Annotated in this window: 49 protein-coding genes and 1 tRNA gene (1 of these 50 only partly in view); 37 read left to right on the top strand and 13 right to left on the bottom strand. The window is 40.0% G+C overall.

Features of this window, described 5'->3' with window-relative positions:
* From trmB to D3H64_RS01010, 3 genes are all read left to right on the top strand, one after another.
* A protein-coding gene (trmB, locus tag D3H64_RS01020; RefSeq protein WP_121563956.1) for a tRNA (guanosine(46)-N7)-methyltransferase TrmB crosses the window boundary here: on the top strand, window positions 1-581 show its 3' portion. It extends 67 nt beyond the left edge of the window; 581 of the gene's 648 nt are visible here — the last part of the coding sequence; its start codon lies off the left edge, out of view; the stop codon is at window positions 579-581.
* A gap of 373 nt (window positions 582-954) precedes the next feature.
* The gene (locus tag D3H64_RS01015; protein ID WP_121563954.1) at window positions 955-2076 is read left to right on the top strand and encodes a M20/M25/M40 family metallo-hydrolase; all 1122 of its coding nucleotides are present in this window, start codon (window positions 955-957) and stop codon (window positions 2074-2076) included.
* 208 nt (window positions 2077-2284) lie between these two features.
* Entirely contained in the window at window positions 2285-2767 is a 483-nt protein-coding gene (locus tag D3H64_RS01010; protein WP_121563952.1) for a flavodoxin, read from the top strand.
* Window positions 2768-2840: 73 nt separating this feature from the next.
* On the opposite strand, the gene D3H64_RS01005 is transcribed toward D3H64_RS01010, so the two are convergent.
* Both D3H64_RS01005 and D3H64_RS01000 read right to left on the bottom strand, forming a co-directional pair.
* A complete protein-coding gene (locus D3H64_RS01005; protein WP_158589185.1) occupies window positions 2841-3497 on the bottom strand; it encodes a PolC-type DNA polymerase III in 657 nt (218 codons plus the stop codon).
* A gap of 679 nt (window positions 3498-4176) precedes the next feature.
* Window positions 4177-4518 (bottom strand): hypothetical protein, encoded by a 342-nt coding sequence (locus tag D3H64_RS01000; RefSeq protein ID WP_121563948.1) that lies wholly within the window; start codon window positions 4516-4518, stop codon window positions 4177-4179.
* Window positions 4519-4814: 296 nt separating this feature from the next.
* Between D3H64_RS01000 and ytpR the strand changes: the two genes are divergently transcribed.
* The 11 genes from ytpR to thrS all read left to right on the top strand — a co-directional run bounded on the left by ytpR (window position 4815) and on the right by thrS (window position 16822).
* Complete coding sequence (gene ytpR, locus D3H64_RS00995) at window positions 4815-5441, top strand: YtpR family tRNA-binding protein (RefSeq protein ID WP_121563946.1); 627 nt, start codon at window positions 4815-4817, stop codon at window positions 5439-5441.
* A 153-nt stretch (window positions 5442-5594) separates the two neighbouring features.
* Window positions 5595-5978 (top strand): hypothetical protein, encoded by a 384-nt coding sequence (locus D3H64_RS00990; protein ID WP_121563944.1) that lies wholly within the window; start codon window positions 5595-5597, stop codon window positions 5976-5978.
* A 17-nt stretch (window positions 5979-5995) separates the two neighbouring features.
* The gene (gene murC, locus D3H64_RS00985; protein ID WP_121563942.1) at window positions 5996-7321 is read left to right on the top strand and encodes a UDP-N-acetylmuramate--L-alanine ligase; all 1326 of its coding nucleotides are present in this window, start codon (window positions 5996-5998) and stop codon (window positions 7319-7321) included.
* Between the two features lie 117 nt (window positions 7322-7438).
* A complete protein-coding gene (locus D3H64_RS00980) occupies window positions 7439-7882 on the top strand; it encodes an enoyl-CoA hydratase (protein ID WP_121563940.1) in 444 nt (147 codons plus the stop codon).
* A complete protein-coding gene (gene polA / locus D3H64_RS00975; protein WP_121563938.1) occupies window positions 7872-10574 on the top strand; it encodes a DNA polymerase I in 2703 nt (900 codons plus the stop codon). Before D3H64_RS00980 ends, polA begins: the two co-directional genes overlap by 11 nt.
* On the top strand, window positions 10561-10968 hold the full coding sequence (locus D3H64_RS00970) for a DNA-formamidopyrimidine glycosylase family protein (RefSeq protein ID WP_121563936.1): 408 nt from the start codon (window positions 10561-10563) through the stop codon (window positions 10966-10968). Before polA ends, D3H64_RS00970 begins: the two co-directional genes overlap by 14 nt.
* 65 nt (window positions 10969-11033) lie before the next feature.
* The gene (gene coaE, locus D3H64_RS00965) at window positions 11034-11642 is read left to right on the top strand and encodes a dephospho-CoA kinase (RefSeq protein ID WP_233554860.1); all 609 of its coding nucleotides are present in this window, start codon (window positions 11034-11036) and stop codon (window positions 11640-11642) included.
* Window positions 11629-12132, top strand: coding sequence for a transcriptional regulator NrdR (nrdR, locus tag D3H64_RS00960; RefSeq protein WP_121563932.1), 504 nt, complete (start codon window positions 11629-11631; stop codon window positions 12130-12132). Before coaE ends, nrdR begins: the two co-directional genes overlap by 14 nt.
* Window positions 12086-13501 (top strand): DnaD domain protein, encoded by a 1416-nt coding sequence (locus D3H64_RS00955; protein ID WP_158589183.1) that lies wholly within the window; start codon window positions 12086-12088, stop codon window positions 13499-13501. Before nrdR ends, D3H64_RS00955 begins: the two co-directional genes overlap by 47 nt.
* A complete protein-coding gene (gene dnaI / locus D3H64_RS00950) occupies window positions 13485-14417 on the top strand; it encodes a primosomal protein DnaI (protein WP_121563928.1) in 933 nt (310 codons plus the stop codon). The genes D3H64_RS00955 and dnaI overlap by 17 nt, the downstream gene beginning before the upstream one ends.
* Before the next feature lie 464 nt (window positions 14418-14881).
* The gene (gene thrS, locus D3H64_RS00945) at window positions 14882-16822 is read left to right on the top strand and encodes a threonine--tRNA ligase (protein WP_121563926.1); all 1941 of its coding nucleotides are present in this window, start codon (window positions 14882-14884) and stop codon (window positions 16820-16822) included.
* A gap of 247 nt (window positions 16823-17069) precedes the next feature.
* Here thrS and D3H64_RS00940 read toward each other — a convergent pair whose 3' ends face one another.
* Window positions 17070-17399, bottom strand: a complete 330-nt coding sequence (locus tag D3H64_RS00940; protein ID WP_121563924.1) for a transposase — start codon at window positions 17397-17399, stop codon at window positions 17070-17072.
* Window positions 17396-18109 (bottom strand): transposase family protein, encoded by a 714-nt coding sequence (locus tag D3H64_RS00935; RefSeq protein WP_121563922.1) that lies wholly within the window; start codon window positions 18107-18109, stop codon window positions 17396-17398. The genes D3H64_RS00940 and D3H64_RS00935 overlap by 4 nt, the downstream gene beginning before the upstream one ends.
* 1205 nt (window positions 18110-19314) lie before the next feature.
* Between D3H64_RS00935 and D3H64_RS00930 the strand changes: the two genes are divergently transcribed.
* Window positions 19315-24198 carry a MucBP domain-containing protein gene (locus D3H64_RS00930; protein ID WP_121563920.1) on the top strand — a complete coding sequence of 1628 codons (4884 nt, stop codon included), beginning with the start codon at window positions 19315-19317 and terminating at the stop codon, window positions 24196-24198.
* Between the two features lie 219 nt (window positions 24199-24417).
* Here D3H64_RS00930 and D3H64_RS00925 read toward each other — a convergent pair whose 3' ends face one another.
* The 5 genes from D3H64_RS00925 to D3H64_RS00905 all read right to left on the bottom strand — a co-directional run bounded on the left by D3H64_RS00925 (window position 24418) and on the right by D3H64_RS00905 (window position 31110).
* Window positions 24418-26580, bottom strand: a complete 2163-nt coding sequence (locus D3H64_RS00925; RefSeq protein WP_121563918.1) for a CocE/NonD family hydrolase — start codon at window positions 26578-26580, stop codon at window positions 24418-24420.
* Window positions 26581-26837: 257 nt separating this feature from the next.
* Complete coding sequence (locus tag D3H64_RS00920; protein WP_121563916.1) at window positions 26838-27647, bottom strand: tetratricopeptide repeat protein; 810 nt, start codon at window positions 27645-27647, stop codon at window positions 26838-26840.
* 403 nt (window positions 27648-28050) lie between these two features.
* The gene (gene grdB / locus D3H64_RS00915) at window positions 28051-29358 is read right to left on the bottom strand and encodes a glycine reductase complex selenoprotein B (protein ID WP_121563914.1); all 1308 of its coding nucleotides are present in this window, start codon (window positions 29356-29358) and stop codon (window positions 28051-28053) included.
* 30 nt (window positions 29359-29388) lie between these two features.
* Window positions 29389-30675, bottom strand: a complete 1287-nt coding sequence (locus tag D3H64_RS00910; RefSeq protein ID WP_121563911.1) for a glycine/sarcosine/betaine reductase component B subunit — start codon at window positions 30673-30675, stop codon at window positions 29389-29391.
* Between the two features lie 42 nt (window positions 30676-30717).
* A complete protein-coding gene (locus D3H64_RS00905; protein ID WP_121563909.1) occupies window positions 30718-31110 on the bottom strand; it encodes a GrdX family protein in 393 nt (130 codons plus the stop codon).
* A gap of 328 nt (window positions 31111-31438) precedes the next feature.
* Between D3H64_RS00905 and selD the strand changes: the two genes are divergently transcribed.
* The 13 genes from selD to D3H64_RS00845 all read left to right on the top strand — a co-directional run bounded on the left by selD (window position 31439) and on the right by D3H64_RS00845 (window position 44740).
* Window positions 31439-32476 carry a selenide, water dikinase SelD gene (gene selD / locus D3H64_RS00900; protein WP_121563907.1) on the top strand — a complete coding sequence of 346 codons (1038 nt, stop codon included), beginning with the start codon at window positions 31439-31441 and terminating at the stop codon, window positions 32474-32476.
* A 233-nt stretch (window positions 32477-32709) separates the two neighbouring features.
* The gene (gene yedF, locus D3H64_RS00895; protein WP_121563905.1) at window positions 32710-33333 is read left to right on the top strand and encodes a sulfurtransferase-like selenium metabolism protein YedF; all 624 of its coding nucleotides are present in this window, start codon (window positions 32710-32712) and stop codon (window positions 33331-33333) included.
* 8 nt (window positions 33334-33341) lie between these two features.
* Window positions 33342-33602, top strand: coding sequence for a DUF3343 domain-containing protein (locus tag D3H64_RS00890; protein ID WP_158589182.1), 261 nt, complete (start codon window positions 33342-33344; stop codon window positions 33600-33602).
* A gap of 103 nt (window positions 33603-33705) precedes the next feature.
* Entirely contained in the window at window positions 33706-35580 is a 1875-nt protein-coding gene (selB, locus tag D3H64_RS00885; protein ID WP_121563901.1) for a selenocysteine-specific translation elongation factor, read from the top strand.
* Window positions 35581-35593: 13 nt separating this feature from the next.
* Window positions 35594-36985 (top strand): L-seryl-tRNA(Sec) selenium transferase, encoded by a 1392-nt coding sequence (gene selA / locus D3H64_RS00880; protein ID WP_121563899.1) that lies wholly within the window; start codon window positions 35594-35596, stop codon window positions 36983-36985.
* 448 nt (window positions 36986-37433) lie between these two features.
* Window positions 37434-38345 carry a selenium metabolism-associated LysR family transcriptional regulator gene (locus tag D3H64_RS00875; RefSeq protein WP_158589181.1) on the top strand — a complete coding sequence of 304 codons (912 nt, stop codon included), beginning with the start codon at window positions 37434-37436 and terminating at the stop codon, window positions 38343-38345.
* Between the two features lie 166 nt (window positions 38346-38511).
* Window positions 38512-38982, top strand: coding sequence for a glycine/sarcosine/betaine reductase complex selenoprotein A (gene grdA / locus D3H64_RS00870; protein WP_121563895.1), 471 nt, complete (start codon window positions 38512-38514; stop codon window positions 38980-38982).
* A 96-nt stretch (window positions 38983-39078) separates the two neighbouring features.
* A complete protein-coding gene (locus D3H64_RS00865; RefSeq protein WP_233554857.1) occupies window positions 39079-40044 on the top strand; it encodes an NAD(P)/FAD-dependent oxidoreductase in 966 nt (321 codons plus the stop codon).
* A 39-nt stretch (window positions 40045-40083) separates the two neighbouring features.
* A complete protein-coding gene (locus tag D3H64_RS00860; protein WP_121563893.1) occupies window positions 40084-40410 on the top strand; it encodes a co-chaperone YbbN in 327 nt (108 codons plus the stop codon).
* Between the two features lie 75 nt (window positions 40411-40485).
* The gene (gene grdC, locus D3H64_RS00855; protein ID WP_121563891.1) at window positions 40486-42027 is read left to right on the top strand and encodes a glycine/sarcosine/betaine reductase complex component C subunit beta; all 1542 of its coding nucleotides are present in this window, start codon (window positions 40486-40488) and stop codon (window positions 42025-42027) included.
* 15 nt (window positions 42028-42042) lie between these two features.
* Complete coding sequence (grdD, locus tag D3H64_RS00850; RefSeq protein WP_121563889.1) at window positions 42043-43194, top strand: glycine/sarcosine/betaine reductase complex component C subunit alpha; 1152 nt, start codon at window positions 42043-42045, stop codon at window positions 43192-43194.
* 160 nt (window positions 43195-43354) lie between these two features.
* Window positions 43355-43451 (top strand) — tRNA-Sec (locus D3H64_RS10170).
* A gap of 140 nt (window positions 43452-43591) precedes the next feature.
* Entirely contained in the window at window positions 43592-44740 is a 1149-nt protein-coding gene (locus D3H64_RS00845) for an aminotransferase class V-fold PLP-dependent enzyme (RefSeq protein ID WP_121563887.1), read from the top strand.
* Window positions 44741-44824: 84 nt separating this feature from the next.
* On the opposite strand, the gene D3H64_RS00840 is transcribed toward D3H64_RS00845, so the two are convergent.
* Complete coding sequence (locus D3H64_RS00840; protein WP_121563885.1) at window positions 44825-45643, bottom strand: undecaprenyl-diphosphate phosphatase; 819 nt, start codon at window positions 45641-45643, stop codon at window positions 44825-44827.
* Window positions 45644-45882: 239 nt separating this feature from the next.
* On the opposite strand from D3H64_RS00840, the gene D3H64_RS00835 reads away from it, so the two are divergent.
* A complete protein-coding gene (locus D3H64_RS00835; protein WP_121563883.1) occupies window positions 45883-46389 on the top strand; it encodes a PTS glucose transporter subunit IIA in 507 nt (168 codons plus the stop codon).
* A gap of 341 nt (window positions 46390-46730) precedes the next feature.
* Here D3H64_RS00835 and D3H64_RS00830 read toward each other — a convergent pair whose 3' ends face one another.
* Window positions 46731-47774, bottom strand: coding sequence for a lactonase family protein (locus D3H64_RS00830; protein WP_121563881.1), 1044 nt, complete (start codon window positions 47772-47774; stop codon window positions 46731-46733).
* A 129-nt stretch (window positions 47775-47903) separates the two neighbouring features.
* Between D3H64_RS00830 and D3H64_RS00825 the strand changes: the two genes are divergently transcribed.
* Window positions 47904-49076 carry an AI-2E family transporter gene (locus D3H64_RS00825; RefSeq protein ID WP_233554856.1) on the top strand — a complete coding sequence of 391 codons (1173 nt, stop codon included), beginning with the start codon at window positions 47904-47906 and terminating at the stop codon, window positions 49074-49076.
* Window positions 49077-49282: 206 nt separating this feature from the next.
* On the opposite strand, the gene D3H64_RS00820 is transcribed toward D3H64_RS00825, so the two are convergent.
* Complete coding sequence (locus D3H64_RS00820; protein WP_121563877.1) at window positions 49283-49957, bottom strand: type 1 glutamine amidotransferase; 675 nt, start codon at window positions 49955-49957, stop codon at window positions 49283-49285.
* Between the two features lie 144 nt (window positions 49958-50101).
* Complete coding sequence (locus tag D3H64_RS00815) at window positions 50102-51439, bottom strand: Mur ligase family protein (RefSeq protein ID WP_121563875.1); 1338 nt, start codon at window positions 51437-51439, stop codon at window positions 50102-50104.
* A 359-nt stretch (window positions 51440-51798) separates the two neighbouring features.
* Between D3H64_RS00815 and D3H64_RS00810 the strand changes: the two genes are divergently transcribed.
* The 7 genes from D3H64_RS00810 (at window position 51799) to atpE (ending at window position 57624) form a co-directional block, all read left to right on the top strand.
* Window positions 51799-52440, top strand: a complete 642-nt coding sequence (locus tag D3H64_RS00810; RefSeq protein WP_121564061.1) for a thymidine kinase — start codon at window positions 51799-51801, stop codon at window positions 52438-52440.
* Window positions 52441-52554: 114 nt separating this feature from the next.
* Window positions 52555-53631, top strand: coding sequence for a peptide chain release factor 1 (gene prfA, locus D3H64_RS00805; protein ID WP_121563873.1), 1077 nt, complete (start codon window positions 52555-52557; stop codon window positions 53629-53631).
* Window positions 53621-54451, top strand: a complete 831-nt coding sequence (gene prmC, locus D3H64_RS00800; RefSeq protein WP_121563871.1) for a peptide chain release factor N(5)-glutamine methyltransferase — start codon at window positions 53621-53623, stop codon at window positions 54449-54451. Before prfA ends, prmC begins: the two co-directional genes overlap by 11 nt.
* A 16-nt stretch (window positions 54452-54467) precedes the next feature.
* The gene (locus tag D3H64_RS00795) at window positions 54468-55505 is read left to right on the top strand and encodes an L-threonylcarbamoyladenylate synthase (protein WP_233554855.1); all 1038 of its coding nucleotides are present in this window, start codon (window positions 54468-54470) and stop codon (window positions 55503-55505) included.
* 158 nt (window positions 55506-55663) lie between these two features.
* Window positions 55664-56317, top strand: coding sequence for a uracil phosphoribosyltransferase (gene upp / locus D3H64_RS00790; RefSeq protein WP_370448425.1), 654 nt, complete (start codon window positions 55664-55666; stop codon window positions 56315-56317).
* Window positions 56318-56587: 270 nt separating this feature from the next.
* Window positions 56588-57304: a F0F1 ATP synthase subunit A gene (atpB, locus tag D3H64_RS00785; protein ID WP_233554854.1), complete on the top strand. Its 717-nt coding sequence runs from the start codon at window positions 56588-56590 to the stop codon at window positions 57302-57304.
* A 98-nt stretch (window positions 57305-57402) separates the two neighbouring features.
* Window positions 57403-57624, top strand: a complete 222-nt coding sequence (gene atpE, locus D3H64_RS00780; RefSeq protein ID WP_121563869.1) for a F0F1 ATP synthase subunit C — start codon at window positions 57403-57405, stop codon at window positions 57622-57624.
* Window positions 57625-57671 lie beyond the last annotated feature (47 nt).

Here is a 57671-nt window from a genome sequence, read left to right as displayed (position 1 = left end):
AAGCGACAGAAAAAAAGGGGCTCTGGAAACAAGTCTTTGGTAATGATCATCCTCTTCATATTGAAGTGGGTATGGGGAAAGGCCAATTTGTTATGGGGATGGCTAAACGCTACCCTGAGATTAACTTTGTTGGGATTGAGGTTCAAGAAAGTGTTATAGTAATGGGCTTAGAAAAGTTACTAGAAGACCCTTTGCCAAACGTCCGCTTGATTCATACAAATGGAGAAGATTTGGATAGCTTGTTTGAAGAAAATGAAGTGGATCAAGTTTATCTGAATTTTTCCGATCCTTGGCCGAAGAAAAAACATGCTAAACGTCGCTTGACCCATGAGAATTTTCTTCGACGTTATGAAAGAGTACTAAAAGCTGATGGGCAATTGCAGTTGAAGACTGATAATCGTGGCTTATTTGAATATTCCTTGGTATCTTTTTCTCACTACGGCGCTCTTTTAGATGAAGTTTCTCTTGATTTGCACGAGTTGAATGACCCTGATAATGTTCAAACAGAATACGAGGAACGTTTTAGCCAAATGGGTCACCCTATTTATAGAGCCAGATTGCATTTCAAAAGAGAAGATTAGCTTTTAGATAAAGGGCTAAAAAAACTTTCTTTGTAACTTGGGGAAATTCTGTGCTCTTTTTGAAGAGTATAATTAATTAGGATAAGCAAATCCTGTAAGGGAGGCTTATCCTATTTTTCTTGTCTTTTTATAACTTAAAGGGGCAGACTAGTTTTTATTAAGCAATTGTGACAAAGAGCCATGTGCCTTAATAGGGTGAATGCAAAAAACGATTCAAAGCGCATGGGTAGTGGCTGGAGAAGAACTAGTCAAAAGATATATAAGGCGTATAATGGAGAGAGAGCAGTTTTTTAAAAGAAGAGGACTACTTTCCATTACATCAAGATAAAGAGCGACTAAGTTTAGGAATAAATCGTTCTTTTGGAGGAGAAGGATGACATTAACTGATCAGCAAATGACCTTGTTGTTAGATTTGCGTCATGACTTGCATGAAAATCCACAAGTATCTGAACATGAATCAGGAACGAAGGAACGGCTAATGCATTTTTTAAGCCAGCATACTTCTGTCAAAATTGTAGATAAGGGTGCTTATTTTTATGCCGTTAAAGATGAAGGGGAAAAAGAGACGCTTGCTTTTAGAGCGGATATGGATTCTATTGTGAATTCCCACTTTGTAGCGCATCATGGCTGTGGTCATGATGGCCATTCTACAATCCTATGTGCTTTAGCTATGCTCTTGGATAAGGAAAAATTGGGTCGGAATATTGTGTATCTTTTTCAACATGCGGAAGAAAACGGTGTAGGGGCTAAGCAGTGTTGTGAAATGCTAAAAGAAGCTAAAGTAGATCGGATATATGGTCTGCATAATTGGCCTCATTTAACTAAAAATACGGCACATTTTAAAGCAGGTACCTTAATGTGCGCTTCAAGTGGGCTAAAGTTGCATTTTGAAGGGCAACAATCGCATGCATCAGAGCCTGAAAAAGGGAAAAATCCAATATATGCTATTGGGCGTTTAGTGGAACTTTGGCGACCATTGAGTGTGTTTCATGGGTATTCCCCTGTAGAATTCGCTGGGGAAAAATTTGATGATATGATCCTAGCAACTATTATTTCAACTGCTGTAGGAGAGGATAATTTTGGCGTGAGTCCAGGAGAAGGGGATCTTAATTTGACGGTACGTGCGGCTCGTTCAAAAGATTTGAATCATCTCATTGAAGTCATGTTAAAGCAAGCTCAAACCATTGCCAAAGAGGAAGGCTTAAAGTTGGAGCATAGTCTGACAGATACTTTCCCAGATACCTCGAATTCTATTAGTGAAGTAAAGCGGTTAGGAAAGATATTTTCAAGTGCCGGCTTAGCTTATGACTTATTAGACGAACCTATTCGATCTTCTGAAGATTTCGGTTGGTATACGAAAGAAATAGAAGGAGCCTTCTTTTTCTTAGGGGATGGAGATTATGCTGAATTGCATTCGGATGATTTTGATTTTCCAGATGATGAAATCCCTTATGGCCTAGCCCTTTTTGCGGCTATAGCTCGGGCAAAAGACTAGTAGGTAAAAATGAAATACTAATAATCTTCATATGAAGCGGTCAATAAAGTAGGAAAAAAGGTTGCCCTATTTAAAAGTTTACTTTTACAGCTTATATGAAAAAAGTTTAGCTTATTTCTACTTATCAGGAGTAAAATATAAGGCAGTAGATAAGTTTGGCTTAAGGTCAAAATCAATAGCCATTCTATCAAGGAGAGGAGCGAGGTAAATGAAGAGTGCGATAGTCTATTTTTCAGCAACAGGGGTCACTAAAAAGCTAGCAGAATGCTTGGCTCAGTTGACTTCAAGTGAATTGCTAGAAATTGTGCCAAAAGATTTATATAGCAAAGAAGATTTAGACTGGAGGAATAAAGAGAGTCGATCGTCCATTGAAATGGCAGATAGGTCCTCTCGTCCTGAATTGGCCTCATCTAGTCCAATAGAAAAACTAGAGCAATATGAGTTAATTTTCTTAGGATTTCCTATTTGGTGGGGTGTTGCGCCAACGATCGTCAATACTTTCCTAGAACAAAATGACCTAGAGAATAAAAAGATTGCCTTATTTGCGACTTCTGAAGAAAGTGGCATGGGAGAGACGAAAGAAGCTTTAGAAGAATCCTTGCCTCATATGCATTGCCTAGGTGAAAAGCGCTTTGGTCAAGAATTTAGCAAAGAAGAAATAGCTGAATGGGTCAATAGTTTAGACCTTTAGTGTAGCAAAAAAACACGTTTCTACTCCAAATAAGAGTAAGAGACGTGTTTTTCGTTTGTAGTCTTTGATGGATTTAGTCTATCCCTCTATAAAGATTGGCCAGCTGAAGTAGTAAAGCCCCACAGGTTTTGCTATCTCCAATGGCTCGATGCGGATCGTCATTGAAGATAGAGAAGTAAGAGGCGAGAGTCCCTAGTTTGTGGTTGGGTACATCATCAACTAATAGCCTTGCTTCGGTTAATGTGTCGAGATAATGAACGGTACCTTGATAGCCATTGCGTTCGAAGGCATTTCCTAGGAAGCTGATATCAAAGTTGGCGTTATGGGCACAAATTAAAGCATTTTTGGTCAGGACTGGGGATAAGAACTCATAGATATGACGAAGAGCTTCTTTTTCTAAAGGAGCATTTTCTAGCATGCTATCTGTGATGTGGTTGACCCGTGAAGCGGCTTTGGGCATGGGAAAGCCTGGATTGATCAGTAAGTTGAATTGATCGACTATTTGTCCTCTTTGATAGCGGAGAATACCAATTTCAACCATTCTATCCTGTGTTCGATTTAAGCCAGTGGTTTCTAAGTCAAAGGCGAAAAATTCTTTTTGAAGCTGTTGGATAATAGGGGCAGATAGTTGAAGTTTCTTCCGACGAATTTGCCCCAGCGGTTCTTGATTTTTTAGGGCTTGTTCAGGTCTTTTGGGAAAATTTTTAAATAATTTATGGACTGGATCCACAAGTGTCACCTCGATTCAAAAAGTTGTTTAAAATGATAAAGTTCATGTCTTTAAATCCGTATCAGAGTTTCCGATCTACCCGCTCAAGCGCACACTTTTATAGGCATGTTTGCTTGAGCAGGAGTGGCGTCCACTTCGCTATTTATCAGCGAGCGATTGTCTCGCTCTACTGCTAAATGCTCCAGTGATCCACTCCTAAACGCTCAAGCTCACACTTTTATAGGCGTGCTCGATGTCGCAGCTCCTGTGGCCTAAGTCGCTTTTTTATGCCGGGCTTTTTGCCCGTCAACAAAAGTTCCTTAGTGCTCGGAGCTAACCGAGACATCTCACACTTTTTTAGGCGTGCTCGATGTCGCAGCTCCTGTGGCCTAAGTCGCTTTTTTATGCCGGGCTTTTTGCCCGTCAACAAAAGTTCCTTAGTGCTCGGAGCTAACCGAGACATCTCACACTTTTTTAGGCGTGCTCGATGTCGCAGCTCCTGTGGCCTAAGTCGCTTTTTTATGCCGGGCTTATGCCCATCAACAAAAGTTCCTTAGTGCTCGGAGCTAACCGAGACTTCTCACACTTTTATTGTCGTGCTCGCTTGAGCAGATCGGACGTCCTCTTCGGCTTTTGTCTGAAAGGTCTTTGTTGACCTTTCGCCAAAAGTCTCCAGAGTTTCCGATCTACCCGCTCAAGCTCACACTTTTTTAAAACTAAGGAGTTTTCCTGTTTTGGCGTTGATGGTGAAGTGGTAGTTAATGTTTTCGTTTTTGTCTTGATGATTATCTGTGGCGATTTGGATAGCGCCTTGGTATATTTTTTCTTCTTGTCCGTCTATGATGACTGTTTCTGCTATATAATTGATCCAGCTTCCTGTGACGGTTTCTTGTTTTATTATGCGTTTAGTGGTTTCTTTTAGGAGTTTATCAGGGTCGAGCAGTCGATTATCCAAGTAATATTTCACAGAGAGGGCGATAGCTCCAATGGCGAGTAGGCTGATAGTTGTATAATGGCGAAACTTCTTGCTAGAACAGGTCATGTGTAATCCTCCTTAAAATAAATGTGGGATAGAGTGGTCTTTTTTGGCTTCAGTTAAATGGCTGAAGGCCACTGTATCCATCTTTCGCTGATTAAGGCGCTTTCTTTTTCTTTTAGTATAGCAGTCCTAGGAAAAAGGCGAAAGGACTTTTGCGCTTTCTCGCGTTTTCCCGTATAATATAACGTGATTTAATGAAACAGTTCGACAGTTTTGACGGATGGATTAGTCGACTTTATTCGAGTAGTTGTTTCGAAGTAATTCAATGTAGAATACTGAAGATAGGAAGGGTATATCAGATGAAAGTCAATTTATTTTACAATCGAGAAGCTATTGGGGATGTCTTATTAATGGCTATAAAAGAAGGTCATCGTGATGATGTGGAATTGACAACAGATGGACCATTGACGGTGATTCGAGATAAACGTTCCAATGAAATTCTTGGAATAAATGTGCAAGAGGCTTCTTCTATTTTGGATTTTAAAGCAGAGCAAAGGGGTCATATTCATTTGGAAGCAGAGCAAAAGAAAGCTTTGGAAGACTTCTTAGCCTCTAAAGGATTAGATGAAGTAGATTTGACGGATAAGGCTTCTTTAGTGGTTGGGCATGTATTGACCTGTGAAGAACATCCTGATAGCGATCATTTGCATGTGACACAAGTAGATGTAGGAGAAGAGGAACTCTTGCAAATTGTTTGCGGGGCGCCAAACATTGAGGCAGGACAGTATGTCATTGTGGCGAAACCAGGGACAGTGATGCCAAGTGGAGCCATTATTTATGATGGTGAACTTCGTGGTGTTTCTAGTGCGGGAATGATTTGCTCCTTGAGAGAATTAAATGTCAAAAATGCGCCTCAAGTTAGAGGGATCCATGTTTTTGATGGAGAGATACAACCAGGGACAGCTGTAGATATTAGTAAGCTTTAAAAGAACCATGCTAGGATTTCCTTTTTTAGAAAAAGTTGGGTCACTTTTATCAAGGGAAAAGAGATGATTTAAAGTTTATACATAAGCTCTTTTTGTGGCTTATAAAAGAGGATAGAGAGTCCTTTTGATTGGAAGCTAAAGGAGGTAATTAAGTTGGCAGATTTCACAGAGGAGGATCGTGTAGATTTTCCAAATTATATGGATCAGAAGGTAGAAACTTATGCGCCTGGACGAAATCAAAAGTTGCCTGTCATGGATTTACCGAATATGCCAATGATTGGCTTTCAAACACGGGAAAAGCTTGAAGAGCCTACCTTAATGCGGTATAGTGACGATATGTCTTTTCGTGAGCAAATCGCAAGGCACTATGAAAACGCCGTAAAAAAACCTTTTACAAGGCAGCCTTTTAAAGCTACAGAATTGCCGGCACCACGAATGGGCGTTCAACAAGTGGAGTGGGATGAGTATGATTATAGACCAGCGATTAAAGCCCTCACTTTATCGGCTGATGATTTAATGATGTTTGACCGCCCATAAAGGAGGAATTGAAAAGTATGACAGAGAAAAAATACCATTTAATTGGGATAAAGGGAACAGGAATGAGTGCCTTAGCTCAAGTTTTACATGGCAAGGGTTATGAAGTGCAAGGCTCAGATTTGGAGAAATATTTCTTCACTCAAAAAGGCTTGGATGAAGCCGGTATTAAAGTTTTCCCTTTTTCAAAAGAGAATATTAAAGCCGGCTATACTGTTATTTTGGGGAATGCTTTTGCTGATGACCATGAAGAAGTCCTAGCAGCTAAGGAATTAGGCTTAGAGGTGATCCGTTACCCTCAATTTTTAGGGCAATTGATTAGTCATTATACAAGCATTGCTATTACAGGTTCACACGGAAAAACCTCGACAACAGGGATGCTATCTCATGTCCTTAGTCATTTAGACAAGGCTTCTTATTTGATTGGGGATGGCACTGGGCAAGGGACAGCTGATGCGAAATACTTTGTCTTAGAGGCTTGTGAATATCGACGAACTTTCTTAAATTACCATCCAGATTATGCGGTAATGACCAATATTGATTTTGACCATCCAGATTACTACAAGGATATTGACGATGTGGTTTCTGCCTTCCAAAGCTTTGCTCATCAAGTAAAAAAAGCTTTGGTCGTTTGTGGAGATGACAAAGAAACCCCTTTGATTAAAGCTGAAGTGCCAATTTGGCGGTACGGTTTCAAGGAAGATAATGATGTCGTGATTAAGAATTTAACAAAGACGACTCATGGATCTTCTTTCGACTTATATATTAAGGGTGAATTCTATGATCACTTCAACTTGCCAACCTTTGGGACTCACAATGCCTTAAATGCTGCAGCTGTGATTACCATCACTTATTTAGAAGGGTTGGAGTCTCGTGCGGTAGAAAAACAAATCGAAAGCTTCAAGGGAGTTAAACGTCGCTTTAGTGAAAAGTTTATTCATCAAACAGTGGTAATTGATGATTACGCTCACCATCCACAAGAAATTCGGGCTACCTTGGATGCTGCTCGTCAAAAATACCCTGAAAGAGTCATTACAGCTATTTTCCAACCCCATACTTTTACACGAACCATTGCGCTCTTGGACGATTTTGCAGAGGCTTTGAAATTGGCTGACCATGTCTTTCTTTGCGATATCTTTGCTTCTGTGCGTGAGAATGCAGGAAATGTGAAGATTGAAGACTTGGCCGAAAAGATTCCAGGTTCTCGTGTGTTGAAGTTAGAGGATCTTTCTCCTTTATTGAACGAAAAAGAAGATGTTTGTGTGTTTATGGGTGCCGGGGATGTACAAAAGTATGAAGTGGCATTTGAAAAACTCTTAAGGCAACAAGAAGAGAACAATCGTTAAAAATAGGACACAGAGCCTCCCTTAGTTAGAGCTTCATTGACTAAGGGAGCTTTTTTCTGTATATCTGGATTTATGGTATAATAATAGGGACTATGGATAAAAAAAGGAGGCGATGAGTTGACCGACTATAACAAGATAAATGGGCAACGATTGGCGGAGGGACAAGTGTTTAATGTGACAGAAACCATCGACCCGTCAGATATCATGCTTTATTTAGGTGTAACACGAGATAGGAATCCTCTTTATGATGTAAAGAGAGATGGTGATTTAATGGAGTCGATCGTACCGCCTATCCTCTTAATGGGCTTGATCACCCGAACAATTTCCAATCATTTTCCTGGGCCAGGGACTTTTGTGAAAGATTTGTCTCTTTCCATTTTCCGTCAAATTCATCCCCTAGATACCTTAACATTTGTGTTTACTTTGGATCACTTAGACCAAAGGGGGAGTGGGAATATTTCTGTGACGGCTTCGACCACAACAGGAATAAATGTCTTGAATGCAACCGTCGATGTAGATCTACCTGCAGAATGCTTAGGAGGCGAATCTCATGGGAGCTAAACTGCTTTTGATTGATGGCTCCAGTTTGATGTATCGGGCCTTTTATGGGATGGGTCAAGCGAGAATGACCAATCAGGAAGGCTTGCCAACAGGGGCTTTATTTGCCTTTGTTCGTATGCTTGAAGTGGTAATGAGACAAGAACAGCCAAGTCATATCTTAGTCGCCTTTGATGCGGGCAAGGTGACTTTTCGAACTGAAAAATTCGAAGATTATAAAAAGAATCGTGCCTCCATGCCAGAAGAATTGGTAGAGCAAGTGCCTTATTTCTGGAAAATGCTTGAAGCTATGGGAATTAAGGTATATGAGCAAGCCAATATCGAAGCGGATGATATTATCGGGACTCTTTCTGAGAGAGCTAATGCAAAAGGTCTGGAAACACTGATTATGACAGGTGACCGAGATATGTTGCAATTGGTGAAAGAGCATGTCACCGTTGCGATTAATAAATCTGGGGCAACAGTAACCGATCGTTATACGCCAGAAAGCTTTCAAGAAGAATACGGGATTAAGCCGATTCAATTCATTGATGTGAAGGCCTTAGCAGGGGATAGTTCAGATAATTACAAGGGTGTAACTGGGGTAGGGCAAAAGACGGCTCTAACGTTGATTCAAACCTATGGGGATTTGGATAACTTGTATGCCCATGTAGATGAAATGAAAAAGAGTAAGCGCAAAGACAATTTGATCGCTGAAAAGGATGAAGCTTATAAGTGTCAGGACTTGGCACGTATTCGAACAGCGATAGATTTTGAGGAAGACTTGTCTTTTGACGCTATAAAATGGAACAACAAGTCGACGAAAGACTTGGCAGACTTATGGACTTATTTAGGCTTTTCTAGCTATTTAGATGGCCTGCCAAAGGAAACTAAGGATCTCTTTAGTGGGCAAATAACAGGACAAGTGAAAAGACAATCGACTTATGAAGGGCGTATGGTAGAGATTAAGGCAGACAATATAGACCTGTTAACGTCTTTAGATCAAGCAATTCTCTACACTGTTTCTCTAAAAGAAAATTATCAAGTGGAGCCGGTCGAAGCGATTATAGCCGCTCCTCGATTGATTAAGGAAGGCAAGGAGGATGTCCTCTATATTATCAAGCCAGACCTTGTTAAAGAAGACTGTCCCAAAGCCTTTAAAGATTGGTTATCTAGCGCTAAATTTTCAACCTATGACGCCAAACGTTTGTGGGTAACGGCTAGAAGACATTTCAATTGGCCATGGCTTACGATTGAAGAGGACGCCTTGTTGGAGGCTTACATCGCAAAGACAACGGCTTCTGATCCTGATCCTGCCCAAACCGTTTTACGGCTAGATTTAGGTCATTTCTCAACTGATGATGAAATTTATGGCACGGGGGTCAAACGTCACATCCCAGAAAAGGATGTTTTTTATACCCATTTAGGGGCTAAGATGACAGCTATTCGTCTCCTATTGGATCAATTACCAACTAAGCTAAAGGAACTTTCCCAATGGCAATTGGTAACGGATATGGAATTACCTTTGGCGGCTGTATTAGCTCGTATGGAGATAAAAGGGATCAAGCTCAATCGAGAGACGCTAGAGCAATTAGGAGTAGATTTTACCCATCGTATTGCGGATTTAGAAGCAGATATTTATCAAGAAGCTGGGGAAAAATTCAACCTCAATTCGCCTAAACAATTAGGAAGTATTCTTTTTGAAAAATTGCATTTACCCGTTATTAAGAAAACTAAGACGGGTTACTCTACGGCAGCAGATGTTTTAGAGAAATTGGAAAACAAGCATCCCATTATCGGTAAACTTTTAGACTACCGTCAATTGTCTAAGTTGCAATCGACTTATGTTGAAGGCTTGGAGGAGGCGCAGAGCCCAGATGGCCGGATTCATTGTCGTTTTATTCAAACCTTGACACAAACTGGTCGTTTATCTTCAGCGGATCCAAACTTGCAAAATATTCCAGTTAAAACAAAGGAAGGTCGAGAAATTCGTAGAGCCTTTGAACCGGATGATGACAATTCAGTGTTATTGTCATCGGATTATTCCCAAATCGAGTTACGAGTTTTAGCTCATATGAGTGGAGATCAAGCTATGCAGGAAGCTTTTCGTGAAGGGGAGGATATCCACACAGAGACTGCCATGCGCGTTTTTAAGAAGGCCAGTAAAGATGAAGTCACACCATTAGACCGTCGCCATGCTAAGGCAGTGAACTTTGGTATTGTGTATGGTATTAGTGATTACGGCTTGTCTCAAAACTTGAATATTTCTCGGAAAAGGGCCAAAGAATTTATCGATAATTATTTAGCGACTTATCCAGGGATTCAAAGCTTTATGACGGAAGTTGTGGATAAGGCCAAAGAGAAGGGCTATGTCGAAACCCTTTATGGAAGAAGACGTTACCTGCCGGATCTCTTGTCTAAAAACTTTAACCAACGCTCCTTTGCAGAACGTATGGCCATGAATTCCCCTATTCAAGGGACAGCTGCAGATATCCTCAAAGTGGCTATGGTGAAAATAGATGAAGTTTTAAGAGAAAAAAATTACAAGACGGCAATTTTGCTTCAGGTTCATGATGAACTGGTTTTGAATGTGCCTAAAAATGAATTAGATGTTATGGTGAAGTTGATTCCTCAGTTGATGGAAGAAGCCATTGATTTGGCTGTCCCGCTAATTAGCGAAACGAATTATGGGGCGACTTGGTATGAAGCAAAATAAATTAAGTCAAAAGGATGTCATGGATTTAAAATGGCGGATCAAGGGGAGACAGATTGTCGGTGTGTCGCTTTTCTGGCGCTACTGTGTCGTCCCACCATTTTCCAGTGAGATTTTTGGTCGAGAAATCATGGCTCAGCATATTTCTGATATATTTTTGTGGAAGAAATATCTTGTTTTGTTACTAGAAGATTGGGCTATTGTGATGATTAATCGACCTAATTCTACTGTAAAGTTGCAAGGAAAAACTTGCCCGAAAGAGAAGACCATTGCTCAAATCTATTTAGATGACCAACAAGTTTTATGCTTTATAGATAATCGACGAGATGGGTATTTAATATTACTTCCTATACCCAAGTATTTAAAAAAAGGAAGGACGATGGCACCTAGTCTATGAGAACAGAAAAAAGGATAGATCAATCGCGCTTCCCTTTTTGCCTTGAGGGAGAGAAAGTGACCTCCATGTGGAAAGTGGGTTTAACAGGCGGGATAGCTTGTGGAAAGAGTACAGTAACAGCTTATCTCAAAGAACAAGGTATACAAGTTATCGATGCGGATGAAATTAGCCATCGATTGATGGGAGAGGATCCAGAAATAAAGGCAGCATTACTGAGCCATTTTGGAGAAGATATTTTAGATCAGCAAGCTGACCTTGATCGAAAAGAGATTGCTAAGCGGGTGTATGCTTCAGCTGATGAATTGTCTTTTCTCAATCGACTCATGCATCCTCGTATTCGTCAGTCCATAGAAGAGGACTTAGCCCAATTGCAAGCTCTGGGGAATACTTTAGCTGTGATTGATGTCCCCCTTTTGTTTGAAGCCCATTTTGAGGATTTAGTGGATGAAATTTTGGTGGTTGCTCTTCCAAAAGCAATGGAAGTGGAACGCTTGATGGCAAGAGATGGGATTGGTCAGGATTTGGCTGAGAAAAAAATTGCTAGTCAGTTAGCCCTTGAAGAAAAAATAGCCAGAGCTGATCGAGTGATCGATAATTCGGGCACGATAGCTTCCACAAAAAATCAAGTAGAGGCTTGGTTGAAGGAGAAGGAGGAAAAACATGTTATGTCCTAAGTGTCACCATATTGGAACAAAAGTGATCGATAGTCGTCAAAGCGAAGATGGACAGACCATTAGGAGAAGACGGTCTTGTGAGGCCTGTGGTTTTCGTTTTACGACATTTGAACGGATGGAAAAGACGCCTTTAATTGTGATTAAAAGGTCAGGAATTCGTGAACCATTTAATCGGCAAAAGTTATTGAATGGCTTGATTCGTTCCGCTGAAAAACGACCAGTTCCCTTGGCTAGTTTAGAAGCGGTAGTGGAGGATGTAGAGCAAACATTAAGACAAGAGGGCGATAGTGAAGTCCAAAGCGAGCAAATTGGGGAATTAGTCATGGATCATTTGGCTAAGATTGATGATATTTCTTATATCCGTTTTGCTAGTGTTTACCGGCAATTCACTGACAGAAAGATGTTTATGCAAGAACTCGCTCGTATGGAAGAGGGGAATAAAGATGCAAAAGGCACTTCAATTTCAACCGAGGACCGTCATTCAAATTAAGCAAAGTGAATGGTTTGATTGGAATCAAATCAAGTGGCTGACTCTTTTATATCAACCTTTTATAGGAGCAAGTGCTTGCCAGCTTTTTACCACTATGGCTCTAAATATCGAGGAGGATCTCTACCAGTCTCAACCGCAAATGGTTTCTTACTGGTTGAACCAATGCAAGATGACCTTAAGTGAATTTGCAGAAGCTGCTTTGAAGATTCAAGGGGCTGGATTGGCCAAAGTATATGCTGATCGCCATTTTGCGCAATTTTGGTTTGATTTGATTGGCCCTTTAGATCCTGAAACATTTTTTCAAGATGATCTTTTATCTTCACTCTTGTATGAAACGGTGGAATCGACCCACTATAACCAATTGAAAGCTCGTTTCTCTTCTGTTGATTTAGATCAAGACTTGTTAGATGTCACAGCTGGTTTGGCTGAGGTCTTTAGTTTGCCAGTCACAGCAGGGCAAAAGACCAATAAAAATGAGGCTTTGACAGGGATGTCCTTCCTCCAAAAACATCAAGAGGAAAAAAACATTGATCATGAGTTGCTCACTAGTCTTTTAAGTCGCTACCATATTACGGGACAAGCCTTGACGAGAGAGTTTTGGCATAGTTTGTCGACCATTCATCGCTATTATGGCATGGATGAAATTGACTTGGCACGCTTTGTTTTAGCAGCTTATGACAAGGAACAATCCAGTGTACAATTAAAAAAGCTGTGGGCGCTTGTCGAAGCCTATGATGAAAAAACACGAGCTTCCAAACGTAAGGTGATTACTGCAGCACGTCTGGGCAAGTCACCAGAAGAATTAGATCAAAGTAAGACGACTAAAACAAGCTTAAGTCAAGAAGACCGAACGATCCTATCGATGGTGTCTCCGGAATTAATGAAAGCCTTTAAAGAAACGCCACCTGGAGAATTTTATCGTCAGGTTAAGCAAGGGATTGGGGGTAATTTGGAAAGTGCTGAGCAGCGAACAATTGCTGAAGCTATTCAAAATACCAAGATGACGAATGAAGTCATTAATGTCTGTATTCACCATATTTTGGTCAATTTGGGGAATGAACGCTTGAATAAAGCTTTTTTCCAAGCAGTTTTGAATTCTTGGGCGGTTAATGGAGCTAAAACAGCAGAAGAGGCCGTTTTACTTGCTAATCGTAAAGAGAAAGGTAAAAAAGAGAATAGTAAAGTCAAACAAGTGCCTCCGTATCGAAAGAAAAAGCCACGCCAAGAAAAAATGCCGAACTGGGAAGAAAAAGCACCAGAATTTAGTCCTTTGACTGATCAAGAAAAGGCTAAGCTTCGTGAAAAACTCTTTAAGGCGCAGAAAAAATTACGAAAGAAGGAGGATGACCTAGATGGACAGTCTGAATGATATCATGCAGAAAAAATTAAATCAGCGTGAAGACTGGCGAGAGCGTTACCGCAAGTCTTTTGCAGAACTGGCTCAATATCCGGCCATCCAAGATTTTATCGCCAAATATCGTCCCGCCCTAACAGACGAGATGATCAAAAAAGGGGCGAGTAAATTAAGAGAGTTCATGATTGAAGATCGCAAAAGAATGCAAGGGGATCGTGTGGCTAGTCCCCATTTGCAACCTGTCCTTCAATTCAATGGACGAGAGATCATGTGTGCCTATGAGAAAACTCCTGCTTATATACAGGAGGAGGAAGAAAAGAAAATTGCTGATCGTGTTCAAACGCTCTTTTTGCCGGAATCATTAAAAAAAGCGCATTTATCTAGTATTGATATTTGTTCAGAACGGGTTGAAGTCGTGGATGCCTTGACGCAATTTGCAGAAGATTTTCAAAAAGCTAGGGGATTTGTGAAGGGGATTTACTTGCACGGCCCTTTTGGACGAGGAAAAACCTATCTTTTGGCCTGTCTTCTTCATGAAGTTTCTCTATCGGGCTATCGATCTGCCCTAGCTCATTTACCTTCTTTGATGGTGGAATGCAAGCAAAGAATGAATACAGTGGAAGGTTATGGCGCTTTATTGGAGAATTTAAAAACCGTGGATGTATTGGTTTTAGATGATATTGGGGCAGAAATGATGACACCTTGGACAAGGGATGAAATTCTGATGCCTATCTTACAATATAGAATGCAGGAAAGGAAAACGACCTTCTTTACTTCTAATTTAACCATGGAAGAACTAAAGGAACACTTTCGCTTGAGCAGTAGGGGGGATGATGAACCCTTGAAAGCGGCTCGGTTGATGGAAAGAATCCAGTATCTCGCTCGTCCTATTGCTCTTTTTGGTCCTAACTATCGTCAGGCAGAGGAATAGACTATTAGTGTGTGGACTAAAATCTTTCGAAAGGATTCGTTTTAGCTAGGCGACAGGTTTTTAAAGGATTGCTTTTAACGTATTGTCCTAACTTTGAAACACCTACTGAAGAATTTAAAGAAAATTTATCTGAGTTTTTCCATTGACATCAGAAAATGTCTGTCGTATGATAGTGTCAATATCAGGTAAGATATTGACTAGCAGATAAGCTTTTGGAAGACTATTTTAGAGAGGGATGGGTTGGTGTAACATCCTAAGTCCCAAAATACTTGACCACTGCTTTTAACACCGTTGGAACGATGATTATTTAGTAATTCGGTGCGTCTCTCCACGTTACGGAGTTGAGCGATGATTTTTTATAGTCGTCGGAAATTGGGTGGAACCACGTTATATAGCATTTAACGTCCCATAATTGTTGATTTTCCAGCAATTATGGGGCTTTTTTTATTGGAGGAGGAAAAATCATGGAAATTATCTTGCCAGACGGTAGTGTCAAAGAAGTAGAAGCTGGTTTAACTTTTGGGGATCTTGCTTTATCTATTAGCAAATCTTTGAAGAAAAAAGCTCTTTCAGGGAAATTAGATGGGCATTTGATGGGCTTGGATGAAGTCATCCCTCATGGGGGTCAAGTGGCAATTATTACGAAAGATGATCCAGAAGCTTTGGATATCTTGCGCCATTCTGCCGCACACTTACTTGCTCACGCCTTGCGTCGCTTGCATCCACACATTCATTTCGGGGTAGGGCCTGCCATTGAAAATGGCTTCTATTATGACACAGATATGGAAGAACAATTAACGGAAGCTCAATTGCCTGAAGTAGAAGCAGAAATGAAGAAGATTGTGAAAGAAAACTATCCTATCATTCGCCATGAAGTTTCTCGGGCAGAAGCCTTGGAGCATTTTAAAGATGATCCATACAAAGTAGAATTAATCAATGACTTGCCAGAAGATGAAACAATTACGATCTATTCTCAAGGGGAATTTTCAGATCTTTGCCGTGGGGGGCATGTGCCATCGACAGGCTATATTCAAAACTTTAAACTTTTATCCCTTGCTGGGGCATACTGGAGAGGAAACTCTGATAACAAGATGATGCAACGGGTTTATGGGACAGCTTTCTTCAATGAAAAAGATTTGAAAGCAGATTTAAAACGTCGAGAAGAAGCTAAGGAACGTGACCACCGTAAATTGGGTAAGGAACTCGATCTCTTTGTGAACAAGAAAGAAGTAGGATCAGGTTTACCGCTCTGGTTGCCAAAAGGGGCTACTATTCGTCGGATTGTTGAACGTTATATCGTGGATAAAGAAGTCGCTATGGGATATGAACATGTTTATACGCCAATCATGGCTAATGTTGACCTCTACAAGACTTCAGGTCACTGGGATCATTATCGTGAAGACATGTTCCCACCAATGGATATGGGAGATGGGGAATTATTAGTTCTCCGTCCGATGAACTGCCCACACCACATGATGGTTTATAAGAATGCCATTCACTCTTACCGTGAATTACCTATTCGTATCGCTGAACTTGGAATGATGCACCGTTATGAAAAATCTGGTGCCTTGTCTGGTTTGCAACGGGTTCGTGAAATGACCTTGAATGATGCCCACGTCTTTGTTCGTCCTGACCAAATTAAGGATGAATTTAAACGGACAGTTGAATTGATGAAAAATGTTTATGAAGATTTCAACATTACGGACTATAGATTCCGTTTAAGCTACCGTGACCCTAAAGATACCCACAAGTATTTTGATGATGATGACATGTGGAACAAGGCTGAAGGTATGTTGAAAGAAGCCATGGATGAATTAGGCTATGACTACTTTGAAGCAGAAGGTGAAGCTGCTTTCTATGGCCCTAAATTAGACGTTCAATTGAAGACGGCTTTAGGGATGGAAGAAACCTTGTCAACTATTCAATTAGACTTCCTCTTACCAGAACGTTTTGATGTGACTTATGTTGGGGAAGATGGGGAAAATAACCACCGTCCAGTCGTTATTCACCGTGGGATCGTGTCAACGATGGAACGCTTTGTAGCCCTCTTGATTGAAGAATACAAGGGAGCCTTCCCAACTTGGTTAGCTCCTATTCAAGCGGTCATTATCCCTGTTTCTGAAGAACACCATGCCAAAGCATGCTACAAGTTGAAAGAACAACTACAAGCTCAAGGCTTCCGTGTGACTGTGGACGATCGTAATGAAAAGATGGGTTACAAGATCCGTCAAGCTCAAAAGGAAAAAGTGCCTTATCAATTGGTTATTGGGGATCAAGAAGTGGCTGATAATGCGGTTAACGTTCGCCGTTATGGTTCCAAGGCAACAGAGAGCCTTGCTGTAGACAAGTTCATCGAAGTGATCAAGGCGGATATTGCCCGTAAGAGCCGTCCAGTTGAAAAATAAGCAAGTGTGCTTTTTTAACGAATAAAAAGACAAAAGCGAGCAATATCTCTTAAGGCTTGAAAAGAATGGCACTTTGTCAAATTTTGTTGTTGGTAAATTTTTCAGGAAAAGTCACTCTCCTTAGGGGGAGTGGCTTTTTATATTACATATAGTATTTCACCTGCTTTTCCCTAAACAAGCTCTATGCCTATTAGAGTTAGTATGGAGATAGAGCATTCATTGGAAATAGTAGCAGTGCGTGAGAGATTTACACAGCTACTGACAAGCGATTCATCTTTAGAAAGCATCTCTTCTTCAAGTGTTCGAAATTGCGAAAGCCATAGGCGGTCTTCTTGATGGTTTTTATTTGATTGTTCCATGCCTCTAAATTACCGTTGTTATAAGAGTAACTATAGGCGTTAAGAATGAATTCCTTATACTTATTAAATGTCTTTAAAGGCCTGTTAAAGTGTCTAAGAGCTCCTTCGAGTTTGTAAGAAAGTAAATGATCCAACGGATATTTTGACAATCGTTTGAAAATGAAGAGGCCTTCTTGATAAATGTCATAAGCCTTCTTTAAGGTGTCAGAATAGCTCAATAGCTGGTCAACGACTTGAGACTGATTGAGTAAGCCTTCAAATAATGGATAATTTTTGTATTCGCTTTGCTTACTAAAATCATATAAGGTGAATAGATATCCATAGTCACTGTTTTAACTTGAAGCCTGACAGATTCTGGATATTGAAGGAAATAATGCGTAAGAAAGTGTAGTTTTCTATCGTTGAATTCATCAAAGGACAAATGATGGGGGAGATAAGATTTGCGCTTCCTAGGCGTAGGCAAATCTTTATCCAGCACCCTAACAACCGTTGAAGGTGAAACATTGACTTGTTGAGCAAGGTCTTTCATGGAAATGTTTTTAGTTAGCTCCATCAAAATTTTACGACGAATATTTTCTGATATATTACAGCCTTTTTTAATGAAAGATAGCTGAGGAAGAAAAGTATGCTGGCAATTTTTGCAAAGAACACGTTGTTTAGTCGCACGAAGTGCCGTTTTATAGCCATTGGTTTCTAAAAGACGGATAGTAGCGACACTTGTGCCATGCTTTATCATATTCTTTCCACCACAAGAAGGGCATTTAGTTTCGTTGAAAGGAGCATATCCCTGCAATAAAATTAATTGATGCCCGAACTTGTCTTTTGTAATGGTCTTAAACCCTGTAGACGGAAATTGAATTTCATTTGGATCTATCCAAAAAAGTTGATTTATTTCAAAAGATTGCGTATTATTGGTGTCACAAGGCATATCTAAATTCCTCCCTTTTAGTGTCGTAACTTAAGTATAGAGGAATTTAGATGTGCCTTTCTATCTATACTTAGTTGTTGTTGGTGAACGTAAGCCCTGATGGATTAGAAAACACTATCTGACCGAGCTGGAGGAAAGAGTCCTTCATCGGGAGCAGCGTCAAAGGAAGTCAAGCGAATTACTTGCTGTGCCGAAAGGCTTACAGCAAGTTTGAGACTGACTAGCTGGGAGACCAAGGCTCCCAGCGGTCCCGCTGCATTTTCCCGGATGAAGGTAACTCTTATCCGAAAGAATCGGTCATTTTTGTGCTTTATATGTCATAGACAGACTGCAGTCTGTCTCTTTCACCAACAACAAAAAGTATAGAGCCAAAAGAATCAAGCGGATAGTAAGCACTCCTCGAGAGAAAGAATAATAAAAAACTTCATATAATCTTCAAAATAGTGTGCCTTAGCATTTAGCTTAAGGCGCACTATTTTTTTAGAAAAAGAAATTTTGAAAACCCCTAGTAGGTTATTTGTAAGCGGTTAACAAATAGGATTATTATGATCTTCCTTTAAGAAACTCCTTGTTATGCCTGACTCTTGATGGCTAGGCAAGGTAGCTATTATAGCTTAAAAAGGAAATCTCTTGAAAAGGAAGATTTTTTTGCCTAGTCATTTCTAGCTATAAGTGAAAAGATTGCAGTAGAAAGTGGCTATAGGATATAAGTTTAGTTTTCTTCAAGAAATATCTTCAATAGGAAAAAGTAAAGAGATAATGATAAAAAAATTGAGAATCACTAGAATAATGTCGATTTAATTCGCAGAGTAAGCGTAATGAATGGAAAAAGATAAGAAAATAGAAAGCCATTTTGACTCATATTTGTATAAATTAGTCATTATCTTCAATAAAGATAAAAAAGTTCACAAGAAAATGATAAATGATATTGATTACTATTTATAAATTAGATAAACTAAAAAAGTCGATTTTACTCATATGAAATCGACTTCATTATTAGAGAGTGTGTGAGTTGAACATGGAAGCTGGATGATCCCATCTTTTCATTTTGAAAGGGAATGATGAGGAGGGCTAGATGTTCAGAATATCAGTTAGATTTGTAATAATGAATTTAATTTTTTTTGTTTAGGTATTCAGGACATGTTTCATAGGATACATCAAGGTCTATGTCAAGTCTCTTTCTCTTAATTATAGGAGGGTAATTGATGGTAGGAAAAAATAATTCTGATGTACGCCAACGGACTAGTGGCAAACAGATCCATACCTATGCTATTCGTAAATTAAAATGCGGAGCGGCATCGGTGATGATTGCTACAGGTATTTTTTTTGCAAACGGTCAAGGAGTGATTCGTGCTGAAGAAAATACGACTGATATAAGCGAACTAGTGCCTAACGAGGACAAGTCGGATGCTCTAGATAAAGGGGAGACTAGAGCAGTAGCAGAAGGAAATACTGCTAGAACTGGCTTAGAAGATGTTGCCGCATCTCATGAGGAGAATGCGAATAGGGCCGATTCAAGTAGTCAGCCTAATCATTTAGTGAATGGAGAAAGATCAGAAACTCCTGTAAATGATCGGGCAAGTTACTATGCGAATGAAGGATTAGCAATCCAAACTGTTTCTCCCAAAGTGAAAGAGGAAATAGATAAAGTTGTAAAAGATGGAGTGACCATTTTACCAGTCGGAAGGAATACTTCTTCTGATAATGGTAAACCCAACGGCTATGATCCGTCTATTCCATATCACGATGGCAAAGACGGTTGGTATAGCTTTGTGCAATTACGTGGGGCACGTGATCTCTCCTATATGGCAAGGGCGAAATTTTTTGATGGCAACATTGTTTTCTCAGTGAAATCTACGCCAGATGGAAAAGGTGGATATACGACTGATGGAACTGGGATTATTGAAGTATATAAGGCTAATGAAACTAGTCCTTTTAAAGTGATTCATTTTGATAATCAAGAAGGGCAAGGAGAATTTATTTATGAGCCTAAACGTGGGTGGTTTAGTTCGGACAAGAAGAATCTCCTCTCCTGGAACAAGGATTCTGTCTCTCTAGGGGATCAACCTTATCGTGCCAATAAAACTCAAAATCAAATGGCTAATTTCCATATTGCCTACAATTATCCTGAAGTTTCTGTCAAAAAAGACAACGGCCCATACTATGCAGATGGTTGGTTTAAACCGCATAATCATAAAGTTCGGGTCCTCTATAAGGACATTGAAACAGGTGAAACTTTATCTTCCTCTACCGTTAATGGTTTGACGGGGATGAAGTATGAAACCAAACAACCAAGTGATTTACCTGGTGGTTATAAATATGTCAAGTCCACAGAAAAGACAGATGGGTATTTATCTCCTTTTAATAAAGTTGGGGATAGCTTGACTAAAAGGACACAACCTTACTTGGATATCAAATATACTCTATTGGATATGAATGGCCGGATGAAGTGGGAATTATTCTATGCCGGAGATAAGAAGGCAGAAGGGGTCTTAGACGATAATAAGAAAGTCAATTGGTATACTGGTACCGCTCAAAACGGGAGACAGTATACTCAATATATTGAAAATCCTTTCTTAGTGAAAGCCAACGATATTATTCATTATTATAAACGGGATAAGGAAAAATCATCTGTCCAAGTCATTTATTTTGATAAAACAGAGAATAAAACGCTTGAGACGACACCGCTTATGGAAGGTCAGCCCAATGCCCTTGTGAATTATACGACTAAGGAAAAAATTGCTGAATTTGTGGCGAAAGGTTATAAACTTTATTCAGATGCTTACCCACAACAAGCTAAATTTGGACCAAATGGGAGTACTTCTGTTTATAAGGTTACTTTGGAGCATGATACAGAAATTGTAGAGGAACATCAACCGGTTAAGCGTACCATACACTATCGTTATGAAAATGCTAATGGGTCTCAAGCTGCCGAAGATAAAGTGGATACAGTGACTTTTGATAGATGGTATCAAGTGGATAAGGTCAACAAGTCTATCGTTTTCGATAATGGGTTTAAGCCAAGAAGAAATGATACAACTTTTGATGCGGTAAAATCGCCAGTAATAGAAGGCTATACTGCTGATCGTCCAGTGGTGGATGAAGTAACAGCTATCACCAAAGAGAGTAAAGATATCGAAGAAGTGGTTATTTACAAAAAGAATGCGCCAAAAGTTCTTGAAAAAGCTAAAGTGAAGGTAGAATACTTTGATGAAACAGACAAGAAAGTGATCGAAATTTCTCCTGTTTTAGAAGGTCCAGTGAATTCAACAGTGGCTTATTCAACAAAAGAAACTTTGGACAAACTTATTGCAAAAGGCTACGAATTTGTCAAGAGTGACTATCCAAACGATCCTAAGTTTTTAAAAGCTAATAGTGAAACGACTTATCGTGTGATTTTAAAACATGGGAAAGAAAGGAAAACAGAGACTAAGCAAGTGACTCGGGTCATCCATTATCGGAAAGATAATCCAAAAGGTGAAGTGATGGCTCCAGATCATCATCAAGAAGTGATGTTGGAACGGACCATAGAGCTGGATAAAGTCACAAAGTTAACAAAGGTTAGTGACTATAAAGCCAAAGGGAAGGATAACTTTGAAAAAGTGCCTTCTCCAGTTCTTACCCATTACACTCCAGATCGTTCATCTGTAGAGGCAATGAAGGTAAGTGAAAATACGCCTAATCAAGAAGAATGGGTGATCTATACTGGGGATGCTAGAGTTCTTGTTGATTATAAAGATCAAGATGAGTCTAACAAGATTTTAGAAAGTAAATCTGATTTGCCATCTGGAAAAGAAGGTGAAAAAGTCAACTATTCTACAGCTGAAACGATCCAAAAGTATGAGGATAAAGGTTATGAAAAAGTTTCTGACAATTTCCCTCAAGATGCAAGCTATGGCAAAGCAGGTTCAATTGATCATTATGAAGTTCTCTTGAAACATAAGAAAGAGACTCTAAATCCTCAACACCCAGGGAAACCAGGGGAAAAAATTAATCCGAAAGACAAGGATCCAAAATCTCCTAACTATCCACAGGGAACAGACAAAGCTTCCTTAGAAAAAGTCGTGAAGCAAATTATCCATTATGTATATGAAGACGGTAGAAAAGCCAAAGAAGATGTGACGGATCTTGTTCGTTTTGAGCGTGAAGTGCTTATAGATAAAGTCACGGGTAAAATTTTAGAAGATAGAGGCTTTAAGCCAGTTCACAATGATACGAGTTTTGATGCCGTCAAGTCTCCTGAAATTAAGGGCTATAGTCCAGATAAGTTGGAAATTGCAGAAGTGACAGGGTTAAATGAAAAATCTTCTGACCGCGAGATTACGGTGACCTACAAGAAAAAGGAAAGTCCTGCTCCAACAGTGACACAAAAGGCGATCATCAAGTATATTGATGACTCCAAGACGAATCGCTTTGACCCAGATACAGTGACGGGTGAATCGAATCAGCCAATAGACTATTCTACTCTAGATCGTATCGCTAGCTTGAAGAAACTAGGCTACAAGTTAGTGAGTGATAACTTTACAAAAGATGGGGGTCAAAAGTTTGATCAAGATGAAAAAGTCGATCAAGTCTTTGAAGTGCATGTAACGCCAAGAATTGAACCCGTGACTCCAGATAAGAAACTACCTAAGCCAGGGGATAAGGTTACTCCAGAAGATCCAAATACTCCAGTATGGCCAAATAGTGTGACGACTATTGATAACCATAAAACAGTTAGACGAACCATTCGCTACTGGAAAGAAAAGATTAATGGGGAAAAAGCTTTTGAAGATGTTGTCCAAACGGTTGAATTTTCGCGGGTAGCCTATGTGAACTTGCTGACAGGAGAAATTACTTATGGGGAATGGACTAGCAAGAATCCGTCTTATGACGAAGTGAAAAGTCCATATCTGATGAACTACCACGAAGATCGGACAAGTGTTCCGAAAGAAACAGTAAAGGTATCGGCTAAGGATAGCGTGGAAGATGTCATTTATAAACCAGTGGAAACTGACCGTCAGCCAGAAGTAGAAAAAGCCTATAGACTGACGGTCAAATACCTGGATGACAAGGGTAAAGAGCTTCGTCCGACTGAAAGCAGTGAAGAAAAATATAAAGCAGGGGATACTTATAAGACTTCTGCTAAGGTCATTGAAGGCTATATTTTGACGAAAGATCCTGAAAATGCACAAGGTAAGTTCAATGATTCTTCTATAGAAGTAGTATATGTCTATAAAGAGCTAGTTCATGAGGAAACTATTGCCCCAACAGTGAAACAAAAGGCGATCATTAAGTATATTGATGATTCTAATACGAATCGCTTTGACCCAGATACAGTGACGGGTGAATCGAATCAGCCAATAGACTATTCTACTGCAGATCGTATCGCTAGCTTGAAGAAACGCGGCTACAAGTTAGTGAGTGACAACTTTACAAAAGATGGGGGTCAAAAGTTTGATCAAGATGAAAAAGTCGATCAAGTCTTTGAAGTGCATGTAACGCCAAGAATCGAACCTGTGACTCCAGATAAGAAATTACCTAAGCCAGGGGATAAGGTCACGAAAGAAGATCCAAATACTCCAGTATGGCCAAAGAGTGTGACAACTATTGATAACCATAAAACAGTTACACGAACCATTCGCTACGTTTATGAAGATGGGCGCAAGGCTGATGAGGATCGTTTACAAAGGGTTAGTTTTACACGCCTAGCTTATGTTAACTTAGTAACGGGCGCTATTGAATATGCTCAATGGGAAAGCAAACAAGATCGATTGGCTAGTGTTATCTCTCCTGTTAAGGAAGGTTACACTGTGGATATCCCTGTTGTTAGTGAACAAGTGGTAGAAGTTGGGGATGAAGACTCACTTGTATTGGTGACATATAAGCCAAAGGAAGCAAGCAAAGCTACTGAAGAAGCTAAAGAAGAACACGGTAAGGAAAAATCAAAAGATAATAAAGAAGCAAAATCTTCTGAAAAAACAGCTAAGCGAGTGACTGAAGAGCGTTTACCACAAACAGGATCTAATGATTTAGCTGGGCTAGCCGCTTTGACCGCTATAAGCTTAGGTTTATCCTTAAAGCAATTGTCAAAAAGAAAAGATGACTAGTCCTTTTTGAATGAGGGATGCTTAGCCTGAGTGTTTTTCTTCCTAGTGTAGAATGACATGTTAGAGAGCTTATTCCCTTGCTGATGAGAAGCTAGTTTAACTTTTACACTCTATTAAGAATAAACCACCATAAACAAGATGTTGATCAAGTTTGGGTGGTTTATTTGGCGATATAAAAAGGGCTAGAGTTATTAACTCTAGTCCTTTTTTAAGAATAGTTTATTTCAATAGATCTAGACTCAAGGTCATGGAGTCAGTTCTTATATGGTAAGATCTATTTTCTTTTGGATGGAGAGTATAGAGGAAGTCGTTCCCGCATACGATTAAGAGAAGTTGATGACCAGAAGGAATAGTGTAATCAGTTGGAACCATATCAATGCTATAGTCCGCATAACCATCTTGATCTGGGCCTTTTGTTGGAGTTTCCACATTCATCCAGCCTCTTGTGATGACATGATAGTCTTTAGCTTCTCTTTCTAGAACAAAAGTGCTTTCTGCTAAGTCGGTTTTTAAAGCCACGCGATTGCTTTTACCAGTCTTGTTTGTCCGTTCATCGACAATTTTGCTTCTCCCTTTATCGACTAAGAGGCAAGAGATAGCTCCTTTATTAGGAGAAATCTTGGCCTTAATGTTTAAAATAAGGTCACCATGAATATGGAGATCTTTATCTAAAGTTTGGCTGAGGAAGTGGGCGGAAAGTGGAGAATTTTCGGCTAGCACTTGTTTTTCCCAGTCTGCCGCTGAATCAAAGTGTACTCTACTTTCAAAAGCTTCTTCTCTTTTCAAGGTATCTTTTGGTAATTCTTCTGTCCAGTTGAGAACTTTTTCTTCTTTAGAGTAGGCAAGTTGGGTAAGTCGATTATCAAAGTTCACTAATTCCCACTTGTTAGGATCGTAGCTATGTTGGACATAGCCTTGGCCATTTTCTAGTGGACGTTGACCTAATCCAAAGAAGTAGTAATCTAACCAGCGATCGACTAAATCGAGTAGGTTAAAATTATTGGCTGGTTGGATATAGATATGTTTTCCTCTGTGGATAACAAAGTTCCGGCAAGAAGGGGTATCTTTAGTAGCTTTCAAGAATTTAAATAGGTGGGAAATTTTCACATTCCAGTCGTTAGTCCCATGGATAATGAGCATAGGAACTGTGACTTTGGAGCCGTTATTCAAATAGTTCCTCTCATCCCAGAATTCATTGTAGTGGCCAGAGCCTCTATCCATATCATGGGTCATTTGTTTAAAAAGCTCAAAGAAACGTTCTTTACGTTTGTGAGTGGCGTTGGATGGATTTAGAAGGAAGGATTCACAGAACCAGCTTAGAATATCTATATCTTCACCAGGGAAGCCTTGAGGAGCGACGACTAAGTTATTATAGCGGTAATAGTCATACCAAGAAGATATGCCTGCTTCTGGGATAATTCCCTTTAAGGCAGGGCTCTTGGAGTAAGTTGCTGTGCCGATTGCAAGAGTTCCTAGATAAGACTTACCCGTCATAATGACAGATCCGTTTGACCAGCTTGGAAGTACTTGTTCTTCTGCTTCTAAATCATAGTAGGCAGAACCAGACCCATCAATCCAACGTAAAGTAGCATCAACGGCATCTAATTCTTCAACGGATCCTGTGAGGTTAAAACCTTGAGAATAGAAAGCTCCACGTCCTGCATAGTAAATTAAGGCAAAACCCTTAGCTACATAGCGCTCTAAGGCAGGATTAACTGTTTTCCAACGGTGCTCGACCACTTCTTCTAATTTATCGACAGGGTCTTTCAAGGGACGTCTATCAACTTTTTTAGACCATGATTTTAATTGGAAGTCCTTAACAGGTTCGGCGAGGACTTCATCAATACCATGCAAACTTTGGGGTTTAAAGGCAATTTCATTGCAGTCCATGAAGTAAGGATCCGCAATATAAAGAGCAGGGCAAGTGTGATCCTTGTCATATTCTCGAGGGCGTTGGATGTAAATTTCCACCAAATCAGCCTGATCTTTGCCGGTGGTGGAGTAGCTTGTTTCGACGAATACTCGCTCTTTAATGGCTTTACTTTCATCATAAGCCACTATGGTACGGTCGTGAAAAACAATAGGGCCTTGTGGACAATATTTCTTTTGGAAGTGCTTGAGGTAACCTTCAGTTATTAATACTTCTAATAAGTTAAGGTGTGGCGTTACTTGAATCGTTAAGACGTCATCTAGGAAAGTTAAAATATCCTTGTGGACTTCCAATTCCTTTACTTCGACATCTTTCACCCAAACAGGATCTATATCACTTAACCCTTTTGCAAATTTGGCAAAGTAGGCGACAATTTCATCTTTTGGCCGATCGATTTGAGTAAAGAGTTCTTGTGCAATATCTTTGATTTGCTCTTGAGTAATTTTTATCATAAGCTTTCCTTTCTGTTGCATAAATAGCAACGGGTAATCTTTTGAATACAACTCATTGAATATATTATAGAACAAGCTTAGAAAAATTGATACAGGAAAAGATAGGGCTTTCTTTTACGGGAATACAAGGCTTCTTCTAGACAAATATAGGACTTATTTTTCAAAAAGATGAGATAAGTTGCTTCGAAAGGAGAATATTTTTTGCTTGAGAGAAGTTCCCTTTTTTAGCTAAGGAGGCACTTTTTGATCGGTTTTGTTTAAAAGAGATTTTCAATGAAGGCAGTAAGTTTTTTTCTAGCTTCTAGAATGTTCTCTAATAAACCCTCTTCCACTGGTCGTTTGAAGAAACGTTTGCGATAGTAGTAATATTCGGCTTCTTGGATAAGGTTCAACAGGTCGAAAGGATCGGCTTCTGCTTCAAATGCATAGTTTATAGAAAGGTCTACTAAACGATAGGAAATTTCAGAGGCGTAGGAAAAATCTTCATTCTCTGTCATGGCTTCCTTAGCGTTGTTATAAAGAGCGTAAGCGACCGGAAGATCAACTGGAAAACAATAACCATATTTATACATGTCAGCCAAACTATAAAGTGCAAGGGGGTCTCTGACATAAGCTCCCTTACTGAGCTGTAGAAAGGCTTTATTGTAATCTAATGAACAACCAATGCCATGGAGGTAGAAATAACCGAGTAAGCTGTTGCCGTGGAAAAGCCCTTCTTTGGCAGCGAGTTGGGCATATTTAAAAGCCTTTTCTAGATTCACATGCTTATAACGAGGATAGTAATACAAGATGGCCAATTGATAGACAGCTTCTTTTTCTCCTAATTGGTAGTAGGCATCACGCAAAATTTTATCCAAGATGGGGAAGAAATAGTCGGGTAAATATTGGCCTGGTTCTGTTGAAAGTAATTTAGTGGCAAATGCTATTGGTGGACAGGTGACTTCCTCCTTTTCATCATCAGTATTTTCGAGAATAAGTTGATTAATAGCTGGATAGCTAGAAAAGGGGTATTGGGCGTCCATGAGTAGGGAATATAATTGACGATGGTCGAGAAATTCGTGATCCATAAAGACCTCCTATTCTATCAGTAAAATTTTTTGTAGTAAGTTTATTGTAAACGTTTTGGGGCAGTTTTTCATCTAGAGATCGTGTAAAGTCTCTTTTCTTTTTAACTACTTTGTCTATTACTCATAAATATTATACATATACAAGTTTCTGGGCAAGGAAATGGGCTAAGTAAACTCTTTAGAAGTAGATGTAAAATAATTGACAATACCTTTTTTGAGCATTGGATAAATTTTGAGGGAATGTATCTTTAAATGTACCTGGCTATCGACATCTTACTATAGCAGAACGGTTTTGCTACAAATAATTTTCTACAAAACAAAAAAAGCTGTCGCCACACGGACGACAGCTTCTTTGTTTTTTCAGTCTGACAGGACCGAATTGAAAGACTGATGTTCTTAATAATTAATCTTCGAAAACAGTTTGTTCGCTCACTTCAGTTTCCAAAGCTTTCATTGCTTTTTCAACGAGATGTTTACGAAGTTTGTATTCGTCTTCTTTACTCAATGCTGGGTTCCCCAATGGGTGAGGAATAGCAATGGTAGGGACAATACGGTTAGCCCCAACTGTTTGAGAGATTGGAACAACAGTACACATATGAACAACTGGAACTCCAGCTGTCTTTTCAATTTCTTTGACCATCGTTGCACCGCAACGTGTGCAGGTCCCTCAGGTGGAAGTTAAAATAACGGCGTCGACTCCATTTTCTTTTAATTCTTCCCCAATAGCGTGACCATATTTTTTAGCACTAGCAACGGCAGTCCCATTCCCTACAGTAGCGAAGTAGTAAGGATAGAGTTCACCAATCTTGCCTTCACGAATTTCTTCACGGATAACATCCACTGGAAGAACGCGGTCGGCATCAGCATTAGCGTAAGATGGGTCATAACCACCGTGAGCTGTTTCATAAGTTTCCTCTGTTAGGTCTTCAACACCATCAATGCAGTAACGACCGAATTTAGAGGCAGAGGATGATTCGATATGATCTGGGTTGCCTTTAGGTACGATACCACCAGATGTTACTAAGGCAATCTTGGCCTTAGAAAGGTCTGGAACAGCTTGTTCAGGGTCAACTTTATCGAAATCAGGCATTGGATATTCTGTAACGAAAGCTTCACCATTTAATTTTTTCACTAACATTTCAGCGGCACGGACAGCACCTGGTTTGTTTGTGAAGAAATTAGCCCGATGACGAACAAAGTAGTTGTCTGTTTCAGGATCAACAGCTTCTCCATGAGCGAGTTTAGATAGTAAAGCGGCGATTGGTTTGATCGCTTTACGCATGGTAGCAGCAGAGTTCCCAACTGGCACAATGTAGGCAACTTTCTTATAAATATCTGTCCCTGGGTTTTCTTCATACATCCCTGTTACAGCAGGAATGCCAAGTTCTTTAATGACAGCAGAAGTAACGGCACCAGCGGCCATCCCATAACGACCGGCATTAAAGGCAGGACCAGCAAGAACAGCATCTGGTTCATAGGATTTGATCATGTCAAGAACTTCTGGGAGAACAGTATCTACATTTTCGTTAAAGTAGGAGTCCCCACAAACGACAGTTCCGACAATTTCCATATCTTCTGGTAACTTTTTAGCAAAGGCTGTACCAGGGCCGACAGGGCCATCTTGTTTAAATGGCTTAGTGTCAGCTTTTTCTTCCCCACCAATCCCAGCAAAGAATTGGTTGATATAGTGTACTACACGAATTTTACTCATCTTCAGATCTTACCTCCTTTAGAAGAAATCCTAGACACCCTTAGCGGACATCACGTTAAAGCCAAGTTCGTTGGTTGCCCCTGTTAAGACTTGGATTTCTGCTTCAATTTCTCCATTGTCTTTCAAAGAACCATCGAAACCACCGGCGATAACGTCTACGAAGTCGTAGCAACCGATGACACGATCCATTTTTGGTAAAACAATGACTTCGTTAGCATTCCCACCTGTAACAACGGCATCAGCTAGTGGGTCAGCATCGGCGAGGGATTGGCTAGCGCCATCACGACCGGCGTATTCATCCGTAACGATGACAGTCTTGATCCCTTTCTTTTCGATCTTCTTGCAGTTCATGATCAAGTCAGTATCTGGGTTACCGAATCCTTCTTGTGTGACGATAACACCGTCTAAACCAAGGAATTCAGCTAACTTACTGGTCATGTCTGAAGAACGTTCTTTGTCAGCGAGGTAAACTGTTTCATTGGTAACGATAACGCCCATGAAGTTAAGATCTTTTCCGTGGTGTTCATAAAGGGCACGGATAACAGGGTTGTTCAAGTGGTGGTAAGTAGTGTTTTTGTCACACGCAGATACACAGTTACCGCTTACAATAGCCCCATCCATAACTTCAGTAGGGTAGAGCAAGGTTGGAACAATGTGTTTCACGTCTGTCCCATAGAGATAGGAGTCGTGCAAGAGCCCTTGGGTTTGTAACATGTAGACATAACCTACACGTGGCAAATCAGGGTATTCATTCATTTGATCGACGAAAGTTTTGGTTTCAAATGTTTCGACTTCATCAGCTTCAACATCCTTAGAAAGGGAACCAATAAATTTGGCGACACGTAAACCAGCCAGACGTAAAGCTTCTTCATAGCTGTGTTTTTCAAGGTCATCTACGTGTTCAACAACTAAGCAGATATTGTTCAGCTTGGAGAATGGAGCATAGTCTGCGCCAGGACCAGACATGTCGATGATCCCTTCTTGGAAACCGACAATTTTCCCAACTGTGACAACAGCGCAGCCTTTTAAGCAATTGGTTCTTCCTTCGCCCACAGTGCCAACTTTATTGACAACACCTGGGAATACGCCACCATTTCCTTCAACTTTGTAGCGAGGTTCAATGACGTCTTTAACTGGTGTGATCCGTGTACTTTCACCTGGTTTAGCAATTTCGACGGAAGCGCTAGTAAAGCGGTCATCCTCCAACACCAATTCTTTAATATCGTCTTCTTTCAAATAAAGAACGTGGTCGGCGATTTTTGACTCGTCTGCTAATTGAACATCTTTAATATGAATATTAGCTAATTCAAGTTTCATTTAGTAATCACCTCTTATGTGGTATTGCCCTATCTAGTAGGGTTATAAATAGGTCGGCGGAATTTGCATCCGCGACAGTGCACCCTGAATTAAATCATAGTCAATCAAAGCAAAATCACGCAATACTCTTTCGGTCCATTGTGGCCGGCGTTTACTCTTAATAAATTTTTCATAGACGGCTATTGAATGTTCAATCATTTCTAGACTGTCCATGTCAATGGCAGGGTCTTTTTTGCTAGTAAGCATCACGGATTTGTAATAGGTTTCATTTGGCTTGATGCTACCGCTTAAGGGATGGGTGAGAAGGACTAGGCGCTTGTCGACGATTTGGCGTCTAACTTCTTCTAAGACATCACCATATTCACCTTCCACAAAATAAATATTGCGATCGATTAACTTTTCTTTAACTAGAGGATTGTTGGTTATTATCAGCATAAGTCTCCTTGCGAATTAACGCGCTTACAAAAAACTCCTGAACAAACTTGTCATGAGGACTTGGTCAGCGTGCACGTCTTCCTTTCCAGCCTAAAAACATAAGTATCGACCTCTCTTTTTTTCAAAATCTTGCTAATTTGATTGTAACACAATCGCTTTCAGAATCAATTAATTTATTGATGAGGGGGAAACTTTCCCTGAAGGTTTATTCAAATTATTAATAGCTCATTTCTATCTGTTGAGACTTTTAGGGGAAAGTGCTATCCTAAGCCCAGAATGTATGTAAAAATTGAATGAATTCCCTGTATGGAATGAAGGAGTGTGTCTAATGGCAAAAGATACGATAAAGTCTGATGAATTATTTATCTGCGGGGGTTGTAATGCGAAAATTGGGCCAGGAAATTTATCTAACTTATTAAAAGAACTACCCAAGAAGGAAGATCCGAATTTACTCGTTGGTTATGACTCGACTGATGATGCGGCGGTATATAAATTAACAGATGACTTAGCTTTGATTTCAACCCTGGATTTTTTCCCAACTATGGTTTCAGATCCGTATTTGTTTGGGAAAATTGCAGCGACTAATGCCCTTTCAGATGTTTATGCCATGGGTGGTGAAGTGATCAATGCCTTAAACATTGTGGCCTATCCTGAAGAGAAGGGTTTTTCTGCTTTGAGCAAAATATTAAAGGGTGGTACGGAAAAAGTTCATGAAGCTGGGGCAGTTTTAGCTGGTGGGCACTCTATCCATGATTCCTTACCTAAATATGGCTTAAGTGTATCTGGTATCGTTCACCCGGATAAGATATGGATGAATAATACGAGTCAAGAAGGGGATGCACTTATTCTGACTAAACCACTTGGTGTAGGGATTGTCACAACTGCCTATAGTGTTGGCGAAACAAGTCAAGAAGCTTTTGATGAAGCAGTGAAATACATGACAACTTTAAACAAATATGCGGCAGAAGTCATGAAAAAATTCCCTGTGCATTCTTGTACAGATGTCACAGGTTTTGGTTTGTTAGGGCACTTAAATGAAATGATGAATGAAGCTTTTACAGCTCGTTTAAAAGCAAGTCAAATTCCTTATATCAAAGAAGCCTATCGTTGTGCTAGTGAATTTTTGATCACTGCTGGAGGTCAGCGTAATCGCAACTATCTCAGTGATCATATCCAATTTGAAGTGGATGATTTCCCGCTGGAAGAAATATTATTTGACCCACAAACATCAGGGGGCTTATTGTTTAGCTTACCAAGTGATCAAGCAGATGCTGCTTTAGAAGCCTTGCATGAGAGGGGAATCTTTGGCCACTTGATTGGTCATGTCGTGGCAAGGGAAGATAAGGCCATCATTATTGAAAAATAGGAGTCTTGCCTAATAGAAGTCGTGACAAAGAGAAGCTTGGTTAAAGAAGAGTTTTGCTGATAAATAGAAGTCTTTTTAAAATAGTAGTTTTTTGAAAGAAGAAGTATTTTTAGGATAAATGGCTAGTTATTGGAACCCCTTTTATGAAAAATGGCGAATAGGCTTACATACTTCTTAAAAAGTGACTATAATAGAGGGGTAGACGAATTGTTAGGAATAAGGAGGAAGTTGAGATGTCTAAAACAGTTGATGCTTTAGGGCAATTATGCCCAATTCCTGTGATTAAAGCGAAGAAAGCTTTGCGTGAAGTAGATGATGTGACCGTTTTGGTGGATAATGAAATTTCAGCCCAAAATCTTGAAAAGATGGCCAAACAATTAGGTTATACCCATTCTACTGAGAAAAAAGATGGGGCATATCATGTGCACATTCAAAAAGCTAAGGAATCTAGTGTAGAACAACTGGATACCTATGAAATGGATGAAGAAGACATCAAACTCGCTGCGACTCACCACAAAGATCAATCCTATGTTGTGGCTATTTCTACTGATCGCATGGGTCAAGGGGATGATGAATTAGGGAAACAATTGATTAAGGGTTTCATCTACGCCTTGACGGAACAAGATGTTTTACCAGATAAGATTCTTTTCTACAATGGTGGGGTTAAATTAACCACTGAAGGCTCAGAAAGCTTAGAAGACTTGAAGAGCTTAGAAGAGCGTGGGGTAGAAATTCAATCTTGTGGGCTCTGCTTGAACTTCTTCGGCTTGACTGAAAAATTGCAAGTGGGTTCGATTACGAATCTCTACGCTGTATTGGAACAACTGCGAAAAGCTAACCGAGTTGTTCGGCCATAAGCCATATGATGGATTTATATATTGCCTTTGATAGCACGCATGATGCCATTCGGTGTGAAAATTTAGTTAAGGAAGCTCAAATAAAAGCTCGACTAATTCCAACACCAGAACATATTTCTGCGGGCTGTGGATTAACCTTAAAAGCACGAGGAGAAGATTACGATCGGCTAATGGAATTGATCCAAAGGGAAAAACTTGTTAATCGCAGTATTTTCCAAGTGACCACGGAAAATGGTCGAAAGCACTTCACCCCGGTAAAAGATGACTAAGTAAAGGAGTGCTTGCCCAAAAAGTGATGATGGGTAGGCGCTCCTTTTCCTTTTTTTCTAGCAAATAAGGCTTTTGGCTTTGGTAGAGGAGGAAAGCTCTAGAATGAAAAATTTCGTTATTGGAACGTCTGGCCACATTGATCATGGGAAGACAACATTAATTCGAGCCTTGACGGGTATAGATACGGATACAACGAGAGAAGAAAAGCAAAGAGGTTTATCGATTAATCTAGGCTTTGCTTATTTAGATTTGCCAAGCGGAGAACGAGTTGGCATTGTGGATGTTCCTGGTCATGAGAAGTTTATTAAAAATATGCTAGCTGGAGTAGCAGGGATTGACTTGGTGTTGATGGTTATCGATGTGAATGAGGGGATCATGCCTCAAACAAGAGAGCATGCGGCTATTTTGGAATTATTAGGTGTGAAAGATTATATTATTGTTCTCACTAAAGTAGGGCAGGCAGATCCTGATTTAATCAGTATTGTTGAAGAAGATATTAAAGAACAATTTAAAGGGACAGCTTTAGAGGGCGCAGACATTGTAAGAACAGATGCTGTTGAAGGGATTGGCCTTGACGAATTATTAGATTTAATTGATCAAGCCAGAAGTGATTCTGTCTATAGTCAGAAAGAATTACCTGGGCGTTTAAATATTGATAGGGCTTTTTCCGTTAAGGGTGTCGGGACAGTGGTCACTGGTACTTTGCTGGATGGGCCTTTAGAAGTGGGTGAGGACATTACTATTTACCCAGCAGGAATTAAAAGCAAAATCAGAAATATACAAATCCATGAAGCTGATCAAGTAAAAGCTCACGCGGGCAATCGTACGGCAATTAATTTGACCAAGGTGAGACTAGAAGATGTCAAAAGAGGGGATGTCCTAACGGCAGGGCATTTAGACCTATCTTACATGTTAGATGTACGCTTGACATGTTTGAAATCTCAAACGCAAGCTATTGAGTTGTGGGATCGACTGCATGTGCATATTGGGACTAGAGAAGTCTTAGCTCGAGTGGTACCAATAGGGGTAGATCGCATAAGGCCAGGTCAATCTGAATTGGCTCAATTACGCTTAGAAGAAGTAGTAGCAGTGAAAAAAGACGATCGTTTTATCGTTCGAGCCTATTCTCCAGTGATCACTATTGGGGGAGGGGTTGTATTAGATCCTAAACCGAAAAAGCATAAACGCTATAATGAAGAAGTGATCGAAAGTCTGGAACTTAAAGAAACGGGTGAAACTAGCGATATTTTATTAGACTTTTTATCTAGAAGAACCCATGGCTTGACCAGTACGAAAGATATGGCGGATTATTTGAACCTACCGCTAAAAGATGTGAAGAAAATGGTTTCAGAAATGGTTGATAAAGGAGAATTAGTGGCTGTTGGGGCTTTGTATTTGTCAGAAGAAACTTTGGATAAAATGACAAGGAGTATGACAGAAACTCTGGCCAACTTCCATCAGACCCATCCTTTACAACCGGGGATGCCTTTAGGAGAATTTAGGTCGCAGTTTAAAAAAATCGATCCTAGAGATGTAGATGCTATTTTGAAAATTTTGCAAGATAGAGAGCAAGTGGTTATTTCGGCGGAACTGATTCGTTTATCTTCATTTAACGTGGATTATAGTCCTGAACAAAAGGCTGTCCATGAAGCTATGAGTAAGGAAATGCAAAAGGCAGGGATGACGCCACCATCCATTGAAGAACTGATCCAAGATGATCCAATACGAAAGGCGGTTTATGACCGGATGCTCGGTAAAGAATTGATTCAAGTCGATCGACGGATTGTGTTAGATCATAGGGTTTATGAAGAAGCTTTAAATAAAGTGAAAGCTTACATCAATCAAAATGGAGCCATCACTTTAGGCGAATTTAGGGATATGATGGGAACGAGTCGCAAGTACGGGATCGCCTTTTTGGAACATTTGGATCGTCTAGGTGTGACCAAACGCATCGAGGACAAACGGGTCTTACGTTAAGGGAGGATATAGCATGAAAAAACTCTTAGCTCAACTTCCGGCTGTGGATAGCTTGTTAAAACGTGAGGAAATGCAGGTGTTGATTGAACGCTTTACTCACCAAGAAGTGAAAAGAGCCATTAAAGAAGGCTTGGATGAGACAAGACAGGCTATTTTATCTGGACAAGTGACGAACTTTTCATTAGAAGATTTATTGGGGCAAATTAAACAGGCCTTCGATCAATTGATTGAGCCTACTCTGAAAGCAACTATTAATGCGACAGGAACTGTTTTGCACACTAATTTAGGTCGTGCTATCTTGGCTGATGAAGCTAAAGAAGCTGTGCAAATGGCAGCTTCCCAATATACGAATTTGGAATATGATTTAAAAGCCGGGCATCGTGGAACTCGTTACCAACATGTACAAGATCTATTAAAGGAATTAACCGGTGCTGAAGATGCCCTGATCGTCAACAATAATGCAGCGGCAGTTTTACTTTACATGACCGCCTTAACCAAGGGGAAAGAAGTGTTAATTTCTCGGGGAGAACTCGTTGAAATAGGGGGCTCTTTCCGTATTCCTGACGTGATAGAATCTTGTGGAGCTATTTTACGTGAAGTTGGGGCGACAAACAAAGTAAAAGTGGCAGACTATCAAAGAGGAATCAATGAGGAAACAGGAGCTATCTTGCGTGTGCATACCTCTAATTATCGTGTACTTGGTTTTACTGAATCGCCAAGTGATAAGGATTTGGTTGCCCTTGCCCATGAAAATGATTTGCCTATATTTAATGATCTAGGTTCGGGATTATTGATCGATCTGCAGCCTCTTGGACTTTCTTACGAACCGACGATTAAAGAATTGATTCAAGCGGATTATGACTTGGTATCCTTTAGTGGGGATAAATTGCTGGGTGGCCCTCAAGCTGGGGTTATCGTCGGGAAGAAGAAGTATATAGATGAATTGAAAAAATTCCCGCTTTTACGGGCTTTGCGGACAGACAAGGTCACTTTAGCAGGCTTAGAAGCTACTCTCCATCTTTACCGTGATCCTAAAAAAGCCATGCAAAGGATACCAACATTACAAATGATTGCGAAAACAAAAGAAGAAGTGAAGCATCAAGCAGAAAAATTAGGCCAAGCCCTCTCAAAACATATCAAGGGAGTAGAATGGGAACTTTTAGAAGGAAGCTCTCAAGTTGGTGGAGGGGCTTATCCAATCGAGAAACTGCCGACTTGCTTGCTGTTATTGCGGATAGAAGGAATGAGTGAGGATGAATTAGAAAAAGCCTTACGTCTATCTGAAGCGCACATCATTACTCGGGTTATGGATGGAGCTGTATGCTTTGATTTAAGAACAGTTTTGAAAGGGCAAGATCAAGTGATTGTAGAGACCCTTTTACATATCGTAGAAGGAAAAAACTAGGCTAAGTTGACTTTTTTATAAAAACTCTTTTCTAAAGTTTAGAAGAGAAATTAGGGCTAAACGAGCCTTTGTTGTTGTGCTTCAAGTGGAATAGCAGCTCTTTATAGGGAAGGCATAAGGAGAAAGTCATTCTTTAACAAAAGGATGGCAGCCCTAAAATCTGAATAAATAGATATAAACCGACTTAGCTTTTAAGAGTAAGTCGGTTTTTTATCATTTCCAAAGTTTATAGGAGGGTTAGCTGACACATTTCAATTACAGAGCTTGCTAGATCAGATTTCCGCAGTTCATGAGCCTTTTATCTATAAGTGGAATAAATAAAATGAATTAGCAAGAAACTGTTTTTACAAAGAATTTCTGTTGAATAGCAAGTGTAAACGTGTTAAATTGAAAGTGACATTCCCTGTGATTTATATCGAATGTCAATAGACTAAGGATGGCAAATGACATGGACTTAAGACAAATTGAAACATTTATTGCTATTGTAGAAACGGGTAGTTTTTCAGCTGCTGCCTACGCTTTATCTATTACCCAGCCGACAGTTAGTACGCATATCAAACAATTAGAAGACGAATTGGGCGTGCAATTAATCAATCGGACGACTAAGCGCTTGTCAATCACAGTGGAGGGACATGAATTTTATCGCTATGCTGTTTCGATTGCCCGCATGGTTCGAGGTATTCAAGAAACTTTTTCCGGAGAGAAACATCAAATGTGTCGCATAGGGGCTTCGTCGGTGCCTTCCCTTTATGTGCTACCAGATGTGCTAGGGTATTTTCATAAGCATTATCCCGAAATAAAATTAGATATTATTCAAGGGGACAGCGAATCGATCATTGATCAATTATTAGAGGGATCTGTCCATATGGGAATTGTTGGAACAACAACAGAGGATGAAGAATTGACCTTTGAAAGGTTGCTATCTGATCAATTAGTTATTGTGACGCCGAATACACAATCTTACAGGCAATTAAAGCAGCAACAAATTGCGCCGAATCAATTATTACGTAGGCCATTGATTATGAGGGAATCTGGATCAGGGACTGGAAGAGAGGCCAATCATTTTATTGAACTTTTAGGCTTATCAAGGAACGAGTTGAATCAAATTGCTACGGTCAATGACGTAGAAGTCTTGAAACGTTTAGTGGAAAAAGAATTAGGGATATCAATTGTTTCTCGCTTATCTGTTCAACGGGAAATTGATAGAGGCTCTCTCTTAGCCTTTGAATTAACTCAATATCAAACGACAAGGCACTTTTATCTAGCTTATCGTAAGGGGATGATGTGGTCTACAGCTCAAAAAAGGCTCTATGAATTTTTAAGACAGTTTTTTGAAAAAACAGATAGGGGGAACAGCTAAAAGACAGAGATTAAAGATATTTAATCTTGACAAGCTATAAATAAGCCCCTATTTATCGTTTGGATTTATTGACAATGAATCCGCTTTTGATATAATGTAAGCGTAAAGAAAAGTGTCAGAAAACGCTTACCTTTATAATGACATTATATTGAGGGAGGAATGAACGATGGCATTAAATCTAGATGGTAAAAAAGTTATCATCATTGGTGACCGTGACGGTATCCCAGGTAGTGCTGTTGAAGAATGCTTAAAGGGTACTAAAGCAGAGGTTGTCTTCTCTTCTACGGAGTGCTTTGTCTGAACGGCTGCAGGGGCCATGGACTTGGAAAACCAACGTAGAGTTAAAGAAGCTGCTGAAAAATATGGTGCTGAAAATGTTGTAGTTATCCTAGGAGGATCAGAAGCTGAATCAGCTGGTCTAGCTGCAGAAACTGTAATTGCCGGGGATCCAACATTTGCTGGGCCACTAACAAACGTGGCATTGAATTTGGAATGCTATCACGCTTTAGAACCTGAATTCAAGGAATATGTTGATCCTGATGTTTATGAAGAACAAATCGGGATGATGGAAATGGTTCTTGATGTGGATGACATCATTCAAGAAATGACCGATATCCGTGAAGAACTAGCAGAATAGTCGGCGCCAACTTAAAAGAAGATATATTAGCTCTCGCCGGCGTCAAGTCTTGATGCCGGCGAGTTAATTTATGTAAATAAAATTTGGGGTGATGGAATGAGTAATACAATCTATGATGTAATCATTATTGGTGGGGGCCCAGCAGGCTTAACAGCCGCTCTATACAATGCTCGTGCTCGTCTCAAGGTCCTAGTCTTGGAAAAATCCAAATTAGGTGGCCAAATTACAATCACACATGAAATCGCTAACTTCCCTGGTGCTGTTTACGGAGAAGGTGACGAACCAAGTGGTCCAGAATTGATGGATCGTATGGTGGAACAAGCCAAAAAATTTGGGGCAGAAATTAAAGTCGGTGAAGATGTTTGCGATCTAGAAGTAGATGGCAAAGTTAAGAAACTGACCTGCAAAAATGGAAACGTATACGAAGCTAAAGCGATCATTTGTGCAAACGGTGCCAGCCCACGACATATCGGTTGTCCTGGGGAAGTAGAACTCACTGGTAAGGGTGTTTCTTACTGTGCAACTTGTGATGGAGCTTTCTTCGAAGACATGGAAGTCTATGTGGTAGGTGGAGGGAACTCCGCTGTTGAAGAAGCAACGATGTTAGCTGGTATTGCTCGCAAAGTTACCTTAATTCAAAATCTTTCTACGTTGACTGCCGATGCTATTGCCATCGAAAACATTCACAAACAAGATAATGTCGAATACATTTTTGATTCCGTTGTTCAAGAAATTCGTGGGGATGGTATCGTCGAAGAAATGGATATTAAGAATACCAAGACCGGCGAAGTAACTACCTTTACAGCTGATGAAGAAGATGGAACATTTGGGGTCTTCATCTTTATCGGCTATGTTCCTTCTACTGATATTTATAAAGGCAAAGTCCCATTAAATGATTGGGGCTATATCGAATCTGACGCTGATATGAAGACTTCTATTCCAGGTGTTTTTGCAGCGGGAGATATTCGTCCTAAGAGCTTGCGCCAAGTTATTACGGCGTGTGGTGATGGGGCTATTGCAGCTCATAGTGCTCAACGTTATGTGGAACATTACGAGGCCTAACAATTATTTATAGTCAAAAAAATTTGGAGGGAAAGAACAATGGAAGAATTAACAAAAGAATCATTTGAAGAAAAAGTATCTCAAGTTGAAGGACCAGTATTGGTAGACTGGTGGGGCGATGCTTGTACAGCTTGTAAAGCCTTTATGCCGACAATGGAAGAAATTGCTGTGAAATACGATGGTAAAATGCCAATGTATAAATTTAATACCTCTCAAAAAGGTTGCCGTCGTTTCTGCATCAAACAACGTATTCTAGGTCTACCTGTTATTGGTATTTATAAGAACGGTGAAAAAGTGGATGAAGTAGTTAAAGAAACACTTTCACGTGAAAATGTTGAAGCGATGATTGAAAAACATCTTCAATAGAGAGAGTTTCAAGACGTTGGGGATGATGGAAAGCGTGATAACCGTCATCCCTTTTCTTTATAAGGAGGATAAAATATGGATTTTGCAACATTGCGTGGAGCAAGCTATGTATTGGCACATACGCCAGATATGATTATGCAAAATGGGACAACTCAAACGGTGGAGCGCCAAGTGAACCCTGACAGTGAGTACTTGAAGAAATTGCCAGAGCACATCCGTTCCTACGAAGAAGTGGTGAACTATGCCCCTAACCAAACTTATATTGAAAATATGCATTATTCAGAATTGAAAGCATTACCACAACCATGGTGGAAAGAAAAAGTTGAAGGGAAACGCTACAGTAAACGTGGGGAAATCATGCCAGAATTAGAGTTTTATGGCTTGATTTGCCTAGCAGATGTGTTTGAAACTTGCTTCTTGGAAGAATCTTTTGCTGAAGAAGTTAAGTCTGCTTTAGCTCAACATGAACTATATAAAGATGATGTAGAAAAACTCAAACAGGTTGAAAGTTTGGAATATATTCAAAAGCATGTGGATGAGTATGCCTCTGAACCACTTTATTACAAGGGTAAATTAGTTGGTTGCGTGAATAGAGCACATGAAATTGATGTCAACTTATCCGCCCATGTCATGCTCGAAAACTTAGTCGTTAAAGCTTCTGGTGTCTTAGCTTTACGTCATATGTTCAAAGATAACCATGTAGATCCTTCTGAAGTTGATTATGTTATCGAATGTTCAGAAGAAGCTTGCGGGGACATGAACCAACGTGGCGGTGGGAACTTTGCTAAATCCATTGCTGAATTAGCTGGATGTTCCAATGCGACGGGTTCAGATATTCGTGGTTTCTGTGCAGCGCCTACCCATGCCTTGATCACTGCAGCTTCCTTAGTTCGGGCAGAAACGCATCGTATGGTAGCTGTTGTAGCAGGCGGTTGTACAGCCAAATTAGGGATGAATGGTAAATCTCATGTGGATAAAGACATGCCAGTATTAGAAGACTGTGTGGCTGGGGTTGCCTTCTTGCTTGGCCCTAATGATGGGGTTCATCCAGTAGTCAGAACGGACTTGGTAGGTAAACACACGGTTTCTTCAGGAGCTAGTCCACAAGCTGTAATGACCACTTTGGTGGCTAAAGTCTTGGATAAAGCTGGGATAACAGTGAATGATATTGATGCTTACTCTGTTGAAATGCAAAACCCAGATATTACAAAACCTGCAGGGGCAGGGGATGTGCCAACAGCCAACTTGAAGATGATCGGGGCTATCGGTGTTCTCAGGAAAGAAATGGAACGCAAAGAATTGAAAGATTTCCTTGACAGAAAAGCTATTCCAGGTTGGGCACCAACGCAAGGACATATTCCTTCTGGGGTACCATATTTAGGTTTTGCTTTAGATGATTTAACCACTGGGGATAAAAATCGTGTCATGATTGTTGGGAAAGGATCCTTGTTCCTAGGACGTATGACCAACCTCTTTGACGGGGTATCTGTGATTATTGAACGGAACTCTGGAGAAATGGCAAAAGAAGAAGCTGGAGTTAGCGAAGATTTGAAGACAGTAATTAAGGCTGAGGTCGCTAATGCTATGCGTAATTTTGCCCAAACATTAGCTGAATAGTCAGGAGGTGGGACAGTGTCAGATCAAGTAAAAGCAACCATTAAAGAGGTCTTTGAAGACATTGCCACTGCTCTTGAAACAGGTGAAATGGGTCGAAGGATCAAGATCGGTTTGACCATTAACGGCAGTGAAAATGGCTTTGAAGTCATGAAAGAAGCGGCAAGGATTATTCGGAATGAACACCTATTCGATCTTGTCCTCATCGGTGAAAAGCAAGACTTTACAGATGACTTTGAATTTTATGAGGCAACATGTGAAAAAGATGTGACGGATAAATTAGATGCTTTAATTGAAGATGGAACGATTCAAGGGGCAGTTACCCTTCACCATCCATTCCCTATTGGTGTTTCTACAGTCGGTCGAGTGATCGCTCCAGCCTTTGGTAAAGAAATATTTATTGCAACAACAACAGGGACAACCGCTACAGTAAGAAATGAAGCGATGGTGCTCAATGCCATTAATGGGATTGCAGCAGCTAAAGCTTGTGGGATTAGTCATCCTACAGTGGGTATTTTAAATGTAGATGGGGCTAATGCTGTTGAAAGAGCTTTGAGACAACTTTTTGAAAAGGGCTACGATATTAACTTTGCTGAAAGTGCTCGGAGTGATGGTGGGGTCATATTACGAGGGAATGACCTCATTATGGGTTCAGCAGATGTTGTTGTTTGTGATACCTTGACAGGCAATATTTTGATGAAACTTTTCGGAGCTAGTCAATCAGGCGGGAATTATGAAACAAGTGGTTATGGCTACGGGCCTTCTATTGGGGATGGGTATGATCGAGTGATTAATATCGTTTCTCGTGCTAGTGGAGCGCCTGTTATAGCTAATGCATTGCGTTATTGCTATCAAGTCGCAAAAGGAAATGTCCTTGAAGTGGCTAAGAAGGAATATGCTGAGGCTAAAGCAGCAGGTTTAGAAGAAGTAAGAGAAAGCCTCCAACCGAAAGCTACTGCAGTTGAAGAAGTAAAAGCGCCAGCTAAAGAAGTGGTCACAGCTTCTTTAAGTGGCATCGATGTTCTCGATCTAGAGGAAGCTGTGAAAGCCCTTTGGAAAGAAGGCATTTATGCTGAGTCTGGTATGGGATGTTCAGGGCCAGTGATTTTAGTTTCCGATGCCAATGAAGAAAAGGCAAAAGAAGTCGTGAAGGCAGCAGGTTTTATGTAATATAAAGTGAATGGAAGGGCGGGGTGACCATCTCGCCCTTTTTGAATAGGGGTATAATGTTGGCGCTAGCAGAAAAAGTAGACAAAAAGAGAAGGGACTTTACAGTAGAAGGGATCTTGCTGAACGCTTTCAAAAATGCTATAATGATGAAGTGCTTTTTGGGAGCGGATGGGTTCTGGTGTGCCCTCTAGTCTTCAAAACTAGTATGAGGAGTTAGGAGCTTCTTGGGTGAGTTCGATTCTCACACGTTCCCGCCAAGAGAAATTTACCCCATCTTATTGACTGAATTGAGGTTGATAAGATGGGTTTTTGTGTAAAAAGGAGCACTGCTTGAAGATGTGTGCGCTTCCTTTTTGCGGAACTTTGCTATAATAGGTTCAGAAGGGAGGATGGATGGATGATTTATTTAGATAATGCAGCGACTACTGTTCACAAGCCTCAAGTGGTGATTGATGCAGTGGTAGATGCCTTGAAACATTTAGGAAATGCAGGTCGGGGGGCAACGGATGAGTCCCTTCAAAGTGCTCGGACGGTTTTTTCTGCTCGTGAAGAGATCAACACCCTAATTAATGGAGAGGATGCCAGGCAAATTGCCTTTAGCTTAAATGTCACAGAGGCTTTAAATACAGCTATTCGTGGCTTATTACATCCTGGAGACCATGTGATTTCCAGTGTGATGGAGCATAATTCTGTCATTCGCCCTTTAAATGACTTACAAGATAAAGGGGTAGAGGTCACATATTTACCGATGTCAAAAGACTGGTGTATAAGTCCAGAAGATGTTTTAAAAGCCCTTAAACCGAACACAAAAGCCCTTGTTTTAACGCATGCTTCGAATGTCACAGGCAACATTAACCCTATTAAAGAAATTGTCCAAGCGCTAGCCGGTCGAAATATTTTAGTGATTTTAGATGCGGCTCAGTCAGCCGGAGCTATCCCAATTGACGTACAAGATTTAGGGGTAGATGTACTTTGCTTTACAGGACACAAATCACTTCTAGGACCACAAGGAACTGGTGGTTTATATGTCCGAAAAGGCTTAACGATTGACGTGCTCAAGTCTGGTGGGACAGGAGTAGAAACATTTAATCCTCACCAACCCTTAGCTATGCCGACTCATTTAGAAGCAGGTACCTTAAATGGACATGGATTAGCTGGATTAGCTGCAGCTGTAGAATATATATTAAATATTGGGGTAGAAAATATTCATCAAGAGGAATTGCAACTGATGAATAAGTTCTATCAAGCGGTTACGGAAATGGAAGAAGTGAAAGTTTACGGGAATTTCAATAAAGATAAATGCCCGATCGTTTCCCTTAATATAGGGGACTGGGATTCCTCAGAAGTGTCGGATCGACTTTTAGAAGATTTCGGTATTGCCACGAGATCTGGTGGTCACTGTGCTCCTCTTATGCATCAGGCACTAGGGACAGTTGATCAAGGACTTGTTCGTTTTAGCTTTTCCCACTTTACAACCGAAGAAGAAGTAGAAGAAGCAATCAAAGCAGTGAGGTCTTTAGCAGAAGAATATCGACAAATGAAGTAAGCCTGTCTTTGTGAATGACAAGAAAAAACGCCAAGTCTTGCTTGAAGGAGCAAAGGCTTGGCGTTATTGACTATGTTTTGAAACTTAAAAGATCATGCTGAAAAGAACGATAACCCCTAAAACGATACGGTAATAACCGAAAGGCTTGAAGTCGTTATTTTTGATGTAAGAAAGCAGGAATTTTACAGCCACTAAGGAGACGATAAAAGCTATAAGGGAACCGAATAGGAGAATAGCTATTTCTAATCCTGTAAAATTGAAGCCGAATTTGACGAGTTTTAAGAAGCTTGCCCCAAACATGATAGGGACACTGAGGAAGAAGGAATACTCCGTCGCAATATATCTCGAGCAACCCAGTAACATGGCGCCTAGGATAGTTGCACCAGATCGACTAGTTCCAGGAACAAGAGCCAGGGTTTGGAAGCAACCAATGAGGAAAGCTGTTTTAAAGCTTAATTCTCCTAAGTGATTGAAAAGAGCTTTTTTCCCAATAGAGCGGTTTTCGATTAAAATGAAGAAGACACCATATAAAATAAGCGTAATAGCTACTACAAAGGCATTATAGAGATGAGCATCCATCCAATCGTCTAATAAAAGACCGAATACCCCAGCTGGTAGGCAGCCTACAATGATTTTCCCCCATGTTAACCAAGTTTCTCTAGCAGCAGCTTGATCTTTTTCCTTGTCAAAAGGATTTAATTTTTTGAAGAAGACAAGGACAACAGCTAAGATAGCAGCTAATTGAATTACCACTAAGAACATTTCTGTGAATTCAGGCCTGAGAGCTAGCTTTACCCATTCGTTGACTAGGATCATATGACCTGTGGAACTGATGGGAAGCCATTCTGTGATACCTTCTACAATTCCAATGAGAACAATTTTTAACCATTCAATTAAAGTCATGGCACTCACCTTTCATGTGTATTTGCGTAAGCTAGTATATCGAATTTTGAAAGTAAATACTATCCACTTGAAGATAAAGTTAAGAAAATTCCTGATGAACTGGTCGAAAAGTTTTGGATAAAGAAAAGACCGGGAAAAGAAAATAGATAGAAATCTTAATAAATGCGCTTTCAAAAGGGGTTGTTTTAAGAGCTTTTCCCCTATATGATAAGAGTGTAAGAGTGATAGGGGTGAGACTAATGTTTGAGTTTTTGAAAAGAGTGGTCAAGGTTACAGAGAAGAAAGGGCCTGTTGAATTGTTTGCACCTGTCAATGGGTATGTGATCCCTATAGGAAAAGTTTCCGACCCTGTTTTTGCAGAGAAGTTGATAGGGGATGGCTATGGGGTGAAACCGACAGATGGTAAGGTTTATGCTCCGGTTTCAGGAACGATTAGCAGTGTTTTTCAAACGAAACAAACGCTAGGTATAAGAACACCAGAAGGCTTGGAAGTGATGGTGCATATGGGGGTAAATACAGCTGAATTAAAGGGCTCCCCTTTTGAAAATCATGTGCAAGAAGGCGATAAGGTTACGCCTGAAACCTTGTTATCCACTATGGATCTTAGAGCTCTTAAAGAAGCTAAAAAAGACAATGTGGTCATTGTTGTGATCACATCGATGAATCGGGTCAAAGACTATACGATTAGTCATCAAGGAGATTCTACAGCAAAGGAAAAGATTGGCAAGATTGAATTAGCCCGATAAGGATACTTGATTAAGTAGATGTTGAATGAAATAGTTGTGATCAATAGAATAATCCAGCCCCTATGGTGAGGTTCTCTAGTATAGAGATGCTCTTGTTGAAAATGAGCAGATTTGCCAAATGAGGGCTGGATCTTTTATTGATGGGGATTCATTTAAGCTTAGGGCAATCGAACTTTGAGAAAGGCATTCAAGTTTGAAGGGCTTTCCTCTTAAGTACTAGGGGAAGCATTGCCTTTATTGTCCCTTTATCTAGTCTAGAGGGCTAGAGGAGGCTTTGCTTTTATTGTCCCTTTATCTAGTCTAGAGGGCTAGGGGAAGCTTTGCTTTTATTGTCCCTTTATCTAGTCTAAAGGGCTAGGGAGAACACAGACACATTCTGGGATGGGATAAATATCTGGAAGTAGTTTTAGAAGGCCGGTTTTGGGATCTCGTTTGAAAATTCGTGTAAGACCTTTTTGATGGCCACAAATGAGCCAATGATTGTCTATAGAAAGTTGGAAGTCTCTTGGAAAATCATCTCCACTCGAAATACATTGAATTTTTTTAAGAGAAAGGCCATCTGGGGAGATAGAAAAGACGACAATAGAATTATGGCCACGGTTAGAGGCGTAGAGGAAACGTCCGTCTTGAGAAAGATGGATAGCAGCCCCACTATTGAAGTCGGTCCACTTATCTGGAAGAAGGGAGTAGCTAGAAGCAATTTGGAATGCAGAAGTGGATAGATTAAAAGGCAAGACTGTCACTTCACTGGTCAATTCTGATAGCAAGTAGGCAACTTTCCTTTGTGGGTGAAAAGCTAAATGTCTAGGACCAGAACCAGCTTTTAGAGAGAGATCACTTATTTTCGTCAGTTTCATTTCCTTGTCTAAGCGGTAGTGGCTAATAAGATCGCTGCCTAAATCGCAACATAAAATGCCTTCAGTAAAGGGATGGGGGCAAGCAAAATGGATATGGGCCTTTTCTTGATTAGGGTGTGGGCCTTTACCGACATGTTGCACTTGGTCGATCAAATGTATTTGCCCATCTTTTCCTAAAGATAAGACGGATAGGATAGCATCGTGGTAGTTTGCAGTGTAAATGAGAGAATTTTCTGGGTCGTAACTGACATAGCAAGGGACATGATCAGAATATTCCAGATAGGACAGGATTTCTCCTCGATGTTCTGGCAATAGATCGATGACGGCTAAGCCTGATTTGTTCGAAAGTTCAGCAACTGAGATCAGACGGTTAGCTTTTTTATCTAAAGCTAGATAAGTGGGATTTTTAAGTGAGGCCAAGACTTTTATATTTTCGAGCTGCCCTTGATAAAAGCTAGCTTCATAGATACCTTGGCTACTTGCTCGTGTATAGCTACCAAAATAAATAGTTTCAGTGAAATCTTGCATAATTGAGCCTCCAGTTTAAAGTTTGACAAGCTGTTTTCTTATTGTTTTTTCTTAAGCTATTTTGCTTTTAGTTTACACGATTTAAGCAAAAAGATAAAATAAGGATAAGTACTTGAAAGGAGTGGCATGATGACATCCAAAAATGATTATTCAGCGAAATCTTGGGTATGGAGGTGGTTTTTTAATAATAAGATGGTGTCCGTCTTATTGATTATCCTCTTGATCACCATTAACATTCTCTTGCTTCGGAAAATTAGTTTTGTCTTTACCCCTCTTCTAGGCTTTGCTAGCACTATTGCTTTTCCAGTTATTACTGCAGGGGTCATCTTTTATATCTTGAATCCCTTGGTGAGATTTTTAGAGAAAAAAGGACTTAAGCGACTATACAGCATTTGGATTGCCTTAGTGGTTGCTACATTAGTCATTGTTCTATTCTTTTCTTATTTGATCCCTTTATTAAAAGGGCAAATTTTGGATTTTGTGCGCACTTGGCCAAATTATTACAATGCGTTTGTGGAACAAATTAATCGTTTAGTCGATAGTGATTGGCTGAAAGCTTTGCAACCTCAATTGGCACAAATGAATGACAAGTTTTCTTCAGATATTGCTTCACGTTTGAATAGCTTGTTGAACATGACGGTGAATTCTATTGGAAACATTGTAGGGGCAGTGACAGAAGCCATTGTTGGTTTGATTACTATGCCAATCATTCTTTTCTATCTTTTAAAAGACCAAGATCGTATCTTGCCATCAGTTGTTAAAGTTTTCCCAACTAAATCAAGAGAATCCATTAGCAAAGTTTTGAGGGAGATGCATGAGCAAATTAGTCGTTATATTTCTGGTCAATTAACGGTCGCTTTCTGTGTAGCAGTGATGTTCATTATCGGCTATATGATTATCGGCTTAAACTATGGAACCGTTATTGGGATTTTTGCTGGTGTGATGAACATAATTCCTTATTTAGGAAGTTTTGTGGGGATGATTCCTGCTATAGTTATTGCTTTAGTGACAAGCCCTATGATGTTAGTGAAGGTTTTAGTGGTCTTTATGATCGAACAAACCCTAGAAGGCCGGATCATTTCTCCATTAGTTTTAGGAAATAATTTATCCATCCACCCAGTGACTATTTTGTTTATCTTATTAGCAGCTGGAAAGATGTTTGGTTTCTTAGGCCTTTTATTGGGGATTCCTGGTTATGCTGTGGCTAAAGTAGTGGTGACTGAAATATTTGAGTGGTACAAGCAATATTCTGGGGCATATCACCCAGAAGGCGAAACAGCTGATGAAGGTGAAAATGCCTAGTTAAATTTACTTTGGATACAGGAAAGTCATGCCTTTAGAAATAGATTTTTGAGGGCTTATCTGCTAAAACTATCCAAGGAGACTAGTTGATAGCAAAATACTTTAAACAAATACCCCCTAAAGTTAGAGGATAAGATCTAGCTTTAGGGGGTAATTTATTGGCTTTATAGGCTGGGCTTTGGATTTTTCCTGAATAAAAGCGAAAATTAAGCTTGCTCTTGCCGACGTTTGAGGACTAGATCAATTAAGTGATCAGCTAAATGAGGGTTACGAACGAGAAGTGGGCCGTGGAAATAGGAGCAAAAAACATTTTTGTAGCGGGCACCTTCTGTCCCGTCTTGACCATTGTTACCGTTACCGGAAATCACTTTTCCCAATGATTTTACAGGTTCTTTGATAAAGGTCATACCATTATGGTTTTCATATCCGACATAGTCTTCATTAAATTCATCATTATGGATGGTAATATCTCCAATAAAGCGATGATTATCTTGGCGTTCTGTGTAATGATTCAATAAGCTTGCTCCTTGAATTTTTTGGCCTGCAGCCGTGATATAGTAATCACCTAATAGTTGAAAGCCACCGCAAATAGCCAAAAGGACACCATCAGATTCAATATATTCTTTTAGGGCAAGAGCTTTGCTAGGGAGATTTTTAGCCACAACTGATTGTTCGAAGTCTTGCCCACCGCCGAACAAGATAAAGTCGTATTGGTCTTTAGAGAGTGTTTCTTCTAATGAATTGACTTCTGTTTGATAGTTTAAGCCTCTTTTTTTGAGAAGATATTGTAGCATGAGTAGGTTGCCATTATCCCCATAAGTGTTCAGTAAGTTACCATATAAATGGCCAATACGTATTGGTGCTTCTTGTGATTGCGTCATGGGCTTACTCCTTCCTGATTTGGTATGGTTGGGTAGTGTTCGTTTGAGCAGGATAGGCGTCCACTTCGCCCTTTGTCAGCGAGAGCATGCGCTCTCTACTGAAAAGGACTCCAGTGCTCCTTTCCTGACCGCTCAAACTCACATTTAGTTGTATATATAGCCTTCTTGTATCCAGGTTTTTCGAAGGGCTAACATGGCTGTATAGGTACTTAGGATATGGACAGTTTGTGTAGGGAGTTCTTTGATCTTATCTGCCAGTTGGTTGAAGTCTTCAACTAGAAGTAACTGATCTTCTTTCATCCCGCTAACAAGTAATCTTGTTTTAAGTTCTTTAGATCGCGTACCTCCGTAGATAACACGACGATTTTTATCAACCAGATGTTCATAATTAGCGTCCCAAATCCAACTAACATCCCGTCCGTCAGCATAATTGTCATTTAATAGGGCGACAAGGCTGTATGGCTTTTCTTCATAGGATAAGAGGTCGATGACTTGATTGATGCCGACAGGGTTTTTCGTTAAATGGATCATCACTTCTTTATCGCCAATCTTTATACGCTCTTGACGGCCAAAAACACGTTGGGCGGCTTGGAAGCCTTGTCGGATTTGTTCTGGACTAGCTCCAAATAGACGACTGACGCTATAAGCGGCTAAGGCGTTATAGATATTGTAAAGGCCAGCAATAGGAAGAGTATAGCTTTCCCCATCAATGTCAAAACTTGAATCGTCCATGCTGAGTTGATTGATCTTAGTCAGTTTAAAGGACAATTCTGGACGTTTAAAGTCGCAATTAGGGCAGTAATAGTTACCTAGATTGCCATAGGTATTGAGGTGGTAATGCAAGATGGATTGGCAATTTGGGCAAAGGATACCATCCGTGTTGGAAGGAATAGGCACGTCTTCTTTATAACTAGTGTCAAAGCCAAAGAATTTTTGAGGATGGCTGAGGGCTTTTGAATGAAATATAGGAGAATCGCCATTAGCTAAGATAGTTGCTTGAGGAGAATTTTTAGCCCCTTCTAACATAAGATCGTAGACGGAATAAATTTCCCCATAACGGTCCATTTGGTCACGGAATAGGTTGGTAAAGACTAACACATCTGGTGTGACTAAGTTGGTTACACGTTTCAAGGTAGCTTCGTCCACTTCCAAGACGGCAATGCTTTCGCCTTTTTTATGATGCCCCTTTGCGCTTAAAAAAGTGGAGATGATCCCCTGTTCAAGGTTAGCTCCGGTAGGATTGGTGATCACTGTAGGATAAATTTGCTTTAAAATTTGAACAGTAAGAGAAGTAGTTAACGTTTTACCATTAGTTCCACTTATCATGACGACAGGTATATCTTGGCTTAAAGCTTCTAGGACTGTAGGATCAATTTTTTTGGCAATTTTTCCTGGCAGACTCGATCCACCATTGGTTAATTTTTTTAAGAGAGTTTGGGTCAGACGACCGCAATGGATTGCAAGTTGTTGACGAAGGGTCATGCCACTTCCTCCTTCAATGAAAATTTCATTTCTTATCATAACATAAAAAAACGAATCCTCGAAAGAGAAGTGCTAGTTTAAAAAGCTAAATTTAAGACTTGATTTGTTGAAGGAATTTAGCAATGCAATAAGAAGGATAAAGGAGGTAAGTTTCTTATGGATAGGGGAAGATGGCTCTTAGGCTCTGGCTTAGCTTGCTGGTGTGGGTAAATTTCTTAGGGATAGGGAAAGATGACGAGATAGTTATCGATTTTTGGGGGAGTTTAGCTACTTTCAAATTGTTGGCTAAAGTATTGACGATAACGCTTTTTCCGCCTAATATAAAGGGGATAGACACAAAAAAGATAGGGGGATTATTTTTGGCACAGTTGTATTTTAAATATGGAGCCATGAATAGTGGGAAGTCTATTGATATTTTAAAGGTAGCCCACAATTATGAAGAACAAGCCAAGCCAGTCTTATTGATGACTAGTCACGTCGATACACGGACAGGTAGAGGGAAAATAGCCAGTCGAATAGGGATTGAACGTGATGCGGTAGTCATTGATGAAGAGACGGATATTGTTCAGATAGTCAAAGATCTTCCCCATAAAATCTACTGCCTAATTTTGGACGAAGCACAGTTCTTATCTAAAAAACACGTGCATCAGTTAGCACAAGTGGTAGATGAACTAAGAATTCCAGTGATGGCATATGGCCTGAAAAATGATTTTCAAAATAATTTATTTGAAGGCTCTAGGGAGTTGCTTTTGTTTGCCGATAAAATAGAAGAAATTAAGACTATATGCTGGTTTTGCCCTAAAAAAGCAACGATGAATTTGCGGATGGCTGATGGTCGTCCAGTCTATACAGGTGAACAAATTCAAATTGGTGGCAATGAGTCTTATTGGCCTGTTTGCCGGAAACATTATTTGAATCCTCCATTGGATGAAAGAGGGAAGGTCTTAGCGCCTAGTTTAGATCGTTCACATGTGGGGTCAGATGAAGCAGATGAGCTGTAAGGCTTTAAAAAAGATGACATCTTAAAAGATAAGAAGAAAGATACTAGGAGAAATAAGATCATTTCCCCATTTCTCTTGGGTTTGGTACAATAGGGGAGAACAAGGAGGAATAGGATGTTTGACCAATTAGACGCCTTTGTCATTCGGCAGAACGAATTGACAGAATTAATGAGTGATCCGTCAGTGATTGCGGATACTAAGCGCTTTATGGCTTTGTCAAAAGAAGAAGCCGACTTAAGGCCAAAAGCAGAAGCGGTAAGACGCTATAGATCTCTAACGAAAGATTTGGAAGAAACAGAAGAAGTTTTACAAGAGTCGTCGGATCCTGAATTGATCGAATTAGCCAAGAGTGAATTGGCTGAGTTAAAAGAGGAAATTGCTAGCATGGAAGAAAGTATCAAATTGATGCTTTTACCAGAAGATCCTAATGATGGGAAAAATATCATTATGGAAATTCGTGGCGCTGCTGGTGGGGATGAAGCGCAATTGTTTGCGGGCGACCTCTACAACATGTATCAAAAATATGCAGAATCTCAAGGTTGGAAAGTTGAAGTCTTGGATGCTAATGTGACGGGTATTGGTGGTTATAAAGAAATCATCTTGATGATTACAGGGGATAAGGTATATTCCAAATTAAAATATGAGTCTGGTGCCCATCGTGTTCAACGGGTTCCTGCAACGGAAAGTCAAGGGCGTGTCCATACGTCGACGGCTACTGTTGTGGTTATGCCGGAAGCTGAAGAAGTCGAAATCGACTTAAATGAAAATGATATCCGAACAGATATTTATCATGCTTCTGGTGCAGGTGGACAGCACGTTAATAAGACGGCATCCGCTGTTCGTTTAACTCACATTCCAACAGGGATTGTAGTAGCTATGCAAGATGAACGGTCTCAGTTGAAAAACCGTGAAAAGGCTATGAAAGTTTTGAGGGCTCGTGTGTATGATCAGATTCAACAAGAAGAGCAATCGAAATATGACGAAGCACGTAAGTCTAAAGTCGGGACTGGGGATCGTTCTGAACGCATTAGAACCTACAATTTTCCTCAAAACCGTGTGACTGACCACCGAATTAATTTAACTATTCAACAACTAGATCAAATTTTGGCGGGTAAGTTGGACGATATTATTGACCAATTAATTTTAAGTGATCAAGCGAAAAAATTGGAAGCCTTAAACAATGGGGAATAGAACTTGCCGGGAATTCGGTCAAGATTTGCTGAAAAAAAGAGGCTTGTCCATTCAAGACTATCGACTGATTGCTTCTGAAATTTTAGATTGGTCTTTGACGGATTGGCTGACAAGACAGGATGAAGTTCTTGATGATGTATCATTGAGAGCCTTGGAAGAGGCGACTTGCCGTTATTTGTCTGGTGAACCATTAGCCTACATTAGTGGGCGAGTGGATTTTTATGGACGAAGATTTCTTGTCACAGGAGATGTCTTAATTCCAAGACCAGAAACAGAATTGTTAGTAGATCATCTATTGAAGACCTGGCCAAGAGATGAAAAATTAACCCTAGTGGATTTAGGGACTGGAAGTGGTTGTTTAGCCATTACTCTAGCGAAAGAGTGCCCTAATTGGACTGTTCATGCGGTGGATATTTCAGGGTCTGCTTTAAAAGTAGCACAGGCGAACGCTAAAGCCTTAAAAGCTCCAGTTCATTTTCATTTAGGATCTTGGCTAGAAGCGATCGGTGATCTTTCCGTCAGTGCGATTGTGAGTAATCCGCCATATATCAGTCGGGATGAAGTAGGCTTTATGGATGATTCAGTCATTCAGTATGAGCCACATTTGGCCTTGTTTGCAGAAGAAAATGGTTTAGCTGCCTATAAGGAAATCTTTCAGCAAATGGCTAAACGAGAAGATTGGAAATATGGCATGATGGAATGTGGCTTTCGTCAAGGACCTGCTTTAAAGCAACTTGCCCATGAAATGTTTCCTTCAGTAGATGCGCAAATTGGAAAAGATTATGAAAAGTTAGATCGGTGGATAGAGTTAAAACGTTAAGAAAGAGGTGATAACTGTGGTTGGATCACAAATCCAAATTTTTGGGACTGACGACGCTAGTTTAAATAAAGCGGCGAAATTGTTAAAAAGTGGGGAGTTGGTTGCTTTTCCTACAGAAACGGTGTATGGCTTAGGGGCTCTTGCAACAGATGAGCGAGCTGTCTTGAAGGTGTTTGAAGCCAAGGGGAGGCCTAGCGATAATCCTTTAATTGTGACAGTTTCTTCTGTTGAGATGGTAGAAAAGTTTGTCGGACCAATTAACTCGAGTGGGAAAGCTTTAATGGATGCTTTTTGGCCGGGGTCATTGACCTTGATTTTGCCTATTGCTACCTCCTGTTTGCCTAATGTTGTATCAGCAGGACTTAAAACAGTTGCTGTGCGTATGCCTGATAATGCCGTAACACGAAAATTGATTGAATTGGTAGGTCAGCCGATAGTTGGGCCAAGTGCCAATATTTCTGGACGACCAAGTCCGACAAAGGCTGAACACGTAGAGTCGGATTTTCGTTATCGCATTGCTGGGGTCATTGATGATGGGACAACTCCAGTTGGGATTGAGTCGACAATTGTTGATGTTTCTGACGAGGACAATATTACCGTTTTGCGACCAGGTGACATTAGAGAAGAACAAATCGCTCAAGTGGTAGGACCTTTAAGTCACGGGCCAGTGGATACAGAAAAGCCTAAAGCTCCAGGGATGAAGTATCGCCATTATGCCCCTCTAGTTCCAGTAGTAGCTAAAAATGGAGGGGTAGAAGACTTTCTCCCTTATTTAGAAGTAGATTATCCATTAGCTATAGCAGTACCATCGACTATTTATAGAGCCCTAGAAGACGATATAGCAGACCATATGAATATGGATAGAGAATTAGTTTTATATGATTTAGGTGAAGATGTTAAAGACTTCCAACATCGTTTATATGGTATCCTTCGTGATGTGGATGAAACACCAGCAAAAGAACTTATTCTCTATGTTCCTCTAGAAAGTGATGAGACAGCTGGCTATCTGAATAGGGCCTTAAAGGCTAGTTCTTCCTTCGAAGATGGCCTATAAATAGCAAATTTTACACGTATGTTCAAAAAATAGTGACAATTTTTACCCTTAATCTAGATTTTACCCTTAATCTTGAGTACAATAACCTATGGCGTAAGTAAGCCATTAGTGGAGGAACAGGATAAAAACCTGTTCTAGGCGAAATAAAGGAGGATCACATGAGTCAAAATTTGAATATCGATAATTTTGTTGTGATGGACCACCCGTTGATTCAACACAAGTTGACGATGATTCGTCGGAAAGAATGTGGAACTAAGGAATTTCGAGAAGTTGTTAATGAAATTTCTATGTTGATGGCTTATGAAGTAAGCCGGGATTTACCTTTAGAAGAAGTTGAGATTGAAACGCCTATCTGTAAGACAGTTCAACATCAACTTTCTGGTAAGAAAGTAGCTATTATTCCTATCTTACGTGCAGGTTTAGGGATGGTTGATGGGATTCTTTCCTTGATTCCGGCAGCTAAAGTGGGGCACATTGGGATGTATCGTGACCATGAAACCTTAGAGCCAGTAGAATACTTTGTTAAAATGCCAAGTGATATTTCTGAGAGAACCTTGTTTGTTGTTGACCCTATGTTAGCAACTGGTGGCTCTGCTATTGCGGCGATTGATGCTTTGATTAAACGGGGCGCGGATGAACATTCTATTCGCTTCTGCTGCTTGGTATCTGCTCCAGAAGGTGTAAGAAAATTACATGAAGCTCATCCTAATGTGAAAATTATTGCCGCTGCACTTGATGAACACTTAAACGAAGCTTCCTATATAGTTCCAGGACTTGGAGATGCAGGAGATCGCCTATTTGGTACCAAATAGATTTCCTGGATGTTCATGGGGCTATTGCCATTCATTGATGACAATAAAAAGCCTTAGAAGTCCATTCTAGGGCTTTTTCTGATTGATAGATAAAGGAAAGATTAACTTTCTCTTTTTTAGGAAGAGGCTAAGGGTGAAAACTTAATGAAATATAAATGCCACTGCCGTCCATTTGCTCAGGGCTAGGATAAATGGCCCTTAGAAGTAGGTAAGAAAGAGTCTATTGATCTATTGTTGTTAAGCTGAAATGCTATTTTGGGAGGTGATTTTTTGGAAAAAATCTATACATTTCATTTGATGCACCTATCTGCTTCCGCTAATGTTGTGCTAGCCAGTTTAGGATCTGTGGCGATCGCTTTTTTCGTGATGTTTTTCTTATCACGGCGCATAAGTCTCGTCCCAGGAAGGCGTCAAGCCTTATTGGAAATGATTGTTGATTTTACAAATAAGATTGTCGGAAGCGCAATGGATGAAAAGCTTGGATTGCCCTACCGCTTTTTCACTTTTGTCTTATTTATTTACATTGCAGTTAATAATATTATTGGTCTATCTATGATTATTGTATATAAGGGTTTTTCTTTTTGGGGAAGTCCGACTGCCAATGCTATTGTTTGTCTAGGGCTATCAGCCATGGTGATTCTCTTATCTCATTATAAGGCGGTAGAAAAGTTTGGCTTCAGAGCCTATTTCAAAAACACTTTTCTCTCTCCAATGCCAGGGATGTTTCCTATTAAGCTGATTGAAGAGTTTACCAATACGCTAACCCTTGGCCTACGTTTGTATGGGAATATTTATGCGGGGGAAATTCTTCTCTCTTTAATTGCCATGTTTGCGACAAGTTCTGGCCTAACTCGTGGGATTTTAGCTGTACCACTCGCCATGATTTGGATGGGCTTTTCAACCTTTATTGGCTTTATACAGGCTTTCGTTTTTTCTACTCTATCCAATGTCTATATTTCTCACAAACTAGAAGTAGAAGATGATTGAATAGCCAGTGTGAAGAGACTAAGTTTTTCTTGACTGATATAAAAATATAATGAAAAGTTAGTCAGCTAGATAAGACTAATGAAAAAGGAGACTAAAAAATGATTTATTTTGCTGCTGCTCTTGCTGTTGGGATGGCTGCCCTTGCGGCTTCTTTTGGGAACCAAGCTGTTATGAGAAAAACAATTGAAGCTATGACAAGACAACCTGAATTAAAAGATTATTTTAGAACAAACATGTTTATTGCGGTTGGTTTGATCGAAGCTGTGCCAATCATCGCTGTTGTTTTTGGCTTCGTTTTAGTTTTCCTATTTGCCAAATAAGAAAGGCTATAGGAGAAACTATCCATGACTAAACTGTGAGCTAGTAG

This window comes from Atopobacter sp. AH10 (genome assembly GCF_003664595.1).
Lineage (GTDB): Bacteria > Bacillota > Bacilli > Lactobacillales > Aerococcaceae > Atopobacter.
The sequence above is the reverse complement of the archived record's forward strand: the minus strand, read 5'-3'. Positions and strand labels throughout refer to the sequence as shown.

Bases quoted from the DNA above. Each gene is read 5' to 3' on its own strand.
- D3H64_RS01015 (WP_121563954.1), top strand. From the start codon at position 955: ATGACATTAACTGATCAGCAAATGACCTTGTTGTTAGATTTGCGTCAT.
- D3H64_RS01010 (WP_121563952.1), top strand. From the start codon at position 2,285: ATGAAGAGTGCGATAGTCTATTTTTCAGCAACAGGGGTCACTAAAAAG.
- D3H64_RS01000 (WP_121563948.1), bottom strand. From the start codon at position 4,518: ATGACCTGTTCTAGCAAGAAGTTTCGCCATTATACAACTATCAGCCTA.
- ytpR (WP_121563946.1), top strand. From the start codon at position 4,815: ATGAAAGTCAATTTATTTTACAATCGAGAAGCTATTGGGGATGTCTTA.
- murC (WP_121563942.1), top strand. From the start codon at position 5,996: ATGACAGAGAAAAAATACCATTTAATTGGGATAAAGGGAACAGGAATG.
- polA (WP_121563938.1), top strand. From the start codon at position 7,872: ATGGGAGCTAAACTGCTTTTGATTGATGGCTCCAGTTTGATGTATCGG.
- D3H64_RS00970 (WP_121563936.1), top strand. From the start codon at position 10,561: ATGAAGCAAAATAAATTAAGTCAAAAGGATGTCATGGATTTAAAATGG.
- coaE (WP_233554860.1), top strand. From the start codon at position 11,034: ATGTGGAAAGTGGGTTTAACAGGCGGGATAGCTTGTGGAAAGAGTACA.
- nrdR (WP_121563932.1), top strand. From the start codon at position 11,629: ATGTTATGTCCTAAGTGTCACCATATTGGAACAAAAGTGATCGATAGT.
- D3H64_RS00955 (WP_158589183.1), top strand. From the start codon at position 12,086: ATGCAAAAGGCACTTCAATTTCAACCGAGGACCGTCATTCAAATTAAG.
- dnaI (WP_121563928.1), top strand. From the start codon at position 13,485: ATGGACAGTCTGAATGATATCATGCAGAAAAAATTAAATCAGCGTGAA.
- thrS (WP_121563926.1), top strand. From the start codon at position 14,882: ATGGAAATTATCTTGCCAGACGGTAGTGTCAAAGAAGTAGAAGCTGGT.
- D3H64_RS00935 (WP_121563922.1), bottom strand. From the start codon at position 18,109: ATGCCTTGTGACACCAATAATACGCAATCTTTTGAAATAAATCAACTT.
- D3H64_RS00930 (WP_121563920.1), top strand. From the start codon at position 19,315: ATGGTAGGAAAAAATAATTCTGATGTACGCCAACGGACTAGTGGCAAA.
- D3H64_RS00925 (WP_121563918.1), bottom strand. From the start codon at position 26,580: ATGATAAAAATTACTCAAGAGCAAATCAAAGATATTGCACAAGAACTC.
- D3H64_RS00920 (WP_121563916.1), bottom strand. From the start codon at position 27,647: ATGGATCACGAATTTCTCGACCATCGTCAATTATATTCCCTACTCATG.
- D3H64_RS00910 (WP_121563911.1), bottom strand. From the start codon at position 30,675: ATGAAACTTGAATTAGCTAATATTCATATTAAAGATGTTCAATTAGCA.
- D3H64_RS00905 (WP_121563909.1), bottom strand. From the start codon at position 31,110: ATGCTGATAATAACCAACAATCCTCTAGTTAAAGAAAAGTTAATCGAT.
- selD (WP_121563907.1), top strand. From the start codon at position 31,439: ATGGCAAAAGATACGATAAAGTCTGATGAATTATTTATCTGCGGGGGT.
- yedF (WP_121563905.1), top strand. From the start codon at position 32,710: ATGTCTAAAACAGTTGATGCTTTAGGGCAATTATGCCCAATTCCTGTG.
- D3H64_RS00890 (WP_158589182.1), top strand. From the start codon at position 33,342: ATGGATTTATATATTGCCTTTGATAGCACGCATGATGCCATTCGGTGT.
- selB (WP_121563901.1), top strand. From the start codon at position 33,706: ATGAAAAATTTCGTTATTGGAACGTCTGGCCACATTGATCATGGGAAG.
- selA (WP_121563899.1), top strand. From the start codon at position 35,594: ATGAAAAAACTCTTAGCTCAACTTCCGGCTGTGGATAGCTTGTTAAAA.
- D3H64_RS00875 (WP_158589181.1), top strand. From the start codon at position 37,434: ATGGACTTAAGACAAATTGAAACATTTATTGCTATTGTAGAAACGGGT.
- D3H64_RS00865 (WP_233554857.1), top strand. From the start codon at position 39,079: ATGAGTAATACAATCTATGATGTAATCATTATTGGTGGGGGCCCAGCA.
- D3H64_RS00860 (WP_121563893.1), top strand. From the start codon at position 40,084: ATGGAAGAATTAACAAAAGAATCATTTGAAGAAAAAGTATCTCAAGTT.
- grdC (WP_121563891.1), top strand. From the start codon at position 40,486: ATGGATTTTGCAACATTGCGTGGAGCAAGCTATGTATTGGCACATACG.
- D3H64_RS00845 (WP_121563887.1), top strand. From the start codon at position 43,592: ATGATTTATTTAGATAATGCAGCGACTACTGTTCACAAGCCTCAAGTG.
- D3H64_RS00840 (WP_121563885.1), bottom strand. From the start codon at position 45,643: ATGACTTTAATTGAATGGTTAAAAATTGTTCTCATTGGAATTGTAGAA.
- D3H64_RS00835 (WP_121563883.1), top strand. From the start codon at position 45,883: ATGTTTGAGTTTTTGAAAAGAGTGGTCAAGGTTACAGAGAAGAAAGGG.
- D3H64_RS00830 (WP_121563881.1), bottom strand. From the start codon at position 47,774: ATGCAAGATTTCACTGAAACTATTTATTTTGGTAGCTATACACGAGCA.
- D3H64_RS00825 (WP_233554856.1), top strand. From the start codon at position 47,904: ATGACATCCAAAAATGATTATTCAGCGAAATCTTGGGTATGGAGGTGG.
- D3H64_RS00820 (WP_121563877.1), bottom strand. From the start codon at position 49,957: ATGACGCAATCACAAGAAGCACCAATACGTATTGGCCATTTATATGGT.
- D3H64_RS00815 (WP_121563875.1), bottom strand. From the start codon at position 51,439: ATGACCCTTCGTCAACAACTTGCAATCCATTGCGGTCGTCTGACCCAA.
- prfA (WP_121563873.1), top strand. From the start codon at position 52,555: ATGTTTGACCAATTAGACGCCTTTGTCATTCGGCAGAACGAATTGACA.
- prmC (WP_121563871.1), top strand. From the start codon at position 53,621: ATGGGGAATAGAACTTGCCGGGAATTCGGTCAAGATTTGCTGAAAAAA.
- upp (WP_370448425.1), top strand. From the start codon at position 55,664: ATGAGTCAAAATTTGAATATCGATAATTTTGTTGTGATGGACCACCCG.
- atpE (WP_121563869.1), top strand. From the start codon at position 57,403: ATGATTTATTTTGCTGCTGCTCTTGCTGTTGGGATGGCTGCCCTTGCG.